The organism is Paenibacillus harenae DSM 16969 (assembly GCF_000422465.1).
GTDB lineage: Bacteria > Bacillota > Bacilli > Paenibacillales > Paenibacillaceae > Pristimantibacillus > Pristimantibacillus harenae.
Window position 1 is genome coordinate 54,804 of the sequence record NZ_AULV01000018.1, and the last position, 57,671, is coordinate 112,474.

Here is a 57,671-nt window from a genome sequence, read left to right on the forward strand (position 1 = left end):
CCAAAGACATCTACTGTAAAATCAATACACTCGAAGGAACGATGCGTGGGTATTACGGCGATTACATCATCAAAGGTGTAAAAGACGAAATATACCCATGCAAGCCTGACATATTCGAAGCCACGTACGAGTTAGTCGGACAAGACTTCACCGATGAAGAGTGGGAGAAGGCTTTAACCGGAAAGAAGTAGCTTAATATAACCAAACAGAGCGCTTCTAACTGAGGCGCTCTTTATGCAGAGGGGTGAACACATGAACCGTGAAAACGTAACGGAGTTGCTTAAGAACTATCGTAACTACAAATACGCAGTAAACCAATACGAACGACACCGGCCCAGAGCAGCTGCAGGAATAGCTAATTATGACGCGATGCCGAGTGGATCGGGAGCGGCTGAATTATTCTTCGTACCAAACGGCAGAATGGCTGATATGGGGCATACAGGCTTTCAGGATCGGTTGGACTATAACGCCTATGCTGAAGTCGTGAGAGACATTGAGGGTGGCCTAGAGACGCTTACAGAAGAAGAACAGAGTGTGATTAAGCTGAAGTGGATGGATAAGCTATCATTGCAGCAGATTGCGGATCGCAAACATCTGAGCGTTGGCACAATCAAGAGCCGGCACAAATCAGCATTAGCAAGCCTGGGCGTGTGCTTCCGATTCGTTAAGCCTCCGCATATTGAGGAGATACACGACAGAGGAACACATATGCACCATGGAGACGAGAAGAGAAGGACCACGGATATATATTGACCTTTATTTGCACTTTATTTGTACTATCCTGCTGTTACAATAATTTCATAGGGTGCTGACGTTGAGTGTAATCGCATGTACACGTTGCATTCACACTGCATTCAGGCAGACGGGACGCGGTGAGCGCATCGCTTCTCGTTTGCATTATTAAGGTGACAAGCGCGTCCGCGCTGCACATATAAAATAAATCGAACAATCCTGTCGTCTACGTCTCCCAACGTGACGCGAATAGTTATTCTATCGCATGTAGCTGCCGAAAGGCGGCTATTTTGCGTTATGAGGAGATGAAGATATGCATTTAAAATGCAAGTTTTGCGAAAGAGATATGAAAACGTGTCCTAGAGCATATCTATCAAACCCATTTTGCGGACATTGCCTAGATGAACGGTTAGAAGCTTCGGGCGCCATCGACTTGCGTGACAATTCCCGATGGATTGATTTAGGGAATGGCTACCACACGATTGAACCGATAGATACAACGAAGCTATTTAAAGCTAAACGTGACCGACTATGACGCCATATCGATTATAGCTATTTTGAATCTATTACTTTGGCAATATGCGATGCACGTTTATTTCGGGAAAGGAGATGATGAATGATGGCAGTAGGCAAGTATGAGACACATGTTAAGCCCAAGCTACTGCTAATAGAAGCATGGGCGAGAGACGGATTGACCGATGAGGATATAGCAAAGAATCTTGATGTAGGAGTATCAACATTCCATGCATACAAGAAGGACCATCCAGAGTTAGTAGAGTCCTTAAAACGTTCTAAGGATGAAGCTGATATAAAAGTCGAGAATGCCTTGTATAAACGAGCATTAGGGTATGAATACGAAGAAGTGACACAGGAACCACTTTACAATCCTATTACCGGTGAACCGATATTGGACGAAAGTGGAGATCCTAAAATTGCAGTAACGAAGATCGTACGAAAGATGGTTAACCCGGATACGACGGCTCAGATATTCTGGTTGAAGAACAGAAGACCTGCAGCATGGAGAGACAAACAGGACATTGAGCACTCTGGTCAAATGACCAATAACATAAATATGACAGGACTCTCGACAGAGGAGTTGAGGGCGCTTGCTAAAGCTAAGTCAAGCACAACTTAATGCAATAGAGGAACAAGCCACTTATGAATTAGCGCGGCGTGACTTCTCTTATTTCGTTGACGTTGATAGCGAATTTAGGGACAGAGACGGCGCACACCTTGACGTACTGGACGAAACGCTTATCAAAGTATCTGAGGGCACACTAAAGCGTGTAATTGTGACAATGCCTCCGCGACATGGAAAGAGCGAGCGAGTGAGCAAGAAGTTTCCTGCATGGCACGTAGGACGCAATCCCGGAGATGAAATCATCTTAGCCTCGTACTCGGTTGATCTGAGTCGGGGCTTTTCTCGTATTGCCAGAGACACACTGATAGCCAATCAGGACATGTTTGGAATTAATGTTGATCCAGCTAACCAATCAGCTGAGTCATGGGGCACAGAAGGCTACAGAGGCGGTGTGACAGCTGCAGGTGTTGGTGGTGCAATCACTGGTAAGGGCGCTAAGATCGCTATCATCGACGATCCGGTTAAAAACGCTGAAGAAGCCGATAGCGAGACGATGCGAGAAAAGATATGGGAATGGTACACATCCACTCTATATACACGTTTGACACCTGACGGTCGTATCATCGTCGTAATGACACGTTGGCATGAGGATGATCTAGTTGGTCGGTTACTCAAGAAAGAGGCTGACGAGATCGCAGAGGGTACTCACAAGGGCGAACGGTGGACGGTGATAAACTTCCCGGCTCTAGCAGAGAAAGATGACTACCTCGGCAGGGCAGAGGGAGAACCACTATGGCCTGAGTTTGGATTCGACCAGAACCGCATGGAGCAAATTAAAGTGGATGTAGGCTCCCGGGTGTTTAATGCGTTGTATCAACAACGTCCTAGTGCAGCTGATGGTAACTTCCTCAAACGAGACTGGTGGAGGTACTACGAGAACCCACCAATATTCGCATCCATGCTCATTAGTGTTGATGCAGCGTTCAAGGACGAGGACGACAGTGACTATGTTGTTATTCAAGCATGGGGCAGAACTGGTCCTAATATGTATCTCGTTGACCAAGTGAGAGCAAAGTTGAATTTCCCGGCCACGTTACAAAGCATTCGTAACATGGTGGCGAAGTACCCCGAGGCTCACTTGAAGCTAATCGAGGACAAAGCGAATGGATCGGCAATCATTCAAACGTTGCAGCGTGAAATACCTGGTATCTTGGGCATAAATCCCGAGGGAGGTAAGGTGGCCCGAGTCAATGCGGTATCTGCTTATATCGAATCAGGGAACGTTTATTTGCCTCGTACATCATGGACACAGGACTTTGTAGAAGAAGCAGCAAGCTTCCCGAACGGAAAGAACGATGACCAAGTTGATGCGATGAGCCAAGCGCTCCATCGCTTTATTTATGTTCGAGGGGATCTACCAAATGCACCAAAGGTTCCAACACCATTTCCGTTCCAACAAAGCGAAGATTATCAAGGAGGGTTCCAGCAGTGGTAGATCACATTGTAAAAGTCGCTTCTATCCTCTCACAGCCTGACCTTGAGGAAGATACGAAGAAAGCTATCAACCAGTATATACGCGATAACATCCGGACTAAGCCTGTTACAACGACGGCCGGGACACTTGATCCATTCAACCCAGTTAGGGCGCAGGCTGAGTCATTGTTAGGCGTTAACCTTGTTAGTGAGTGGATGGACGGCCCAACGAAAGAAGGTGATAAATAGTGACTGAAGAGAAGCCAGAACAAAACATCGCTCCTATGGTCGAGAAGCGATACAAGAGCGGTATCGGGTACTTACGCAGCATGCAATTCCTTGACCGCTGGCCTGAGTACGAGCGCTTCAAAGCAGGTGATCAATGGCCACCGCCGACAGAGCGAACGAAAAACCTGCCGCGGCCGGTATTCAACATCATTCGGTACATTCAGAACCACAAAGTATCGAGCGTGATGAACGAGAACATAAAAATGATCTATACACCGCAGGAGTCGGTTGAGGGCATGCAAGCCAATGACCCACAAACAGCCGAGATGATGAAATTAGCTGATGAAGCCGGCGAGAAGTTCACACGTTACTCCGATACCGTATGGGAGGAGATCAAACAGGATGAGCTCAACGAGGAAGCGCTTGAGAGCGCGTCAAATATCGGCACTGGTATATGGCACTACTATTGGGATACTGGTCAAAAAGGCGGTCTTACGCAGCCGTATATAGGAAAGATGTGTGGTGAGGTTATTGACCCAATTAACGTATTCTTTGGTAATCCGCAACAGCGAGACGTTCAGAAGCAGCCTTATATCATCGTTAGCATGCGGAGCCAACTCAGTTTAGTCCGCAGAGAAGCCAAGCAGAACGGTTTGAGTGCTGAAATGGTCGCGATGATCCAGCCTGACAAAGAAACGCAGGATGAAGGTTACGATCGCGCCAAGATTGAGGTAGATGGCAGCGAGAAAGTCACAGTTTTGTTTCAGTATTGGAAAGAGGATGACATGATTTACATGTGTAAAGTCGCCTCCGGTCAGATAGTGAAGAAGAAAACGGCAATGGATTTCAAGCTGTACCCTATCGCGGTTATGCAATGGGAACGGCGTAAGAAGTCCATACACGGCATTGGAGACACTGAGGGACTTATACCGAACCAAAAGACGATTAACTTCCTGATGGCGATGAGCGTCCTTTCTGTGCAGCTTACAGGCTGGCCTAAAGCGGTGATCAACCCTTCTTATGTGGATCCGAACACGCTGAACAATGATCCAAGCGTGCCGATCATCGACAATTCGCCGCCTGGAGAAAAAGGAATCGAGTATTTAATGCCGGGAACAGTTAACGGCATGGCTCGGGATCTCGTTGAGTCCTTCATGGAACACACTAGAACGCTTGCTTCTGCTCAAGACGCTTCGACGGGTGATGTAGGCGGCAGCCAATTGAATGCATCAGCCATTATGCTCCTGCAAAAAGCGGCCGGCGTGCCGATCGAGTCCATTAAGAAGCGGTTTTATCGTGCTATGGAGGATATCGGACGTATTTGGGAAGAGTTCTGGAAGGTGAAGCACAACACAACACGACGAGTTAACCTGCAGGACGATGATGGTAATGAGTATTCGGACGAAATGAAAGGTACGGACTATGCCGGTATCGACTTGAACCTCAAGATTGATATCGGACCAAGCTCCCAATACTCCGAACAACTCATGATGACATCGCTTGACCGGTTATACGACAAGCAAGCCATCAGCACCGAGCAGTACCTTGAATTCGCGCCTAAAACGGTTGTGCCGTTTAAGGATAGATTGCTCAAGCAGATACGTGAGCAGCAGGAGATGGCGGCGCAGATGCCGCAGCCTGATCCACAAGCAGAAGCCGCGGCGCAGATGGAACAGCAAATGGCGATTAAGCAGCAGGATCATGCGAATAAGCTGGAACTTGAGCAAGTGAAAGGCAATCAACAATTGCAATTAGCGGCTGTGAAGTCGTCAGGAGGAGGTTGATAGAACGTGCCGGCAGTAATAACACAATCAAGGGGGCAGAGCAACGGGGATGTCGTGACGGAGTTTGTGGATACGGTAGGAACAACGTCAACAACATGGACATACCCCAAACCGCAAAATAAACTAGGAGTCAAAAACAATGGGAGAAGCAATTTAACTCTTACGGTAGGCACATATACAAATCAATCTATTGTTCCCGGCGCTGTGTGGGAGAATGAAGTCGATTTTACAAGCTTTACACTCGTTTCCTCTTCAGGAACACAGCAAATCAATGTTCGAGCGACGGAAATAGTACCCATTTCACCGTTCAGCAAAAGATCGGTGGCGACTACGACAGGAAAAACGTGGTCCACTACCAAAGAGGAAGCAACGACGACACTGGACGGAAAAAAAGAACTCTTTCTAACCGCTCCAATGTATGACGATCAAGAGGTTCTGCTATGGGGATCGTCCACTATGGACAGCCAAGGATCCACATCAGAAGCAGCTTCTTGGAAGGGACGGCTTAACGGTTACTACTCAGCGCCGTACGGTCTGACTTTCAGGAGTCGTGGTGTAGGTGGTAACACTTCGCTGCAAGCCCTTGATCGATTTTCTTTCGATATCGCCCCTTCTCATCAGGCGCGGTTCGTGGTCATTGGCGTAACAATCGGTAACGAAGGTTTCCATGATGCCGCGAATGATGCCGGGAGGGAAACGGTCTACAAGACGATTAAGGCGAACATTCTCAAGATGGCCAACAAGGTAAAGGACCATGGCAAGATCCCGATCATCGTGTCTCAGTTTCCGACTCAGCGTTATAACGCGCTTCACTTGCAGTACGCCAACCAGCTAAATCACGAACTGGAGGCTATGGGCTTCTATGTGTTGGACTTCATGAACTGCGTTCTGGACCAAGCAAATCCAGATGCATGGCCTATTGCTTCAGCTTCTGATGACATCTCCCACATCGACGATACTGGGCAGCTGGCATTCGCTAAGTCAATCCCGTACGTCTTTGATCGCCTACGCTTCCAACCTGCTGGATATCTTCAGTCGCAGCGAGGACACATACACACGGGTAACTTGGCTACGGACGTGCCGATGACGTACGCCATGACGAAAGGCGCTGCCATTGAAAGTTTCACGGTGTCTATGATGTTCAAGCTGAATGAAGCGCCGACCGGGGCAACGAGCCTGTTTTCCTTTGGTACATCTGGAGCGGAGCGGATCTTTGTCAACGCTGACGGGTCACTCAGTATGCTTCGTACGGGTGTCGGGTCGAGTACGGTTATAGGTGCAGCCGGGACAATTGCTACAGGTACATGGTACAGGCTCACCCAGTCTTGGAATAAGATCGACGGCAGGCTGGACGTATTTTTGAACGGCAACAACATCTACTCCGGGGTCGATACGGGCCTAACGGCATTTGGCACACTGAACATCGGAGGTCGGCCAGCTGCAACGGTCTTCCTGAAGAACGCCAACATCAAAGACGTAATCGTGTATCGCACGAAGAAACAGGCTTGGCAAATCAAGCAGCTGAATGACGGGATCATCTCGCAGTCCGCGCTTGAATTGTATGCTCCGATGAATGACAAACTCACAGCCGGAGGCACATCGCTTATCAACATGGCGATGACGCCGAACAATTTGAGGATCGTGCCAGCAGTGACCACCATTACTCCAGTTTTCGTAGGACCAGATTTATGAGGCGTTTGATAAATGTATTGAAACAGTGGTTATCTAAACCATTTAAGTCGACAAAGCCACATGAATTGACAGAGTATGAAAAGTGGTGTCCGGTCTGTGATGGTGCCGGTTATATGGATATCCTGCCATGCGATACTTGCGATGGCAAAGGATATGTAAGGATGACTTTTAAAGAGAAACATGATTTATCGGAACCAGGCCCTTCGCAGAGCAGCGATGGGCCTATTTACTAACCATCGAGCGCCAACCATAGCGCACAGGAGGAACTAGCATGGAAGAAGAACAAGTCGCCTACCAGAGCGAACAAATCGAAACAACCGAGCAAGAAACACAAACGGAAGCTGTCGAGACTGTTACCACGCAGGAAACGGCCGCTGCTGAAGGTTTTACAGTGAAGTACAACAAGGAGGATCGGTTCGTTGCTAAAGACGAAGCGCCTACTTGGATTCAAAAAGGTTTGAACTATGACAAGGTTCAGGAACGAGCGACACAGCTTGAGCAGCAGGCGAAGAATCTCGACCGTGTAGCTAAATTTTACGGTTACGATTCGTCAGAAGCTTATCTGCAAGCGCTGGACCAAGCTGAGCAAGACAAGCGAGTGCAAGAGGAAGCGGATTTATACGGCGTTCCTGAGGACTTCATACGCTCTGAGTTACAACCGCTTAAGGGCGAGATTGCACAGCTGCGACAAGAACGTGAACAACTTCAGCTAAAGGAACAGCAGATTCAGATTGATGCTGAGTTGAAGGATCTGCGTTCTAGGTACAATGATTTCGACAGTTACAACGAACAAATTTTCGAATTGGTCACGAAAAACGGTTACGGCATTGAGCATGCTTACATGGTCGCATCGTTTCAAGACAAGATCGCGAACACTCGTAAGCAAGCGGAAGCCGAAACCATTCGTAACCTGCAGCAGAACGCTGAAACGTCCACAGGGGCGCTCAGTCAAGGTGATGTGGATCACAAGACAGGATTCGCAAACCTCAGTCGTGAAGAACAGCGGCGAATGATCGCTGAAGTTAAGTCAGGAACAAGAAAAACATTTGACTAGGAGATGATTATCAATGCCAACATCAGTACAAGGATATAACGGAACGGCCGGCGTCAATCAATTAACAGCGGAGAATGCAACGTTTTATCAAACGGCGATGCTTGAGCGCCTACTCCCCGAACTGCAGTACATGAAATTCGGTGAGAAGAAGAATATCCCGAAACGCAAAGGCGCTACAGCACAATGGAGACGGTTGAATTCCCTTGCGGTATCGACAACGGCGCTTACAGAGGGCGTCACTCCTGATGGCGTAAACCTTGATATCACGCCTGTGACGGCAACGGTTCAAGAGTACGGATCGTGGACAAAGATTTCTGATTTCATCGACATGGTCGGCCTTGATCCGCTTATGACTGAAGCATCTGAGCTGATGGGTGAAAATGCCGGCGAATCGATGGATACGATCGTTCGCGATATTATCTATGCTGGAACAAACGTTGTATATGCGGCAAGCAGAGCTTCCCGTGTAACGGTTGCTAATACTGACAAGATCACGGCGCTTGATATCCTGAAAGTACGTCGTACAATGCGCCGTAACAAGGTTAAGCAAGTGACGCTTCCGGGCGGCGGTAAGGGCTACATTGCTTTCATTCACACAGATGTGGCGACAGACCTGATGCAAACAACGGAGTGGAAAGATCAGAACACTTACGTTGATACAAAGAACCGCGAAGAAGGTACAATCGGTAAAATGTACGGCATCTACTTTATCGAAGTGGATAACGGCATGAAATACGTTGGTGCCGGTGCTGCCGGAATTGACGTATTTGCTACTCTCTTCATTGGTCGCGGTGCTTATGGTATTCCGGACGTTGAAGGCTCCAGCAAGCCTGACATTATCGTTCACCAAGCCGGTTCCGCTGGTACGGCTGACCCACTCAACCAGTTCAATACGGTTGCCTGGAAATCGGCGTTCACTTCCGTTCGCTTGAATGAGCTTTGCATCGTGCGATATGAATCAGCCGCTACTGTATAAGAAATAAAAATTAACTAGGGAGGGCTGCCGGCTCTCCCTTTACTATTAGGAGGAAATTATAATGGCAAAGGCAAATGAGGCAAGTTTGGAAGCACAGATCGCGGTCGAGGAAAAATCGTTGAAGCAACAGCTGCAGGAAATGAAAAAAGTTAAGTTAACGATCCCTGAGGATCCGAACAACCCGGATGATGTTGTGCCAATCGGTTGGAATGGTATCATCTATGCTGTTCCGCGTGGTATGGAATTCGATGTGCCTGAGGTTATCCGCGATATTTGGCAGGAAAGCTACTCCAAGACAATGGCCGTACAGCGCCGCATCCGCGAGAGCGTGAATAAGGAGATCAAGATTATCTAATAGCCCCTTATGGGGCTTTTTTGCATATAAGGGGTGATAACGTGAAGCTGAGTGACATTATCGACGAAGTGAACAAAGATATCGACGACGAGTTAGATGACGGTTATATCATCGGCTGGATTAATCGGGCGATAGATGATATTTCCCCATTCGCTAATCATCAACAGACCTCCACAATCAGCCTTATTGCTGATCAAAAAGCATATCCGAAACCAACTGACCTCATAAAAGTGGTTATGTTGGTGGATGAAACGGGTTCAACACCGCAAGGTTTGTACGAGTTGCCGATAAGGGACTTCACATCATGCGGTTATAAGGTAATCGGACAGGATATCGTCATCCAACCTACGCCAAAAGAGCCGAAAAGCCTGTCGCTCTACTATGAAGCGCGTCTGCCGCATTTATCATTACCGGACGATGTACCGGTGATTCGTTCAGACTTCCATGACCTGCTTGTTCTTTATGCGGTTGCCCGGGCCCGTTACCAGGACGAGGAAGAGGGGCTGCAGGTTAATGCAATGAGTGAATATCTCAGCCGTCGGAGCCAATTTGTTTACGAATGCCGTAAGGCTCCTATGTACAATATCGAGATGATCTTTTAGGAGGATGGAACTGTGACACAAAAACTTCTCTATCCACTACGCGACTTCTCACTTGGATTGAATGACAAGGACGATCCTGCATTAGTCTCTGACAAATCTCTTACAGACGTGCAGAATGCCATCATAGGGCGCGGTTTCGTAGCAAAACGGCACGGATATACCAAATACAACACAGTAGCCTTACCGAGCGCTGTGAAGCGTCTATACACGTTCTATAAAAACAACGGTACGAGTGAATTTCTGGCCGTTTCTAACCTGGCTCTACACAAGGATACTGCCGGCACCTTCTCGCCTATCCCATTCAGCGGAATCACGGCTCTCACATCGAACAATACAAGCATGCTGACGTACAAGAACCGTACCTTAGTGGACGTTACGCTCATTGCAGACGGTGGAAAGCTAAAGGTATACAACGGGACGGACGTGAGGGAAGTTGTTCCGCATACACCCTCTACCGCTGAAACTACTGACCCGGGATCGAATGATCTTGTTAATCTCACTAATTTCCGGGCAATCGCAATCAAGCAGGACCGCATATTTGCGCTGGCCCATGCAACGGTCAAAAACCGGTTGAGCTTCTGCCATCATGACCCGATCTTAGGCTATGCTACATTCGATTACTTCCCGGCTACATTCTTTTTCGACCTTGTAAGCGAACAAAACGACGAATCCATAACGCTCCGGACATTCCGGAACGCGATTATTATATTAAATCGGCGGTCAATGTGGGCTTTAACTGGCGACGGCCGGACCATAAACGACTATGAAATGCGCCGTATCAACGTTCCAAGCGGCTGTATTGCTCCTGAAAGTGTGGCCTATGTCGGCAATAACCTGTTCTACCTATCAGACGATGGCGTATACAGCCTCTACAGCACCGATAGAGACTATATCAGCGCGGATCTAATATCTGTCGTGCAGGATGGTAAAACGGTCATATCGAGCGTTGAGACGACTTTAAACGGCATATCACAGTCCGACAAAGCGAAGGCAGTTGGGGAGTATTCCGACAACAAGTATTATCTATCGTTTCCAAGCGGTCTGACGCTGGTTTATGACACGATCCTGCGTTGCTGGACCAAATGGACGAACGTGCCGGCCAATGACTTTTTAGATCGTAATGGGGTGCTGTACTTCTCCGCTGAAAGTGGGTTCATATATAAGTTTGATACCGCGGTATTCAATGATAGCGGCGCGATCATCTCTTTCATGATGAAGACGAAAAATAGCGATTTTGGATACGATGCGCAAGTTAAGAAGTTCCGAACGCTCAAGGTAATTGCCAGACAGTACGAGGCACAGAGTTCGGAATTCAATTTAAAAGTTATCATTGACAGTCTGGAAGTGGATGTCAACGCCATCTCGACCGACGAATCAGGTGTGTGGGATGAAGGGAATTGGGATGAAGTTTCTTGGGGTATTCGAAATGTAATCATAAAGAATGCCAAGCTAAGGAAGAAAGGGAACAACATCCAATATGTCATTACAAATGATTTACTAGATCAGCCATTGACAATATATCGATTCGCTCAAGTGTACAAAGTTAAAAAAATAAAGGGGTGAGAAGGTGGGGCTACTTAATCGACTCTACACGTTTATTGCTGGGCAACGAATTGTTTCCACTCAAATGAACGATGAATTAAATCAACTTATCGCCGGCCATAACAACCACGATACACGCATTGTTGCGGCTGAAGGTGACATAACCGTTCTTGAGGGGCAAGTACAGGACCTTATCAATGAAGAGATACCGGCCGGCACAATCGACTACGCCAAACTAGCACCCGATGTTATAGCGGCGTTTGTAAATACTTCCGGCAGCGAAACAATGACAGGTTCTTTAACGCTTCCGCTTATGATTGGTGATATATCCGTCGTAGATACAAGAGAGGTAAACACGCTACCAGCCGATGTTCCTAGCAGAGTATCCATTGATTTTAAAACGGGATCCTCGATAGGGCTTGCGAGTAACTTTTATGTCGTTTACTCGTTTAGAGGCTGGCACGATGATTCTGGTGGACCTGCGCACCAGACCGCTTACGGCGATGATGGGGTATGGTGGAGAAAAGGAACCACGGCAGGCGGCTGGGGTTCATGGAATCCTGTATACACCTCGATTTACGCACCATACGACAAAGGCTCCTACACAGGAGACGGCGCTGCAACTCGCGACATTGCACTACCGTTCACTCCGAGTGCTGTATATCTAACACGTAGAGACCCTGGCAACGCCGTAATTGATCCAACATTCATGGCATTGTCAGTAACTGGTTCAAACGCAAAGCGGAACGGGACAGATACGGTAACTATCGGGACAAATAAAATTACGGTTTACAACAGCGCGAATGCTAAAACAAACGAAAGCACTCAAGTTTACAACTACATCGCATTGAGATAGGAGGTTAACCATGATCCTACATGCAAACGGAAGCTATGAGTCGGCAGATTGGCACACTCCTGAGACATATCCGGATTCATATTTCATTGATGATCAATCAGCGCTGGCCGCTAAGATTATGACCCTTTTCCCATACTTCTCGATCATAACCGACGCTAACGGCGAACTGATCGACGTTGAGCCACGCGATAAAACACCAGAGGAAATCGAAGCTGAGAAGCCAAAGAAAACGCCGGATCAACTACGAATTGAGCAGCTCGAAAACGAATCAGCAATGATTGCTATGGAATTGATCGATACGCAAATAGCACTGGAACAAACGCAAAGTGAGCAAGCTGCATTGCTTCTAGCACTAATCGATGGAGGTGTTCTGTAATGGACTGGTTTACCATTGTTAAACGGCACTATGACGCAGGTAGATACCTCAATTCAGACGTAATGAAGTTTGTCACAGCCGGGAAAATAACAAACGAACAATACACAGAAATAACAGGTCAGGCGGTGTAAACGGATGGCAATGACTGCCCAGCAAATTACAGCGGAATTGCAGCGCAAAAAGAATAACGGCATCGCTCCTACGAATGCGGCGAATGCAGCGCAATACAGTACGTTGAAGCCACAAACGCCGGCTACGACCTCACAGGCGAACGCGAGTTTCACGCCTAACCCGACAGCGCCAAAACTGAATCAAGGTCAGCTTGACTATTTCGAAAAGAATTATGGCGGCATCGATAAATACGCTGCGGATCAAAATGCAAGATACGCATCAGGTGACAGTGGCTTGAGAGCCAAGATACTAGCTGATGCTATGCGCGTGGGTTATGGCGTTCAAGGCACGTCAGGTACGCAAAAAACACAGAACGAACCGGCTATGAAACAATCAGCCGCGGGACAATTCGCGCCTAAGACTTACTCAGCCATGGATTACGCAACGGCTCTGGCGCAGTCGAACCAGCAGGTTGATCCGCTATATGCCCGGGCCGCTGAGAACGTCAAAGCAGAGCAGTATCAAAACTCCCTAAACGCTGGGGAGCTCGCATCAGCGCGTGGGGGCGCTCAATCCGGATTAGCGGCTGACCTGCAAAATAAGGTGAGTATAGCTGGTCAAAACTCCATCAAAGACTTGGATGCTCAAAGAGCTGCGCAAGTTGCTGAAATGGCGCAAGCGTTAGTCAATCGATCTGAGGACAATGCATTCCGTAATCGGGGGCAAGACTTCAACGAATGGCTTGGTTCTGAGCAATTGGGGTTATCGAGGGATGAACTTTCTCGCCTTTCCTCAAGAGATCAAGTAGCCGACGAGCAATTCAATAGGAATTTTGAATATGGAGTAAGTAGGGATCAAGTCGCGGATAGTCGATATGATAAGGAGTTTGCATATGGTGCTAGTCGTGACAAAATCGCTGATGAACGCTATAAAGCGGAATTTGATAGAGATGTAGCGCAATGGGGTGAAGAGTTTGCGCTTGAAAAAGCTGTACAAAATCGTCAATTATCCCAATCTGATGCACGAATTGCATTAGATCGTGCGCAAGAAGCGAGGATAAGCTCAGGTGGCGGCGGCTCAGGTAGATCTGGTGGATCTGGCGGCTCTAGCGGTTCCAAACCGTCTACAGCTTCAGTGATACAGGACATTAACCTACCAAGAAGCGCTGCATCAATGGAAACATACATCATCAACAACTTGCCGGGGGGCAAAAACGTTGCTGGTCCTCCATCACCTAACCAGTTATCGCTTATAGAGAGTATGATCCTGGATAATCCGAATCTATCGGAATCGGACATGGTCAAGTTGTATAAAAAGTTTGGCATTCCTTTGCCAGAGTAGGAGCGTGAAGCATGGGCATATTCGATAAACGCCGGGAGCAGTTGGGCATCAAGACTGCTGAACCAGCTAAAAAAACATCAAGTGGTGGAACTGGTGGCGGCTCGGCGTTTGATCGTAGACGCACTAGTATCCAAAAGGAAAAGGAAGAACGGCGGCAACAGTCGGCGCGTCAAACAGAGGAAAGGGTGGAGAGGTCCACACCTTCCCCTCTTCCAAGCGTAGAAAGCCAGCTACGCACAGCGACAACCGCATTCACGCCGCAAAGCGTTAACCGGGATCTACGTCCGGTGTTTGGTCCTACTGCACCATCCGGAAGGCAACTGAGGCTTGCAGAGAACGCACAGCAGCCGGGTCGTGACATACCTGTAATTGGCGATGTGTTAAAGGTATTTGATGCCGTTGAAGCTACTACTAGACCAGGGGCAAAAGTGGCTGAGCAGCTTTATACACCAGGTGCAGGACTGACAGCCATTACCGGGGCTACAGCAGCAACAGGGAGCCTTATTTCCCGGGCAGCGCCTAAACTTGGTCTCGGCACAGGACTATTGCCTACGGTCGGACGTGAAGCAATCAAGGAAGGCGTTGTAAGCGCGCCGTTAGCAGCTGGTCAATCGTTAGCGTCGAATCCTCGTGGTGGTCTAGAAGAAGCCGGCAAACAAGCTCTAATTGGTGCAGGTCTGGGCGCTGCTGGTGGCGCCGCATTATCCGGTCTTGGAAGAGGTGCAGGAATGGTTGCTGAGAACGCGGCAGAACGCGTTATTGGCAATCAATTAGGCGCTGCACGATCCATCCAACAAGCTGGCGATGCAGTTACAACCGGACGTCTCAAGGTAGGCGGTCCCGACACCTACGTAAACAGGGTTATGAGCGAGATAAGCCCGATCGTAACTGAACGCATCACACCGCCGCTAGAAAACCCTAACGAGCTGGCTAAGTGGCTTAAACCGCATCTTGGCGATGTATCCCTGAACGAGATCCGCAAACTGCCATACGAGGATATGCGCCAGCTAGCGAATGACATTAAAGGCAATATGAACATGTACGATGTGGCCCGATCGGTAGCGAAGGAGCGAGGCTATAATCTTGATGACATCCTGGGAGGCAATACGCCGAACTTCAAGAACGAGGTTGAGAGGCTTCGTATGGGACGTGTAGCAGGGGCTATTGATGCACCTCAGAATACAAGGATGGCATTGTCTACTAACGCACCTGAAGCGCCTGCAGCCGCATCACAACCGCAAAACAGTTGGTTTTCTCAGCTATTCGGTGACAAAGGTATTGGAATAACGCCGTTCGGCTCCAACAAAAGCAATCGAATCGTAACAACAGAGCAGCAAATCGTCAATAATCCGCTACGAAATAACGTCAGCGGAGCGATAGAAGGAACGAAACAAGCTGCACGATCAACGTATCACAATACAGTGGACTACCTTTCTCCGCTCAACAAGATCAGCCGGAAGACATACGATGCGGCAATGGACTCTGCTAGAGCAAATAACGTAGCAAACACCATTATCCGTGACAAGTTTGTCGATCTTGAAGGCAATGTAATCGGCGGCAGCTTAGACGATATTATGAAAAAAACTCGTGGACTTGGCAAGAATGTCGATGATTACCTCGTACTTAGACATGCTATAACGCGCATGGAGAGAGGCGAACGGGTATATGATGATGCACTTAAGATGACTCCTGATAAGGCTAGAGAAGCCGTTCAGAAGCTTGAGGCACGTTATCCTGCACTTAAGGAGATTGGGCAGGAGTGGGATACGTTCAATACGAATCTATTAGATTCCGGGGTACGTGAAGGATTGATAAGCGAGGCTGCTAGAAATGCAATGCGCCAGGCTAATCCAAACTACGCATCCATGCGCCGGCAGTTCACGGTTGGTGAGAAGTTAGCACAACCAAAGTTCGGTGGAGGTTCTGGGTTCTCAGGTCAGAGCGCACCAATCAAAGAGGTAAGCCCGACCGGTTCCACACGTCGCATTGTAACTCCGTTGCGCTCGGCAATCGAACAAACCTATGCTTGGAAAAGTGCAGAGCTTCGTAACCGCAGTATGCAGGAGATCGTTAAGGCAATTCAAGCGGATCCTGATGGCATGAAAGGTATCGTAGAGATCGTTAAAAAGCCCACCACAAGCTATAAAAATTTGGATGATGCGCTGCGTGACGGTGGGTCAGAGGAATTCCTAGAGCTGCTGGACAATGATTTCAAGTCCCTGTTTAAGAAGAATTCCGCAGGGGATGAGAATATCGTTAGGGCCATGGTCAAGGGACAGCCGGTATTCGTAAAGGTGCATGATGCTGAAGCAGTAAAAGCGTTGCTCGGAATGGGAGCAGATCAAGCTAATATTGTTATGGCAGGTATGAGACTCTTTTCAGATGCTACAAAACGAGGAGCAACGGGATTACTTGCACCAATGTTCGCGGTAAAGAGTTTGACGGCCGATTCAGTCCAAGCGGCGATTCAATCACCTAACGGTTTCAAACATCTAGCTGTAGACCTTCCGCATGCTATGATCAGTTCCTTAGCAGACGCATTGAAGATACCGGGACTGAGGAACCTGGCCGAGGATTTCAGAAGATCAGGGGGCGAATACTCCGCATTATTGCGAGGTGATAGGAAGCTAAATACAACGATTAGCGACCTGCGAAGAGATCCATTTCTATCACCACAAGGGATTGTTAAGGGTGCAGCTAAGACGATCAAAGCGCCATTCAAAGTCCTTGAGAAGGCGGCTGATTTGTCCGAGAATGCAAACCGGATGGCGGCATTCCGTAGGGCGATGAAGGGGAAAGAGCGGACACCTGAGAATGTGCGAAATGCAATTAATGCAGCTCGTGAATCTACGGTTAACTTCTCACGTAGGGGTGACTGGTCGAACAACATCGAGGCATTTATTCCCTACAGCAATGCGGCGGTTCAAGGTATTCGGAGGGTAGGGCAATCCTTCATAAAGCATCCTGTTAAAACGACAGGCGGCTTATTATCGCTCGTGATTGCTCCTAAACTATATGAATATGCGCGGTTCAACGACGATCCGGATTATCAAAAGCTGCCGGCCCGTGAACGCTACCGGAATATCATTATCAGTAAAAATGCGGATGGCACTTTCAACAAACAGTTCATGCCGCCAGAATACTTGGCATTCGGTTCATTTTTAACTGATGTTCTTAATGATGTAATCAATAAAGATCCGGAAGCATACAAAGGTACTTTGAGTAGTCTGGTTAACGCATTTACGCCTCCTGCAGTATCAGGGCTACTTCAAGGCCCGACGCAAGGAGGAGGATTAAAACAAAGCATTACAGGAGGGTTCAACGCAACCGTTGCCGCTCCTTTCTTTGCAGTTGGTGCCAATCAAAGCTTTACCGGCGCTCCAATTGTACCGCAACGCTTGACAGGACGTTCTCCAGGTCAGCAATTTGATGAGAGAACGAGCGATCCTGCTAAATGGCTAGGCGAAAAATTGAAGATATCACCTATACAGGTGGATTACCTCATCCGCGCTTATGGTGGAGACCCAGCACGTTTAATTCTCCCACTTATGTCCGATGTAGGTGGTGGGACGACGCGCAATACACTGCTTAAAAACTTCATTGTTGATCCTGTATTTACGAACACTTTATCAGATGATTTTTATACAGCTAAAGAAAGTCTAATTAATGCGCGAACTGATAATGTAGACGTCGGCAAGAAGCTTCCTGACTGGTACAACGATGAGGTTTATAAATTAGCTACCTCGCGTGCCAAAGGATCTGCGTCAAAGCGGTTATCAGAACTTAACGATTCTAAGCGGAATATTACTGGTGATACTACAATATCTGCTGAGGAGAAGGCTCAAAAATTAAGGGATGTTCAAGCGCAAATAAACGAGATATACTTGGATGTAAATTCCAAACTCCGAGAAGCCGGGGTTCCTATGCCAAGGAGGTAATATCTTGTACGACACCAAAAAGGATAAATGGATGGTTGCCGGTGGATGGGTACTGATAATAGGATTTATTCTTGTTTGTCTATTCATCCTGCCGAAGATCGAGTCAGTCTATTATTATGTTGGTGATAAGGTACCCTTCTTGGGACGGGTATTCGCATGGGCTGAAGAGGTTACAAGCTAATAATTATCATATTGCACGTCTAACCATAAGAAAAGACACCTTTAATTAGGTGTCTTTTTTCTTAACCAACTATTATTTTGTATACGGCAACTGCTGCCGCAACTAAAGAGACACCAATTCCAATCCAAAACTTTTTGTTGGTTACAGCGTCGTTGCTTTTTATTTTCAAGAATTCTATATCCTTCTTCACTTCAACTAATTGAGTGTTAATAGTTGCGACGGGAGCTTGAATTTCCTTTTGGATATAATCCTTTGTAGGAACTTGATCAAACTTTTCCAGTATTTTATCCATCTTGGCTTCCATTTTAGCGAAGCCTTTTTCAACACGGTCATCAAGTCTGGCGAAATTTGATTTTAAATTACTGATATCAGTCTCTACGGTTCCAAGTCGGCCATGGATTTCCGTTAATTTTTGAGTAATATCGCTCATGGAATCATCCTCCCTACCGGCGGAAGTATACATCTCTACAGATATCTGCTTAAGTGCTTCACGTATCTGTTCTTGTTCATTTGTGATCCCTTGTATCTGCATATTAGCATATTTAGCCCATCTAAGAATAGGGATCGTTTGCTGAGAAGCAACTTCTCGTAATGCTTCAATTGAATTTAGTGGTGACCTACTCATTTAATCACCTACCGTTATTTTCAGTCTTATAATCATTATACAACTTTTGAAGAGATTCTATGATAAATGGTAACTGATCGGGTTGAATGCTAATAGTAGCATGGACATGATTGATTAAGCTAGATTCTCCTTCCATTCTTGTAAAGGAATTGTCATCATTGAATAAAAATTTCTTTGCGTTAGGGATGACTTCTTCAACAAGATCAACTACTGCCATTTCTCTATGTATTCTCGTCATAACGTGTGAAACTAAAAAGCGTCTATATTCTTTATCTTCTTCAAATGTAATTACAAATTTACTTTCCATGTATACTCTCCTCAATTGGAAGTTTTCGTCATAAGTTTACTACAATTGCTACATTTTGCCTATAGAGGAGTGAAAATATGATTAGGGAGAGAGATCCAACTAATGAAAATACGATTCACCGATCATGCCAAATTGAGATGTGCCCAACGCAATATATCCGAAAAGTGGCTAGAAGCTAGATTGCAAACTGTCCCTTTCACACCTTCACCAAGAAATCATGAAATGCTGCTCGATAAAACGAATGTTTTCGTCGTGTTCCATGATGGATCTACAATTCGCAACGTAATAACAGTGTACTTATCGATAGAGTTGAAAATTGAACCTAAGCAAGACGTCAGCGGACACTTGAAAGACTCAAGAGTGCGGGACATGCTCCATAAAGCGGTGGGAAAGAGTAAGAGGCGCGGGCGAGGTAAGGGGGGAAGGAAGTGGAGGTAACTATGGATCCACCTATTGAATTCCATGAAGATGAATACTTATATTCACCACTGAGCGACGAGTCATTGAGACTTATCGCTCTTTTTGTTGATCGTGAAACGTATGACAAACTTTTATATAGAGGTAATGCCTATGCAAGATTGGATAACGTGGTCCATAACCATGATCGAAAACCTATGGAAACATGGAGCAACGACAACAGCCATCGTAATGGGTATACTGGCGTTCCTGAAAATGAAGTCTGTTCAAAAGTCTTTGCTGCGGCTACTACCGTTCTATCACGAGAAGAAAAGCCGGCTGGAGCAGAAAGTTGACCTCTTATTAGAAAGGGAGGGCATTACATGGAATGGTCCCGAAGAAATCAGGAAGGTTACAGTGACGAACTCAAAGAAGCAATTAAAATCGTATTGGGGAGTGATGAAAATGAAAGAATATCTAAAAAAGTTAGGGTCGAGAAAATTCCAAGCTCTAATAGGCTCGTTGGCAGTAAATGGACTTAGCTTCTATTTATTCGTAACAGGGGTTGTGGACATCGATCCCGAAGTTAACAAGTGGATGCCTGTTATAAATATCGCAGCCGGCTCGATTTCCAATCTGATTTATATTTGGGTTGAGGGCGGTGTAGATAAATCGAAGGTTGAAACTGGAAAGGGGCCGGCAAATGACACAATGGATTTTACCCAAGATACTGCCCAATAACCTTGCAGCCGTCCCAGTTATCGACTTACGCGGAAAGTTACCTGTTAACCCAAATGGCGGATGGACGGTCATAAACCCTCCTAGAAACGTCGAAGCGCTGACAGACATAGTTATGCACCATGATGCATTGTCTAAGTCCTCTACAGCTAAATACACGGACGAACAACTTATTCAGAATATCTCCACAACGCACATTAATTCGAAGAAAAACCGCTCCAAAGGAGACGGAGGCTTCCCCTATCATCTGTTCATAAGGAATGGCAAGTTGTACATTTGCAACGACCTAACGGACTTTACGTATGGCGTTGCTTCTAATAATGGCTACACCGTCCATATATCCGTATCAGGGAACTACGCCGGCAATGATGTGCTGAACGATGCTGATCGTGCCGCCCTGTACATGGCCTACTATATCGCTAAATCCAGTATGCCGGCTTTTAAGGAGCTGAGATCTCACGGAGAAATGACGCCAACCGCTTGCCCTGGTTACAGTATGGATAAGGTGCGATCGGATATTTCTGAGATTGAATTAAGCATGGAGCTGAATGATAACTTGCAAGGCCAGTTATTGAATGCCGCGGCACTCGAAACGAGGGTCAAGGATTTGTATAAAAAGGCATCGAATCCGGGTAAAAATCAATTCGAAGCAATTAGGAAGCTATCGAGGGTAGCGGATATCATGCGTGCAGAGGGATTGCTTTAAGCAGTCCTTAAATAACTAATCCCGCCGACCGTTGTGGTTAGCGGGATTTTTTTGTTTAATAATTGCTCTTACCAGCTATCAAATAATCGAGCGTGACCTCAAAATATTCAGCTATCTGCATCAACGTTTCAAAATTCGGTTCCCGTTTATCAGTCTCATACATTCCTAAAGCGCTCTTAGATATATTCAACAGTTTAGCTAATTCTAATTGAGTTAATCCTTTTTTCTTCCGTAAACTCGCTATTCGGCTCCCGAATGTTGTCATATTTTATCACCTTATATATTAATTACTTCACAAAACGTGATAATCCTATATTAACCACGATAAGTGGTTTTCATGCTTGACAGATCACGATACGTGATTTATAGTTCATCATTAAGGACGATCACAAAATGTGATCAGAGGGGAGGAAATGAAAGTATGAAAAATCATTTAATAGTTAAATTGCGCGGTAATCGGTCACAAAGACAGATAGCTGAAGAATTAGGGGTTCCGGTTAGTACGTATGCGATGGTCGAATTAGGATATAGATTCCCAAGAAGGGAGTTACAGGCAAAGTTGGCCGCTTTTTTCAAGGTTACTGTGGATGAACTTTTTTTTGACCAAAAAGATCACGTTTCGTGAAAAAAACAAAAACAAAAAATGGAGTGTGGGACTTAATGCTATTATTCGATATCCTTCAATACGGTCTATTGTTTTGGTTTGCTTACTGGTTTATAATCTCTTTGTTTGGATTCGGTAAGGCGCGTAAGCTGCGTAATAAGCTGCCCGAAAAAAAGTTTGTGATCTTGATTCCTGCACACAATGAAGAGGCGGTAATCGGAGACTTGGTAGCTAACTTGAATCAAATGGAGTACCCGAAGGAGTTATATGACGTTTGCGTGATCGCTGATAACAGCAATGACAGGACGGCGGAGATTTGTAGGGCGCTAGGGGCTATTGTACTAGAACATACGAGTCTCCCGGGGGAAGAAAAAGGCAAGCCATACGCTATAAAATACGCACTTGAACAACTGGATATGGAACAGTATGATGCTGTCGTGGTGTTTGACGCTGACAATCTAGTGTCCCTGAACTACCTTCAATTAATGAACAATCATCTTTGTGCCGGCGAAAAGCTGATCCAGTGTTACCTTGACAGCAAGAATCCAAACGATAACGCCATTAGCTTGGGGTACGCCACTTCCTATTATTTTATGAATAGATCGTGGCAATTGGCTAAATACCGGCTCGGGCTAGGCAATGCTGTCGGTGGTACGGGATTTTGCGTGGAACGTGGTTTGCTTGGAAGAGTAGGATGGACGGCGCGGAGCCTTACAGAAGATTTAGAATTTACGATGCAATGCTTATTAATTGGTGAGAGAGCTACTTGGTGTCATCATGCTCGTGTCTACGATGAAAAGCCGACTGGCTTTAAAGCATCCTGCATTCAGCGCCTACGCTGGGCTAGAGGTCATTGGGACGTGTTTTTCAAATACTCGTTAGCACTATTAAAACGGTCAGTGTTACGCGGGGATATTAGAGCGTTTGACGGCTTCCTATACCTGCTGAATCCAGGCAAGATCGTGATCGGAACAGCGGCATCCATTACCTTCTACATAGCCTATTTTACGGATGCTTCATTCGTTCGGCCTGTTCTTCCATTGTGGGTATGGTTAATCTTCGTCTCGTTCAATTTGATCTACATCGCGACAACATTAAGAGATTCGGCACAAAAAATTAATGCAGTCAAAGCATTCATAAGCGTATTTTTTGTAAATTATACTTATGTCCCTTTATTCGTCTGGTCGCTGTTTACATCCGGTAAGCGTGTATGGGTTCGAACAGAACATACCAAGAGCGCCACTCTGGAGAGCATGACGCAGAAGGTGGGGGCGTAGGACATGTACGCGATCAGCTGGACAGATAGTGAGCAGCAGCTCCAGGAGCGTCAGCCTTATGAATTGGCCCGTAGCCGCGCAGACCAACTATGGGAATCCGGCGTTCAGGATATTGAAGTCGTATATATAGGGACCGGCGCTGTCGTTTATAAGTTCAAAGACGGTGAGTGGCTAAAGTGAATTCAGAAGAGGTGGAAGGTAAATGAAGCTCATTAGTAGAGAAGACGGAACGTCATATGATTACAAAGTTTCAGCGAAGGTCGAATCGTTCATTGATAAAGGATATACAGATATTACGATTAAGAAACGCGAAGACGGATGGACAATAACAGCCTTTAAAGAAGTTGAAGATGACGAGGACTAATGCGTAAGAAGCCACTCCCACAATTCAAGTCACACGACGAAGCCATAGCCTACTACAGCAAGTACGGCACGTTCGACAAGCCACACGGACGGATCGGCCAAAACTACGAATGCGTACTCTACACTTATAAAGTAAAAGATGGCCGGGTGCTGAGATTGAAGATTTACGACGATGGACGTGTAGAGGAATTAGTCATACCTAAACGATATCCCTGACCTTATGAACAGGTTGGGGATTATGTATATCATTTTAAGTATTGGGTATACTAAAACTATAACGCTAATTTTCTGTATTTCGAGAGAGACGAAGCCCCTCGCCTCCACCAATATGTAGAACCCCAACCGCAAGAGGTTGGGGTTTTTGCTTTTTATAGAAGAATTCCTTCTCTAATGACTGGTACTGAGGGTTTGCTTACAGAATCTAATCTAGCATGGTATATTAGACGTACATAACTATTAAAAGTTGGTCGATCATGGCGTCATCTTACGGGGGAAGATACCAACGTTGCTCTTGCGCCTTTCATTATTGGAGTGAGTTCCAAATTTCCTTATAGTGCGGACTATGGATTAAGCCGATGATGTTTCCGAAAGGATCCACTACAGATGCGGTAATCCAGTCAATTCCACGCTCTGTAATCGGTTCATACACGATGGCTCCTAATCCTGTCAGTTTGTCCAGCATGCCGGAGACATCATCCGTATGCCAGTACAGGATTGCTCCTCCATTCCCAATTGAACTGGCTGCTTTGGGCATGTATTTTTTATCGATAATGCCGATTTCGTGTTGGAAGTCTCCGATTCTATACTCGATGTAAGCAGGATTCTCGGGATCGGGGCGTTGGAAATAAGGCTCCATATCAAAAATCTTCGTATACCACTCTCTGGCGACCCTGACGTCCTCAGCCCAGAAACTCACATTTGCCATGCCGCGTAATTTTGGTGTGTGTAACATTCTTACCATTCTCCTTTTATTGTTGGATTGTTATAATTTCTTGAATAATGGCAGGTGATGATCGTGAGAAATGGATTAAAAAAATCCGCAACCATCTATAAACCTGAAGGGCACTTGGATCCTGCCGGCTTCCAGCGCAATATTCTCTTTGAAACTTACTTGCCGCCTGACAACCTGCAATCTTTCATTCATCATTTTTGGACCATCAGCTGGAATAGAGCGACTGGGCAACCCTATACTTCTGAGCAAGTCATGCACCGCCCCTATGTCGACGTATACATGTCCAAGCAAGAATCGGGCATCCAATGTTCCTTCCGGGACAGACGTGATTACGAGGCGGTCGACAACGGCAGAATTATCGGTGCTCGATTTCTGCCTGGTGCGTTTCGCACTATATGGCGTGGAACGATGGCAGGCTTGCACAATCAAACGATTTCTTTGCAACTCGTTTTTGCCGAGGCGGATCAGTCATTCATTGAAGACACGCTTTCCTTAGAAGACGATGAAGCGGTCGGCGTTCTTGCTGACCTCATTCAAGCCCACAATCCGCAATATGACCCGAACATAGGGATCATTAACAAAATCATAGATGCGATCGAGACTGACGACCTGCAGACCGTTAGTGATATTGCAGAATGGTTCGGTAAAAGCGAACGGTGGCTACAGCAACTTTTTCAGGAATACGTCGGAATTGGCATCAAGTGGCAGCTCCAAAGGAATAAGTTGCTGAGAGCAGCGAAATGTATCCGTGACAACGACAATACGGATTGGGCCGATCTGGCCTACGATATGGGATACAGCAGCCAGCAACACTTCATTACGGACTTCAAACGCGTGCTAGGCAAAACGCCGTTGCAATATAAGAAAGAACTGAGCATCCATTCACAAAAATAGAATGTTAGGTGTTCGCTAAACGAATTTGCGCATAACCGTGTTCCTTCATCCTTCCGGTTTCCATTAATTTCTCTGCTTTATTCAGGTTGGCCATGGACCAAGAGCTCTTCGACCGTCTCGGAGAATACCGCTGCAAGTAGTAATGCTGGTCGAAGGTCTTGCGATGACTATCGATCCAGCCGTAACAAAGAGCGACATCAAGAGCTTCTGAAATGGTAATTGATATCATGCCGGCCCCTTTTTTGGCGATTCGAAGCCAAATCTCTTCTTGTTGATTATAATTGCGCTCAAGCCATGACTCCCACGTGGCAGGATTGGAAAAATCGATGAATCCTAATGGATTGGGCGTTCCCATCTAATATCCCTCCCAAAAATTTGACTTCCATTTGTCTTTCTTGATCTTATTTTATCAACAAGAATCAGAGCCGTATTACAAAAAAACGCAGAACCAATATTGAGATTGATGAAGAGACTCTATCCCTTATAAAGAGTTCTCGCATGAAAGTGGATGCGATTCCTTGTGCGCTCATTCTCCTGGAGAGAAACTTTGAAACAGTACGCTGGCAGGTTGCATCGCTCACATGTGAATAAAAAAAGTCAGGATATATGATTACACCTTGAGATGCTGCGATAAGGCAGGCGCTGAAAAAAACTTCTGTAGATTAGATTTCATGTAAATAGGGGAATTTATACTCGCCGCTTAATCATGTTTGTGCTCATATATGAATGAAATTCTAAATGAAACCGCTTTACAATTCCTAAATGAGCATATATAATCATAAATAAGAACAAATAGTCATACATGAGCAAGAATAGGATAAATTTATTCGCAAATGGGCATCAAGGAAAGAGGTGTAACACACATGCTGTTTGAAGAAGAGCGAAAGCGGAAGATCGTTGAATATATACAGAGCCATGGCAGAGCGTTAGTGCCCGAGCTTGCGGACCGTTTTCAAGTTTCTGAATCAACGGTGCGCAGGGATTTAAGGGAATTGGAAGAAGCCAAGCTGCTTCGCAGAACCCATGGCGGCGCGGTCTTGCTCCAACAAGATAGCGCGGAGCCCTCATTTGTGGAAAAAGAAGACCGCTACCGCCTTCAGAAGGAAGGAGTCGCACAGAAAGCTTTGTCCTTTATTGAGGAAGGGGATACGATTTTTCTGGACTCGGGAACAACGACGTATTTTATGGCCAAACATTTGAGAAATTTTCAGAAATTATCCGTGGTCACAAATTCGAACATGATCGCGCAGGAGCTCAATCAATTGAAGGATCTTGATTTGCTTCTTACCGGCGGAACCTTGCGTTATGAAACGCAGGCGATGGTTGGTCCGATTGCGGATCGCGCGATTGATTCCATTCGTGTCGATAAGCTGTTTCTGGCCATTAACGGTATTGACCCGGACGGCGGACTTACAACGCCAAACCTGACAGAGGCGGAAACGAAACGGCGAATGATTCAATCTGCCAAACAAGTCATACTAGTAACGGATCACAGCAAATTCGGGAAGGTATCGTTTGCTAAGGTTGCCGAGTTATCGGACATTCATCATTGCATCGTCGATGACGAGTTACCGGCACAAGCGGTTAGAGCGATGGAAGCAGAAGGAATAAAAGTAACAGTGGTAAGGAGATTGGAACAATGAATACCATCCAAACGGTAACCTTAAATCCCGCTGTAGACAAAACCGTGACGGTGGAAAATTTTTCATTCGGCGAATTGAATCGCATAAAGACCATCAGAACGGATGCGGGCGGCAAAGGCATAAATGTCGCGAAGGTTTTGCAGCGGTTTTCGGTACCTGTCAAAGCGCTCGGTTTTCAAGCGGGACATGAAGGAAAAGTTATTTTGGAGAAGCTTCGCGAGCAAGGTATCTCTTCATATCTGATAGAGGCGGAAGGAGAAACCCGCACCAACTTGAAGGTGGTGGATGAGCGGACCAAGCAAACGACGGAATTGAATGAAGCCGGCTTCTCGCCAAGCGAGGCGCTGCTGGAGGAATTCGTTGAACGCTTCGAGTCGAGCCTTAGCGAAGCATCGCTTGTTGTTCTAGGAGGAAGCTTGCCTCCGGGTACGCCGGTTGATTATTACCGGAGGCTGATTGAACTGGCAAACCGCAAGGGAGTCCGAACCATTCTGGATGCTGACGGGGAAGCTCTAGCGCGGGGAATTGAGGCGGTGCCGTTTGCTTTGAAGCCGAACATTCATGAACTGGAAGCCTTGTTTGGTACAACGTTCACGACGGACGAGCAAATCGTATCTGCAGCGCAACAGCTGATCCGCAAAGGAATTTCCTATGTCATGGTGTCCATGGGAGGCGAGGGATCCATTCTCGTCAGCGAACGGGAAGCGATTCGCGCCAAGCCGTTTCCGATCACCCCTTTGAGTACGGTAGGTGCGGGGGATTCCATGGTAGCCGCAATGGCATATAGCTTCGTGCAAGGCAAGTCTCTCGAAGATATGGCAAGGTGGACTTCAGCGGCAGGGACCGTCACCGCTTCCAAGTCCGGAACAGAGGTTTGTACGCTTGACGAGGTGCAGGATAAGTTGAAACTTGTCGATATTTTCCGATTAATAATCGAAGTATAAACAATCAGGAGGGGAAAATAATGAAGAAAATTATTGCGGTCACTGCTTGTCCGACCGGCGTCGCGCACACTTACATGGCTGCGGAATCACTTGTGAAAGCGGCAAAGGATAAACAAATCGAGCTGAAGGTCGAAACCCGCGGCGCGGTTGGCGTTGAAAATGAGATCACGGAACAGGAAATCGCTGAAGCTCATGCTGTCATCATTGCGGCAGATACGGATGTTCTGGAATCCCGCTTTCAAGGAAAGCCGGTCGTAAAGGTTCGTGTTGCCCAGGCGATCAAGGACCCTAAAGGATTGATTGATCAAGCGTTAAATATGCAGGCTTCTGACCCAACCGATTATCTGAAGCAAGTAAATAAATCCAAAGCGGAGCGCAGTTCAGCGCGGACCGGCCCATATAAGCACCTTATGACCGGCGTTTCGGCTATGCTGCCGCTAGTTATCGCGGGAGGATTGCTGATTGCGATTTCATTCATGTTCGGATACGATGCTTTTAAAGTAGAAGGATCGTTGCCTGACGCTTTGATGAGAATTGGCAATGGAGCCGCTTTCGCGCTTATGGTTCCTATCCTTGCCGGCTTCATCGCCTTCTCTATTGCTGAGAAGCCAGGGCTGGCGCCGGGATTGGTCGGAGGCATGTTGGCTTCCCAAATAGGCGCGGGCTTTATCGGCGGTATCGCGGCCGGTTTTCTTGCAGGTTACTTGGCTAAATGGTTGAAAAATACGATAAAACTGCCTAGAAACCTGGAAGGCCTGAAGCCAATTCTATTGATCCCGTTAATTGCGACAGCGATTACAGGCTTGCTCATGGTATTTGTGATCGGGGAACCCGTAAAATTTATTATGGACAGCTTGACGGAGTGGTTAAAATCGCTTGGTACTACAAATGCTATTCTGCTTGGATTGCTGCTTGGCGCGATGATGGCCTTCGATATGGGCGGTCCGGTCAACAAAGCGGCGTATACATTTGCGGTAGGGCTTCTGGCAAGCAATCAGTTTGGCCCAATGGCAGCGGTTATGGCAGCGGGAATGACGCCTCCGCTTGGTTTGTGGCTAGCAACTCTGCTAGCACCGAAGAAATTCACGCAGGAGGAAAGAGATGGCGGAAAATCAGCTGCCGTTCTAGGAATTTCCTTCATCACGGAGGGAGCGATTCCTTTTGCTGCAAGTGATCCATTCCGCGTCATCCCGTCTATTATGGTTGGTTCGGCCGTAACAGGAGCTTTATCTATGGTCTTTGGTGCGACGCTTAGGGCGCCGCACGGCGGAATCTTCGTAGTGTGGCTAGTCAATCCAATATGGTTGTACGCATTGGCTATCATAATCGGAACCGTCGTGACCGCGTTGATGCTTACCATTTTGAAAAAACCAGTGAAACAAGAATTAGCAGGAGGGGTTTAATATGAACGTAAGCGAACTGCTTAACAAACAATCGATCCTAATTCCTTTGGAAATTTCGGATAAAACGGAATGCATGCAGGCCATGGTGGACGCGTTAGCGCTATCCGGCTGCGTTACCGATAAGTCGGCCTACCTTGAAGCAGTCATGAACCGCGAGAAGACGGGCTCTACCGGCATCGGCTTTGGAGTCGCTATTCCGCATGGAAAATCCGCAGGCGTAAGCAAGCCAGGCTTAGCTTTCGCGAAGCTGGCGAAGCAGACTGACTGGGATTCGCTTGATGGAGAGCCCGTTTCCGTCGTCTTTATGATCGCGGTGCCGGAGGCGGCGGCCGGCAATGAGCATCTGCAAATATTAATTGCAATATCACGCAAATTAATTGACGAGGATTTCCGCAATAAATTGTTCGCTGTGCAGGATTCAGAGGAATTGATCGGCTTGCTGCAAACCATATAGAAGAAGGAAATGGAGAGAAACTCATATGTTGAATAAAGAAGTGACCATTCGCAATGCAACGGGCTTTCATATACGGCCGGCGCAATTGTTTACGGAGCAGGCGGCAAAGTTTCAATCGCAAGTAAACATTTTGGTTAAAGATCAAGGTGTGAAAGTGGACGGCAAAAGTATTTTGGGACTCATGACGCTCGGACTTGCGCTAGGAAGTGTCATTGAGATTTCCGCCGATGGCCCTGATGAAGAGAAAGCGTTGGAATCGCTTGTACAGCTGGTTGAAGGCGGATTTGGAGAAGTATAACAACAGCGTGAAAACGGAGAGGAGGCCCGGGTCTATGTCACAGGAGTTGAACATTCAAGGCTTAGGGGTTTCAGAAGGCATTAAATTAGGAAAAGCGTTTGTCTATTCGCCTGTGCGTCTGGAGGATGTCAAGGATCAAAAAACTGACGCTCCGGACATGGAAGCGGGCTTGCTTCATACCGCAAAAGCGCATTGTTTAGCCGATTTGGATGCTTTAGTCGCGCGGGCGAATGACATTTTAGGGGAAGAGAAGGCGGTCATTCTAAAGGGCCAGGTCAGCATGCTGAATGATCCTTCTTTTTTCCCGCCCATGGAGAAATTGATTCATAACGATAAGTGGACGGCGGAAACGGCAGTCCGAATGATTACGACACAGACGGCCAGCATATTCGAAAGCATGCCGAGTGAATACATGCGGGAACGGGCTGCGGATGTTCGGGATGTGGGCAGCAGGCTGTTGATGTATGTACGAGGACGGCAAGGCAGCCAGTTATCCGATATTCAGGAAGAAGTCATTATCGTCGCAGATGACCTATCCCCGTCCGATACGGTTCAATTGGATAAGCAGTTCGTACTTGGTTTTGTTACCCGTATTGGCGGCAAAACCTCGCATACGGCTATCTTGGCCAATTCATTAGGTATCGCGGCCATTCTGGGAGCGGGAAGCGGCATTGAACAAATTAAAGATGGCGATTTACTCGCGATTGATGGAGCTACCGGCGTTTGCATCGTGAATCCCGATGCCAAGACGATTGAGGATATGCGTGAGAAGATGCGGTTTCAAGAGGAATCCCGCCAACAATTGTTGGCTTATGCGGATAAAGCAGCGGTTACTGTAGACGGCTTTAAGGTCGAAATCGCAGCTAATATCGGAACGCCCGAAGAGGCTCTCGGCCTGCTGGGAACAGGAGCGGAGGCAGTCGGTTTATACCGTACGGAGTTTTTGTTCATGAGCCGCAGCAGCATGCCGGATGAAGAAACACAATTTCAGGCATACAAATCGGCGGCAGAAGCCATGCAGGGACGTCCCGTCATTATCCGGACGCTCGACATCGGCGGCGATAAAGAGCTGCCTTATTTGGAGCTTCCTCATGAGTTGAACCCTTTTCTAGGTTATCGCGCTATTCGATTGTGTCTGGATCGTCCGAACTTGCTGGTAACTCAGCTGCGGGCTATTCTGCGGGCTAGTGCTTACGGCAATCTCAAAGTGATGTTTCCGATGATTTCAGGCCTTGAAGAGTGGAGAAAAGCGAAGGGCATTTTCGAGGAAGTCCGTGAACAGCTTCGCCTTGAGAACATCCCGATGGCGGAGAAGATTGAAGTCGGCGTCATGATTGAAATACCGTCCGCGGCGCTTCAAGCCGACCGTTTTGCCAAAGAAGTCGATTTCTTCAGCATAGGCACGAATGATTTGGTCCAATATACGCTTGCCGTGGATCGAATGAACGAGAAGGTGTCTTATCTGTATGACTATTTCCACCCTGCGGTCATCCGGCTCATTAAACAAGTCATAGATGCTTCCGACCGTCACGGCAAATGGACAGGTATGTGCGGAAGCATGGCGGGAGATCCATTGGCAGCGCCATTATTAATGGGCTTAGGGCTGCATGAGTGGAGCATGTCTCCGTCCGCCATCCAAAAGATAAAGCGCCAAATTATTAATTTGAACCGCAGTGATTGCCAGGAGCTTGCCGAGAGAATCTTGGATATGGATACGCCGGCAGAGGTTCGGGCAGCTTTAGAGGCTTCTCAAGCTTAACTGTAATGCGGATTATTGCTTTGCTCAGCCATTGTTCGTCCTTAAGAGAAACCTGACCGGAAAGGGTCAGGTTTTTTTGTTTGTGCGCCCAGCATGGGTAACCATCTCTAGGGTGACCCATCCTTGAGTTGGCGTTTAGCCCTTCCGTTTTATAACGGATACCATGTAGTCTCAGCCCCGAATGGTCTTATTTAGCTATTGCCTGACTCTAGTACGACTAGCTAGTATTGAGATAGATAATTTAAAGGTAAGAAAGAAGGGTGATTGAATGAAGCTTAGCCAGATTGAGAATATCTTAGATCCGATTATTCTTGAGCGAGGGGAAGGATATCGAGAAAACGGTCATATCCTTTCCATTAATGAAATCAAGCCGCGGGTTTATCATGCTGAAGTTGAGGGCAGTGAGTTCTACGATGTGGAGATTCAGCTTGGTTCACGCGGTGAAGTGATTTATACATTGTGCGACTGTCCTTACGATAAAGGTCCGATATGTAAGCATGCAGCAGCTGTTCTTTTGGAAATCAGGGACGATTTTTTCAGTAATAGCAAGGTCCAGTCTATACCTAAAAATCAGTCTGCTCCTAAAAAGACCGTAGCAGATCAATTGTCCAAGCTCAGTAAGGACGAGTTGATTACGCTGATTATCAATTTTTCCAATGAAATCGAGGAAGTAGAGCAAGCACTTTGTTTAAAAATTTATTGATGTCGACAATAAAGAGGGTTTAAATCAATATAAAAAAATGATTCGTTCCTCTATCAAGCAAAATTCCGATCGTCATGGCTTTGTTACTAGTCCGAGGAGGATGAAGGTTCATCATATTGATCTATAGCAGCACCTACATGTTTTATCAGTATATTTTCAATCTCTTTTGCATCGTCAGGATGAAACATATGAGAAGATTTTTCGACCCAGAACAAATGTTTTGAATTCGTCGCATTCAATTGATCAAAGTAAGTTTGCACGAGGCTGCCGTAGACATGAACATCTTTACGGCCATGAATAAAGTGGATGGGTATATCGATATTTTTGGCGGACTTTATAAAGTTAACAGTAGAAAAATCTTCGATCATTTGTTGTGTGAAAGAAAATATGAAGCCTTTATAAAATGAATTGTAAATGTCCTTAAGCGTATAATCAGGCGAATGAAGCATAATCTTCACAGCGTCCAAAAGGCTGGGAGGTTGAATCTCTTTATCTTTATAGATCATGGAATTATATTTCATTAACCACTTTCTTAACATCCCCCATTGTTTGAAGCCTTCGGTGTAGGGCGGTTCTCCTAAGCGAGTCAATTCATCAACAGCTTTTTTGTGTCCTCTCTTTTTTGCTTCGTTTATTGCCCATTCCCGACATAACCGATCGTTTTCAGGCCAATCTACGATCTGAGAAATTCCTATGTATGCATGCAATTTATCAGGGATTTTTGCTGCTAGAGATAAACCGATAATGCTTCCCCACGAATGGGCGGCAATGACTATTTTATCTTGGTTAAAACGTTTCCTGAGATAATCTACAAGCTCCTCCGCGTCAGAAATGAACTGAGAGAGTGTTATTGATTCTTTGGGGATGCTTGGGTGATATGACTTCCCAGTTCCTCTCTGGTCCCAAAACACAAGTACATAATGTTGTATGAGTTCCTTAGTGCTAGTTGCTACCGTATAATCCCGATCTCTACAGCTTACACCCGGCAGCGGCATGCTTGGACCTCCATGTATGAATAAAAGCACAGGTTTGTCAATATGCTGGGCTTGTATTAAAATGGATTGTTCGATTCCGCCAATGTTCAATATCTCAACCGCGCTGATTCCAGTTCCTGATATTTCAAATTCTCTCTTTCTAGAGAGCAACTTCAAATCGAACACCTTCCTTGTGATATTTATAATCAAAAATATCTTACCATACGTGGCGCAGCTCGGGTGACATCAAAACTGTGACTACACCCGCAGAAGAGCTTGTGTGGCGTGATCTTCGGACAGGGAGTTCAAATTCCCTCGCCTAGAATCAAAGTGGAAATTCCAATATAAACGTGCTCCCGTCTGGAGAGCTTTCTAACAGATATACTTCTGCTCCGTATAACGCCATAAGGTATTTTACGATGGACAGTCCAAGCCCCGAGCCCCCTTTGTGCCGGGAACGTGAAGCATCCACCCGGAAGAAGCGGTCGAATATACGCCATTTATCCTGTTCCTGAATACCTATTCCAGTATCATGTATCCGAATTATTACTTGTTTAGAGTTCTTTATCATTTCTATGGTAATTTCTCCACCTACTCGATTATACCTAATTCCATTTTCCAACATATTAATAAATACCCGAAGGATAGACCCTTCATCGACAACAACTTGTATATCGAGGTCGCCCTTTATGAACAAGGAAACTTGCCTAGTTTCGGCCAAATGTTTCACAACCTCCCAAGCTTCCTCTACAACCGGTAAAATAGAAATACGATCTGCGATCGGCTGTTTTTTTTCCATTGTCAAAATGAGCATATCTGCTACCAACTGTTCAAGACGGTGCAAAGCTCTTTCCACGGATGAAAAAGTTTCTTGATATTGGGAAATAGTTGCTTCCTGGCTTAGTTGAATGACTTCTATTTGAGTTCGAATCGTGGCCAAAGGCGTGCGCAATTCATGCGCCGCATCTGCAACAAAATGATTTTGCTGAAGAAATGCTGACTCTATCCGCTCTAGCATAGTATTAAAGGAGCGCGCCAATTGAGTCAATTCGTCATAAGGCTGGTTTAAATCCATACGCGTATCTAATGTTTCAATATTGATCGAAGAAGTGGCCTCGACAACTGCCTTCAATGGGCGGAAGGCGATACGGATGAAGCTGAACATGCAAAAAACACCGATACCTATAGTCAGAACAAAACCAATCGTCGATACTAACAGTATTTTTTTTGTATCGAAAATAAACTCAACCACATTAATAAAAGTGACAAGGAATATACATAACAAAATAAACATCGCAATGATCCAAAATACCATTTTGAGGTAAAAGGTTCGAAAGGCGGACTCTTTAAAATCATTAAACAAACGACTATTCCTCCATTGAATGGGGAGCCGTTGGTTTACCCAGTCTATAGCCCTCGCCAATCACCGTTTCAATATAAACGTTGTTTTTCGCATTCCTTAGTTTTTTTCGCAATGAATTGATATGAACTCTCACTGTCGAGGAAAAAGGATCTGCGTTCATATCCCATACATGCTCCAAAAGCAGCTCTGCCGATATCGTTTCATTTGGCCGACGCAGCAAATATTCTAAAATTCCATATTCCTTCCTTGTAAGTTCAACTCTTCTCGTGCCGCACCACACGATCTTTGCAGTCGTATCCATTAATAATTCCCCATACCGTAAGTGGGGATCTCTCCCTCTCATATCCCGCCTGAATAAAGCTCTTATTCTAGCCAGCAGCTCTTCAAAATGAAAGGGTTTGACCATGTAATCGTCGGCTCCTTGATCCAAACCGAATATTTTATCATTGGGCTGACTTCGTGCAGTCAGCATGACGATAAGGAGCTGCGGCAGAAGTGAACGCACCTTTCTGCAAACTTCAAGGCCATCCATAGCGGGTAAATTCAAGTCCAAGATTAGGAGATCATATTCGTTAACCGTGACGAGTTCTATTCCTGATTGTCCATCTTCAGCGGTATCTATCGCGTAACCATGCAGTCGCAAACCTTTTGCGAGAGCATTAAGAAGGTCCTGTTCGTCTTCAATAATTAAAATACGGATTATGATCACCTCTTCCATATCCATTTTATTGCATATTGGATTAAATTAAAATAAAAACGCCGCTTAAACTGCGGCGCTTTTGTCCAGCATCACTAGGTGGGATTTTTACTTACTGTATTGAATCTTGCAGCTATTCCTACCAATCATTTTATTCAACAAACACCAGCTGATTGCAGATGTGCCCAGAGGCCATAACCCAATCATAGCCACCCATCTCAAGTTGCCCTCTAACACGAAAAATAAGCCGCATATCGCAATACCGAGTATAAACCGCAGAAATCGTTCCGAACCGCCTACATTTTTTCTCATGTTGACTCTCCTTCTATACCTCGTTTTAATGTTATCGTTTAACCAATCTCTTTATTGCAAAAACCGCTAAACTGAAAGCATAACAAACTATACACCCCATAAACCGCGGCCATTTTTCAAATTTGCATATATTGGCGTTGGCGCAGCTGCTCATTCTGCCCCTCCCATCTACACCCGGATTTTTGGTTATTTTCAACCCCTATCTTATCGAAACATGTGTTAAATCCTTGTTAAGATAAATAAATCCTTATAAAGAACAAGGTCGTAAAAAACATAAACGGAACATGAGAGGTTACTCTACTAACGGAAGGGGACGTTAGGACAGCCTGACTTACGTCACCTCACCAAACAGCCTCAGCATCACGCGGTGAGGAATTGTAGATTTGCCAAGCCACGGCTCGCCTAAGTACGCCCGCGTGGCAATCTTTTGCTCCCAAAAATGCGAGACTACAGAAATTCCCCAGTCAATTGTGTAATATTGATGAAATGAAGGGGGAAAACGCTTCAGCATTTTTATCGTACCGCCTGTATCCCCAGCTTTTCCGCCAGAAAGCTCATGCGAATTTGCTCCGCCTTTCCGACAAAAGTGAGGAGTTGAAGGCTTTCTCTTTTTTATTTTACAATTTCAAAAACAGTACCTTGGTTATAATCCGTCACATTCATAGAGCCATAAACCCCTAAATATAGTCTGGTTTGATCAAGATTCGTTCCCAAACTAGCATAAAAAGCAGATTGGGACCCAAAATCATAATTGCTTTCAATAACACTAAAGTCATTTCGTTTACAATCTGTTCTTACCCTGGTATAAGCTAAAGCCCCTCTAACCGGAGGCCCAGATCCTTGCCGGGCAAAATCGGTGAACACAACGCTTCCCTTTAAATCGGGGATTCCATTCCCCATATAGGGTTGGACTCCTGTAAGTGCAGTTCCTTCAAACTTATCGGGTCGGGGATCTTTATGAAAATAACTGGTTAGAGGCTGAAGACGCCGAACTGAAGTTTTTACTGCATCATTGTAATAAGCAATTGTTTTCTCATCCAGAGTTGGATTTGTAGAGCAGCCCCTTATAAACGAAGTAGGAAAAGCACCTTCCCACCCTCGCCAGCCAAAGTTTATAAATCCTTCTTGGTCAGGCTCAGAATTCATTAAAGAAGCTTGAATAAGCTGAGTAACCGGTATTGGTTTATAATGAACGAATGAAAAAATCGACTCTACAAGATCCTGTCCGACATTTCCCGCATATTTGATATACTGATGATTAAACCTTTGAAATGAAATGCCAGGTATATTGCGTACCCCTTTTGCAATTACCGTAAGCATTTCCTGGATAGGTACGGGAAGTTCGTTGAAACGTGTGACTACGGGTGGATTATAGATAGATGTATCCTTAGCGACATCAATTTCAATTATTTTACCTGCGATTTCCATATCATCCTGGCTTAAATTAAATGGATCATAGCCTGATCCGCCATCTCCGGTTGTTAAAACAAGTTTTCCTGTTTCAGGTGAAAAGTTTAAGCTATTGACACCATTATGATTAAAAAATGGTCTTCTTAAATGAAGTAATGTCCGCCGTTGTTGAGGTTGACCACTCGATGTTAAAATCCATTCTTCAACTGTATCAATATGGTCATATTGAATTTCTCTATTTATCCACTTGAGGTTTAAGGTTCCGGGGTCACACGGGTTAGGCTTAAAAAATTCAGGAAGAGCACCTTGACTTGCAGCTTCTGAATCAGGAAGAGCACCTGGACCTTGTGTTCCAGCTACTGAATAATGAAGATAAAACAGACCGTTATAATAAAATTGAGGATGAAACGCCAGCCCTAGCAATCCCCGTTCATCATATCCGCCACCAGAAACACCTTGTTTTATGATTCGCGAGCGAATATCTAAAAAAGTCCTTATTACTCCGTCACCTATGTAAAAGATCTCTCCTACCTGGGTCGCAATAAATAATCTTTCGATTGAGTCACCCGGAAGTATAGTTGTTTTCAAAACAGTGGGTAAATTTATCTTACTAACAATGGGCCGTAAACTAACTTTAACTTTTATCAACTAACATAACACTCCTTATTATTGCTTTTCTAATGAGAATATGATTAGAACTGTTCTATTATGTTAGCTCTAATCCAGCATGATTCTTAATTTCTTAAAACAAATAAGACTGATCTCAACCCATAACCAGCAATAGAAAAAGGAAAAGAAATAGATATACACGATATTTATGATGGTAATAGCCGACCCGATCGACGGCCCAAATAGAGGGAATCGAAACCCATATAACAGAATAGCTATACCTGCAAACAAAAGGAAAGAAGCTAAAGCAAGGATGGTTATCCGTTTTTTTAGGTAAACGAATCCGGCCCCGATGCCGAGTCCTAATAACCCTGTTGTAAAGGGAAATACAATAATTTCACTTGGTTGAATAATCATCAACAATACTATGCTTAACAAATATGCCAGCAACCCTGAACGGATGGAGTAGATTGTACCTAATACAATAGGCGCCGTGGCAATAGGGCTAAAAAGGTAGCCAACTCCGGGCATAAACCCGCCTGCCGATTGAAAAATGGCCGCCAGTGCACCTAAGAAAGCGGTAAAGGTCATTTCTTTTGTTTTAGAGGATGTACGATGAAAATATTGGCGGAGGTCAAAGGCGTCCTTATTCGCAGAATGAAACCAAAACATGAACCATTTTTTCATCTCATCACTTCCTAAATGACTTTTTGCAATTCATAAATGATCGTGATCATGATAAGGAACAAGATTACGATGGCTGTGATTCCATCACGCCAACCCATTTGATGCGTCGTACGCCAGTTCCTTTCTACTCCTCCTCGATAGCAACGTGATTCTAAGGCAAGGGCCAATTGTTCCGCACGGCGTATTGTAAATAACATGGATAGAACGATCAAGGAAACGAATGATTTCATCCGATTTGCCATATTCCCTTGATTAAAACCGGATCCTCTAGCTGTTTGCGCTTTGACGATGATATCGAGTTCTTCCAAAAATGTAGGGATAAAACGAATGGAGACGGTAAGCATAAAAGAGAATTGTTCACTTGGAAAGCCTAGACATTGCAGCGGGCGAAGAATCCTTGCAAAACCAAACGCCAATTCCATAGAGGAAGTGGTGAGTGTCAGTAGGGAAGTGGAAAAAATCAGTAAACTGAATCTGGCTGGAAGCAAAATAGCTGACTGAATACCTTCACTGTAAATCTCAATGGGTCCTACGGACCCAATCAGATAGCCTTCTTGATAGCTCACCAATGATATCAATCCAATAAAAGTGATGAGCGGCAACACCACTTTTAGCCCCTGCCATAAAAAATAAAAGGAAAGGCGCGCAATACCGAACAGCACTAGTAATACAGCCGATTGCACAATCACGATGGAAATCGAATTTGTCACAAAAATCAAAAGAATATATAAACATACCCCGACGAGCTTTGTGCGGGGATCTAATCGGTGAACAAAACTTTGTTTATGAATATATCGCCCAATAAGTAAGTGTTCAAACAATCTGTTTATTCCCCCCGGGATTTTCTGAACAAATGAATGATGTGGTCTATCAATTGCTGTTCTTTCATGACTTGACCAGGAATTCTAATTGGCAATATTTTATTTGCTTCCCGTATAAAGCGAAGCTGCGGCGTCATGACAATACCGGCACGGCATAAATCCTGTAACCTTGCTAGCACTTCGCAAGGCTTCATATCTGCGGACACCTTTCCTTGTTCAAACACTACAATGCGCTCCGCGTATTCAAGCGCTTCCTCCAAGCGGTGAGTAATGTAAATAATAGTTATGTGTTCTTGTTCATGAAGCCGTTTTATCAATGAAAGCAAATCGACTCGCCCTTTCGGGTCAAGAGCGACTGTGGGTTCATCCAATATTAAGATTTTAGGATTTGTAATTAATGCTCCCGCCAGTGCAACGCGCCGCATTTGACCCCGGCTTAACCGAAAAGGCGAACGATTCTTTATCTCTTCATAAGATAACCCAACGAATTCCATCATCTGTCTAACGAGGGAAGACAGATGTTTTTCTTCATGATGAAAACGTTGCAGTCCGTAACTGATATCGTCAAATACGTTCTCTCCAACCACCTGATGTTCCGGATATTGAAATACATACCCGACTTCAGACCGTAAAAAATACAGGTCTTTATGCTTGTGAATGATACGGTATGAGCCCACTTTTACTTCTCCTTGGTGAGGAAAGACCAAACCATTAACCATTTGTGCAAAGGTTGTTTTTCCGGAACCGGCTAAGCCCATTACTGCAACAAACTGGCCCGGAGGAATGTCCAATGATATTCTGTTTAGAGCACGGTGTTCGAATGGATTTCCACGGGCGTGCCAATAACTTACGTTTTCAAAGCTGATATGCATATCTGCTTCACCAACTGATCGGGTGTAATTGCATTCCGGATCTCATCATATCCGCTTTCCATAAGCGAATCCCGAATACGTACCGCAAAAGGCGGAATTAGACCAGCCTCTTTCATCATGATCGTATTAGCAAGGATCTCGCCAGGCTTGCCTTCCAACTTCACCATGCCATCCTGTAATACAATGATGCGCTCACAGCCATAAAGGTCTTCCATTTCATGCGTAATTTGCACGATGGTCGTTCCTTGTTGATGTAAGTCAGACATCATTCGGTATAACTCCTGAGCGTCTTTCGGACTTTGCATCGATGAAGCTTCGTCAAAAATGACAGCCTTTGGTTTCATGGCTAAGACCCCCGCAATGGCGAGCTTTTGTTTTTGACCGGGTGACAGCGTATGAGGGGATTGATTTTTCAGAGGGTACAGTTGAAATTGGTCCATAACTTCGGTTAGTCGTTTATCGATCTCCACCGGGGGAACCCCTATATTCTCAAGACTGAATGCAATATCATCCTCTATCGTGTTTCCGACAATTTGTGAATCGGGGTTTTGAAACACAATACCCACCATCCGGCGAATTTCCCACAGATCATTTTCATTACAAGGATTTCGACCAAAGAAATGGATCTCTCCTCGCGTAGGAATGAGAAGACCGTTCATTAACTTCGCAAGGGTTGATTTGCCGGAGCCGTTGCTTCCCACGATGGCTACCCATTCACCCGGGAAGATAGAAAGGTTAATTTCCTGTAACGCCCAGTTATCGTTTTTGCTATATTGATAGAAGATATTTTTAAGGTTTATCATTGTTTTTTCGTAGCCTCCCCCTGAAAAAGAAAAACTTCTTAAATATTCAATTGTTTTATTATATTTATGGGTTCGGTTGATTAACCCTTTTTATTATAGAATTCAATCAGTAGGGCATGGATAAATGCCTGCAGAGAGCGGAAAGAAGCTGAGCGGTGCTCGCAGGCAACAACGGTCATGAAACGGGAATGAGGGGCGCATAGGCCCTAACCCCTAACCCTATCTGTCGATTTTTACACCCTAAAACACACGAAAGCCCTCATCCTTATTCAAGGTGGGGGCTTAGTTTTATATATGCGGATGCGGGGGGAGGCGTTTTGCCGCCCCGTTTACGCAGCATTCTCTACAGTTGCATTTGCTGCATCACCCATCCGATTGACTTGGTTATCCTTCATCCCGATTAAAATTTCCCGTTCGTATTATTCCATTGATCCTGCGGCGGAATTGTCTCGATGACATCCCAGTGCTCGACGAGCTTGCCATTCTTCAACCGAAACAGATCATAGATGGAATTAGGGCTGCCGTTAAAAGTTCCTGCGCTTACGACCAGTACGAAATCGCCTTCGCCGATGACCATATGGATCTTATCGATGCTCGCCGAAACGCCTTGTTCGGCCATTCCCTCAAACGCCTTCATCACTGTCGACAAGCCATCCCCGAACATCGGGTTATGCTGGGTGTAGTTTTCTCCGTCGATATAAGCGGGCATCGCCGCAATATTGCCGCCTATAAATACATCTTCCGCAAACTTCCGGACAAACGCCTTGTTTCCATCCGTTTTGTCCAAATCCGTTATTTCCGTCGTTCCGTCTACCATCGTATGACCGCTCGGATTCGGCTCGGCAAACGGCTGCAAGTTATCCCAGTGCTCCACGATTTTCCCGTTCTCGAAACGGAAGATATCGAATACGGCGGATTTCGAGCCGAACAGGTTCACAAGCGAATGAACGGCTACGTAATCGCCGTCTTCAATAACCCGTGCGATATCATAGGTTACGCCCGCTCCTTTCAATTGACCGATTGCCCCGACCAAAGCCTCTCTTCCGCTCGGAAAAGCAAGATTGTGCTGAATGTATTTGTCGGCGCTGATCCATTTCAGGGCTGCGGCAGAGTCTCCTGTTTCAAAGCTTTTTAACACCTCTACCGCTTTATCTTTATTCCTTGTTTCAATCGATACAGATTTGACGGATGCATTCCATGTTACCCGTTTGCCTAACGCTTGCCCGATAAAATCCGCAGGCACATAGGTTTTTCCGCTTCCGGAAACGAACGGCGCAACGGACAACTGCACTGCCTTTCCGCCGATATTTGCCTCTGTGCTGCCTATGCGAATATATATGTTCGTATCGCCTTTTTGCAGCGTGACGCTTTTTTCCGGCGTGCTCCAGACGATATCTGCTGCTCCGAGCTCTTCCGCAACGACTCTGAGGGGCAGGAACACTTGTTTGTTCTTGACGATCGGGGCATCCGCGTAAGCCTCCTCCGACCCGTCAATGACGATTTTAATCCCGTTATCCGTCTTTGCATCCGCTGCTGCAGTCATGGGCAGCGAAGCGGACACCGATAATAAACCGATCAGCAGCATAGAAGCGACTTGTTTCTTCATCGTGTAACCTCCAAAAATGTTATTATGAGTATTTTTGTAACCGAATCAGTTACATCTAAGCGAAAAAAACGACCGGCGTATCCAAAAAATCCGGACTGCCGTTTTTCGGGTTCACTCCTTCCAGTTGTTTTGTTACAATAGTAGAATAATAGATACCCGGAATTTGAACAAGTACTATTATAATTAATAGATAGTATCAAAAACCATAGTATTGGAGCGATACAAATGGCCAAGTACGGCGAGGAATTTTTGAAGTGTCCGGTATTTACGGCGCAAAGCCTGATCGGCGGAAAGTGGAAGGTTTATATTTTGTGGACGCTGCATGACGGAGCAAAACGGTTCAGCGAAATTAATCGGTCGCTCCCTCACGTCACCCAATCGATGCTTACGAACACGCTTCGCGACCTGGAGAAAGACGGCTTGATCCACCGCGAGGTGTTCCGGGAAGTACCGCCGAGGGTGGAGTATTCCCTCACCCCGATCGCCTGGAAGTTGATTCCCCACCTGGAGCAGCTCGTCGAATGGGGCGTCGAATATATAAGCCACATGGGCACGATGGACGAGGAAGCGGCGAAACCGGACCTCCCTCAGAGCAAAAGCACGGAAAAAGAATAAGAGCATGAAATCAGCCTGTCGGCATGGCCGTCAGGTTTTTTTGTCTATCAAGATGATATGATGATATACGTAAATAATATATTGACTTTTAAATGATATGCCATTAAATTGGTAATGAAAGCGCTTATAATTAAGGTTTATGGAGGCGGTCATACGGCATGACCGGACCGTCTTCGGCTTGCCCGTGGAATTTATTTTGAACGGAGGTTAATGATGTGATGAGATTGAAGAAGAAAATCCTGTCTCCTATGATCGTGCTTACCGCGGCGGTTTCCCTCATTTGGTCATCCCTATTGCCCATTGGGGCAGAACGGACGCAGGCATTCGCCGCATCCGATGCGGATACGGCGATCAAGGCATTTAACGAGATGTTTTGGGATCCGGCCGCAAAGACCTTCTGGAGTAATTCGAATCGCAACGGCCATCAAGGCTTCTGGGTGGAAGCGGAGCTTTGGGAAATGGTCATGGACGCCTACGTTCATACGTCGGATCCTGAATTGAAAGCCAGTCTGAGGACCCAAATCGACGATATATTCGACGGCGCGGTAGCCATGCATGGCGAGGACTGGACGAACAACCCGTTCAACGACGATATCATGTGGTGGGCCATGGGTTCCGCCAGAGCTTATCAATTAACCGGAGAACAGAGATACTTGGACAAGGCCAGCTATTATTTTGACTTCGTATTCGATACCCAATGGGACGACGGGTTTGCGGGCGGCGGCATCTGGTGGCTGAATTCCGAGCATCATACGAAAAATTCCTGCATTAACTTCCCGGCGGCGCAAGCGGCAATCTATATGTATAACATTACGCAGGATGAACATTATTTAGATGCGGCCGTCCGTATTTTCAGCTGGGGCAAAACGATGCTATCGGACGGGAATGGAAAAATATACGACCGGATCGAGGTCGATAACGGCGTGCAGGGCGGCGCGACCCATTACAATCAGGGCACTTACATAGGGGCGGCCGTCGGGCTCTATCAAGCAACCGGAAACGCGCTGTATTTGGACGATGCCGTGAAAGCGGCGAGCCATACCATGAATCATATGGTCGACGCCAACCGGATCCTGAACTATGAAGGGCCGAATGGAGATTTAAAAGGCGGAAAAACGATTTTAATGCGGAATATGGCTTATCTGCAGAAGGCTCTGGATGAACAAAGCGAAAGCAAGTATACGGCGTTTAGCAGCGAGTTCGACTACTGGCTTGCCTTCAATACCGAGATGGCGTGGAGTCACCGGAATGCAAGCAATATCGTCGATGGCAACTGGGCGGGGCAGCTGCTGGCCGGAACCTACGAATCATGGTCATCGTCCGGCGCCGTCGAAGCTTTGTCGGTGATCAAACCGGTCGATGTCGAGCTGCAATATGCGGCAAAGAATGCTTACAATAAGATCGAGGCGGAAAAATACAATGTCGGAACCGGTTTTGTAATGGAGGGCTCCGTTGAAGGAACGTCCCAGCTCGGAGGCATTCAGCCCGGCTTCTATGCCGCGTATAAAAATGTGGATTTCGGCGCTGAAGGCGCAATAGGGTTCATTGCCAGAGCAGCCAGCGGAACAAGCGGCGGCCAAATCGAAATCCGGCTTGATTCCTTGCAGGGCCCCAAGGCCGGCACCTTGAACGTTGAAGGAACGGGCGGGTGGAACAACTACTTGGATGCGGTCACTCTTCTGAAGGATGATGAAGGAAATACCGTTACCGTAACGGGAATCCATGATGTCTATTTATTGTTCAAGAAAACAAACGACGACTATCTATTTAATCTAAACTGGTTCAGATTTACCGCAACGGATCCGACCGAAACGGACCCGTACGCGAAGCTGAAAGCCGGAAATTACGACGGCAGTTCGGGTCTTAGCAAAAATGAAAACGGGGGCTATCTGGACAGCATTCACGACGGCGCTTATGCCTCTTATACGGGAATAGACTTCGGAGCGGGCGCCGCAGGCATTACGCTCCATGTGTCGAGCGGCAATCAAGGCGGCACGGTTGAAGTGAAGCTGGACAGTCTGAACGGTCCGACGGTAGGCGTCATAGAGATTCCGGCACTCGGAGATTGGAATAAGTGGGTGGACGTCATGTCTCCGATCGATCAAACGGCGGCGGCGGGTATCCATGATGTCTATCTCATCTTCCACGGCAAGGACGGGAGCGACTTTCCGTGTAATTTGGACTGGTTTACTTTTACGACCGTAAAGGGGAAAGCAAGGGATGCCTTAGGTAAGCTGGAGGCGGAAGACCATACAAGCGGTTCGGGCTTCGGCAGGGAAAGCGGCGGCGGGCAAATGTATCTGGCGGGCATATACGGTCCCAATAACCCGTATGCCATGTACAACTACATTGACTTTGGCAGCACGAGTCCTTCCAAATTCAACGTGCAAGCAGCAAGCGCCACAAGCGGGGGGACGATTGAAGTCAGAATCGGCGGCATGAACGGTCCGGTTATAGCGACCGCCGCCGTATCAGGTACCAGCGGATGGCAAAATTTCAAGGTCTTCTCGGCGGACGTAACCGCCCCCGTAACGGGCAAGCACATCGTCTTCCTGTTGTTTAAGGGCAGCGACTGGTTGTATAACTTCGACAAATTCACGTTCGGTGATCCGGCTGTGTTTACGGCTCCGACCCCAACGCCGGATCCGGAGGTCGACAACATTCCTCCCGGCGAGGTGGAGAATATCCGGGTGATTCGCGGAGACGATCATTTCAAGCTGAATTGGGATGGGCCTTATGATACGGATGCCGTTAAAACGCAAATTACGCTTTTCAGCGATGGGCAGCAGGTCGGGAACGTCCTTGAAGTGAAAAGAGGCATTCAAACCGCGATGATCTCAGGCATCGAACCAGACAAGGCGTACTCCATTTTCATAAGAAATGTGGATGCATCGGGAAATGCGTCGAACGGAATCACGGTCAATGAAGAGGCGGCACTTCCTTCTTACACGATTTCCGCAAACGGGAATGAATTGAAGGATGGAGATACGTTCGAGGATTACGCGCCTTTAATCTTTAAAATAGGGAGCAGCCTATCGGCGATCGTTACGGCTATGATCACCATTGACGGCAAGGAATATCCAACGAAAGAAGAGAGCATTAACATCGACTTGGCTGGAAATCTTGGAGCTAAGACGGCAACCGTTACGATCGAGGATCAATCGGGCAACAAACTTACGAAGACGATCGGTTTTCAAGTTGTAACGAGTGTAAATTCCATTCAGCAATTAATGAAGCGCTACGAGGCTTCGGGAGATGTAAGCGGACCCCTCGTGAACCAGCTCGCGAATTCGCTTAAGCAGGTTCAGCATCATCTGGATAAAGAGAGTCCTGAAGAAGCAGTTAAGCATATGGGCGACTTTGTCAAACATTTAAATAATGCAGCCATGAGCCCTAACGTGACAGAAGGCGCCAAATCCGTTCTGAACACGGATGCGGAAGCGCTCATCCGGCTGTGGAATGATTGATAGAGCGCAATAGCACACTTCGGCGAATTGTGGTTTTCACAACCGCGATTCACCTCCAACAAGCAAAACCCGACCGTATGAGGTCGGGTTTTTGCTTAAGAGATTTGGCCGCGAATTTCGCCATCCGGGTTTTGTTTGGTGTGGACATTGACGTAGGCGTTGTTTCTATTAATCTCGCGGACGAGCTCGGCGATTGTTCTTCCGCTGAGAGGACCGACTAAGCTGCTTGCGGTTAATCGTCCGAGGACAACTCCTTTCCTTACGGTAATGCCGAATGCCGAGGGGCCGAACAGGGAGGCGACTACGGGGCCGTTCACTCCTTTTGGCCCAAGATGGATATGAGCCTCGGTTACACGTCTAATATCCCGGACGACCAGCTTAAATAACAAGGTGTCTCCTGCGCGATTAAGCTGAAATAAAGCATTTCCTGAAGCAATCGTCCTTACGGGTGGCACCTCGTTTCTTCCACTCAAGATAGCTCTAAACTTTTTGATGCTCCTCACCTCGCTTTTATTGAACTCTAAGAGTTTATAAGTTTTACGCTTATAAGCGCCTAGAATTCTCCGCGAAACGGTCGGCTGACTCTCTTAAGAAAGCCGACAGGCGTTTCTGCTTGATAGAGCATCGTATGCTAGATTGATAGATTCGGTCCGTTCATTTGTCCCGCGTTTATGATTTTTTTTGCCCTTTCCTTTAATCGCTTAACGTCGATCCGGTCTCGAGGAATGTCTTCATGCCCGAAAGGACGATCGGCAGTCCGTTCTCGAGGATCTCGGCAGTGCGGGCAGACTGCTCGAACTCGTCGTGCACGACGGTTACGAGGGTCACGCCGGGAAGCTCGGCATGCGGATCGATCTCCCACGTCATGCGGGAAGGGGCATCGCCGGCCGCATCCGGGAACGAGAGAAAGCGCCAGCTCAACACCAGCCTGCGCGGCGGTTCGATGGCAAGAATGACGCCCTCCGCTTTCTTCTCATCCGCGTTCCAGAGCTCGAACGGAGACTCATTTTCCCAGGTAGAGCGGATCGCGCAATTGAACCAGAACTTCGACGTCTTTACAGGGTCGGTGAGCGCTTGCCATACCTGCTCGGGTTTCGCTTTAATGGCGATCCGGTTTACATGCCGGGGTTTGTTTTCCATATTCGGTTCACGCTCCAAGTCGTTTTGTAGTGCCGTTAATCCGAATGCCCACGGCTCGGCGTACTTGCTTACCCAACGGTCATAAATTTGGCGGATGGGCACGGCGTTCAAATAATGCAGCTTTTCCCGGCCTACTTTCCTCGTCGTAATGAGCCCGGCTTCCTCCAGGATGTTCAAATGCTTCATGACGCCGAATCTGGACATGTCGAGCGGCGCGCACAGCTCGTTGAGCGAACGTCCGTCCGAAGCGTGAAGCTGATCCAGGAGCGTGCGGCGGCTAGGATCCGAGAGCGCCTTAAATATGTCGTTATTCAATCGGAACACCTCCATCTACAGCCTGAATAAAGTTTCTTTGAAACACTTGACATGTGACCATAAGGTAACGTATCATAAATACGATAAGAGTGACTATATAGTCACATGTTATCACAAACCGGACTGTTTGTCAGCCGGCGGCATGCGGTCTCGGCCATCCCATTTTAAAAAAGAGAGCGAAAGGTGATGTTGAATATGAACATGATGATGATCGCGGGCAGTAACCGTACAAATGCATCAAGCACGTGTCTTCTACGGTATATCGAAGGCTTATTGAAAAATCGTAAAATATCGGTCACGTTAGTTGATTTACGGGAACAGCCGCTGCCGTTTTTTTCGCCAGATGAACAGGAGCTTCATCCAAATGTCCAGCGTGTGCTGGAAGCCGCCTCGAACGCGGACGGATTGATCCTTGCGACTCCGGAATATCACGGCTCCGTATCGGGGCTTCTAAAAAACGCTTTGGACTATATGAACGCAGGACATGTAGCAGGTAAGGCGGTGCTCTCCGTAAGCTCCGCAGGCGGCCCGGTGGGCGTAAGCTCGCTTACGCATCTGCAGACGATCGTGCGTAATTTGCACGGCGTGAATTGTCCGGAGTGGATCTCGATCGGGTATGGATCGAATGCTTTTGACCCGGATGGCGCCCCGTTGGATGAAGGTATGAGAAGCAGAATCCAAAACGCAGTCGAGCAATTCGTGGAACTGACTGGCATGCTTGCGGCCAAGGCTGCGGCAGCGAACTGACGGCACGGCGGCATTGGCCGCAGCAGGCTTACAGGTAATTAAGGCAAGTCAGGCGGCAAACAACAAAGGAGAGGTTGGGTTTGGCCATGAACGCATTGGAACGGAAAAATGTTGAAGCGGTAACCGCGTTTATTGAAAATGAAGCGAATCACGGCGAGCTGTACCGCACCGATCAGTTTTTTGCCCCGCAAATCACGGAGGCCTTTACGGATCGGAGCTGCGCCGTGGACGAAATTCTAATCCAGGGAGATAAGGTAACGGCAAGAATTCTGATTACAGGCACGCATACAGGTTCGTTTGCAGGCAATTTGCCTACGGGCAAGGCCGTGAAGGTCACACAGTTCCGTGAATTCCGCGTTGTGGATGGCGAAATTATCGAGCATCGGGGATGGTTCGATACGGGAACGCTTTTGCATCAAATTCAGGCGGTTAAGCAATAACGACAAAGGAGATGGATCATGATGAAGACAATAGAGCAGATGAATACGGAGACGGTAACCGCATTTATCGAGGACTTCTGGAACCGGAACGACTTGAATAGCGCCGATCAATATTTATCCGACGATTACCAAGAGCTCAGTTATCATTCCAAGGAAGGCTTGAAGCAGTTCGCGGCGAATATTCTGGCGGCTTTTCCCGATAAACGCTACACGGTGGAAGACATCATCGCCCAAGAGGAGAAGGTCCTTGTCAGAATGAAGGTGAAGGGCACGCATAAAGGGATGTTTTTCGGAAACCAGCCCACGGGGCATACCATCGATGTCACGCTGTACCGTCAATATCGGGTCTTCGACGGTAAGATTGCCGAGCATCGCGGCTGGATCGATATGGTGACGATGTGGAGCCAGATACGGGGGGAATAGGGGCTTGTATACGAACCCGACCGCACAAGGTCGGGTTTTTTAAGTTAGGATGTAAAATAAACCAAGTCATTGACGTTTGTCTCAAAAAAACATATCATCAATTGAGAATGATTATTAATTACTGTTAAAGAAAAGGGATTATCTTAAGTATGTCTATAAAATGGATCATGCGTCTGTCGGCTATTGCATTGCTTGCTGTTTTTATATGGATGACATGGCGGTGGTTCGATAAGGATCAATGGCTGGGCGATCTACTTTTGCTTGTAAAGCAGCCGCAGTGGCTTATGTTCATGTTTACGGCCTATTTGCTGTCGTTCGCTCTGAAGGCGGAGGCTTGGCGAAGGTATACGGGAGCAAACGAACGCTTTAGCATCTTTTTTCATGGCATCATCTACAGTTTGCTGATAAACCATTTGCTGCCGCTAAAAGTCGGAGACATTGTCCGTACCGGTTTTTTGAAGAAAATGGCCAATAAAACATGGGACGAAGCGCTGTATTCGGTAACCGTCATGCGTTTGCTCGATATGCTCGTTTTATGCCTCTATGCCGGCGCGGGCATCGTTTGGCTGGGTCTACCATCCTCTTGGCTATGGGTCGCCGTATTGCTGGCAGCAGCAGTCCTTCTGGCTGTTTGTTTCAAGCTACCGGTCATAAAAAAAATACCGCTGATACAAAAACACTTGGCGCATTTCAAAGCAACGATGCTCTCGGGCAAAGGGCTGTTCATCATGGCTGCGTTAGCAGTAAGCTGGATTTTAGAAGCGGGCGTTATTTTCGGCATTTCCAGCATACTCGGGCTGAATCTGGGTGCCGTCCCCCTCGTTTGGGCCAACAGCATGACGATTGCCGGACAAGTCTTTCATATTACGCCTGGAGGAATTGGTACGTACGAGAGCACATTAAGCGGTTCGCTCGCAGTGCTCGGAATAAACGGGAGGGAAGCATACGGGGCGGCGATTTTGTCGCATGCGTTCAAATTTGTGTTCGCCTTCGGAATGGGAGCTTATTCCCTGCTTCGCATGCCGCTCGGCTGGAGGGAAGCGAGAATATGGATCAAGGAAAGAAGAACAGCAAAGGAATGATTTTATTATGAAAAAGGCATCCCCGTTTGAAATTGTGGCTGCGAGATGTTGGAATCTGTTGAATGAAGGTAAACCGTTCACCCCGATTTTTGTGCTCGGCGTTTTTCTGCTTTATCGCATAGGAGAGTGGTCCGATCCTTCGTTCTGGAGCGCGGCAGGACTCGGGCTGTTGGTAACGTTACCTTTTTTCGTTATTTATTACTGTTTTGATTTTCCTCTATTGCTTCGCAACTATTTGTGGCTGCCCCTCATAGCCGCGCTGCTCGTCTGGGATCATGGGAGCCTTTCCCTTTATTTGCTTGCGCTTGGCCTATTCTTTTTTTTCACCGTCTATTTTTGGGGCACGTTCTATTACCATTTACGGATCGGCACGTCATGGTGGAATTTTACCCGTTTCTGGAAGCTGGTGCTGAAGAACAGCGATTCGACCAGCGGTAACGCGCAGGAGCAGATGCCGAAGTTTTTGCTGCTGCTGTTGATTTGGAATCATTTTTATTCTGTTTTTTATCCTACCGGTTCCGTTGCAGTTGCCCCGCATCTGCTTGCGCCGGCTATATTTGCCGTATGCTTATGGCTATACAGCTACGTGCTTCATGCGAATCTGTTCGATTGGAAGCCGGCGGAGGATTCTCCGCTAACGGATAAGTCGGGCTGGCCGGAGACGGCTGTAAACGAGAAAGTAATCGTCATTGTTATTGACGGCATGCGCAAGGAACGGTTCGAAGAAGCGAATGCGCCTTTTCTGAAGAAACTAAGGGCCGAAGGAACCGAGTATGCCCAAATGGAAACGGTCTATCCGGCGCGTACGGTCGTTTGCTTCTCATCGATGTTCACGGGCACGTACCCTCGCGAACACGGCATTCGGTCGAACATGGTGTGGAAGCTCGGCATCAAGGTAGAAAGTATTTTCGATTCGCTCCGCAAGGTCGGCAAAACCGGCAGGCTGCTGGGCATCGCCCATTTGATCGATTCAATGGGAAGCGACGTGGAAAGCGTTACGGCCGTGATGCATAACGACGCTGCGGACCGGAATATCATCGAGCGCGCGAAACGAATCATGGACGAGCAAAATCCGGATTTGCTGGTGGCTCAGTTGATTGGCGTCGACCAAACCGGACACAGCAGGGGCGTGCTTTATGATGAATATTTGCAGAAGATCGAGGAAGCCGACCGTTTAATCGAAGAGTTCGTAGACTGGTTGGATAACCGCGGTATGATGAAGAATACGACGCTGCTTATTTGCGCGGACCACGGACAGGCTGACGGTATCGGCGGGCACGGCCACCTTGATGAAGGGGAGCGATTTGTGCCGTTCTTTCTGCACGGTCCTTCAATCAAGAAAGGTCTACGCATCGAAGAGAAGCATTCCCTCATATCGATTGCTCCGACTTTAGCTTATTTGCTTGGAGCTCCGGTTCCAAGCAGCAGCAGAGGTACAGTGCTCTCGGAGTCCATGAAGACAAACGCGGATCGGGAAAGGAAAACATCATGAGCAAACAGAAGATTGTCGTCTTCATGCCGGCGCACAACGAAGAAAGCAATATCGCGAGCGTAATTGCCAGAGTCCCGAGAAATTTTCATTCGCATTACACGATAGAAGTGCTTGTCATTGACGATGGCTCCACGGACGACACGGCGGCTGTTGCGAAACAGGCGGGAGCCGACCGTGTTGTTTCCTTTCCCCGCAACCGCGGTCTTGGTGCTGCCGTTCGCGAAGGCTTGGCGGAATGCTGCAGAATGGATGGCGCTATCGGGCTGATGATCGACGCCGACAATGAATACCCGCCCGAGCAAATTCCCGACGTTCTCGCGCCGATTATTGCAGGCAGCGCCGATTATACCTTTGGCTCGCGATTCAAAGGCCAGATTCGCGGGATGAAGCTGCACCGAAGGCTCGGGAACTACGTATTCACGCTGCTGCAGGCTTTGCTGCTTCGCAAATGGATTTATGACGGACAATCCGGGATGAGAGGATTTTCCCGCGAAGCTATGGAGAAGGCGGAAATTATTCACGATTATAATTATGCCCAGGTACTAACGATCAACCTGTTAAGGCAGGGATTTCGTCTTGAGGAGGTACCGATCTCCTATCAGGTGCGCACAATGGGGCAATCTTTTATTAAGTTCCGGCAATACGTGACATCCGTCATTCCTGCGATCTATATGGAAATGAGGCGTCCATTGTCCGCAAAGAGAGCAGGGGAGGCTTTGCCCCGCGAGGAGAGAGCTCATCCATGACACGTGCCGCGCTCAAAGCGGGTACGGTGTTTTTCAGCGTCATTGTTATTCTCCTATCCGTCTATTTGTCTATTCGCAATGCCAATCCAATTGCGCGTAGTTGGGACGAGGTGGATTTTGCGCTTGCTCTGTACCGGTTCGATTTGCTCGCCATGCAGCCGCATTTTCCGGGCTACCCTTATTTTATTCTCGGAGCCACCGTCATTCATCGTTGGATCCAGGACCCCGTTCAGGCATTGTCCGTATTCAACACGCTGGCGGCGTTCAGCTCGGCCATTCCGATGGCGCTGCTGGCACACCGTTTCACCGGCGGCGGGGGCAAGAGCCTGCTGTTCGCCGCGTTTGTCTTGACGAGTCCCTATTTATGGCTGATGTCGGCGCGGCCGATGTCCGAATGCGCGGGCATTGCCGTTCTGTGGTGGTTTTTATGGAGCGTACGGACAGCGATGGGACGTCCGGGCTCCATGCTGCTGCATATCGTTCCATTGCTGCTGTTTGGGCTTCTGATGGGAACACGCTTATCGTTCTTTCCGTTCGGAATTGCTCTTCTGCCGCTGTGGGCGGTCCAGTACAAGCGAAAGGGGAAGAGGGGCAGGCGGCTTTGGCTGTCCTTTGCGGCGGCTTTGTCTGCTCAGCTTGTATGGGTCGTCGGGCTGGCGCTCTCGGAGGGGACCCTGAGCGGTTTTTGGAAGCTTTCCGTTGCTTTTATTGAAGGCCATTTCTCAGAGTGGGGCGGAGGAGTCGCTTCCTCCAATATGGAGTTCGGCCGGCGTCTGACGCAGCTAATGGGTCATAATCTGATCGGACATGCGCTGCTTGGAGGATCTGCCATCGTTGGCATTCTGCTGGCACTGCTTCTGGCAGTTACCGGCATGGGACTGTGGCAGCGCCGGTTATGGCGGCACCATTTATTTTCTATGAACGGGGTTAATCGCGCCGCAGCGCAGGGAAGTCAGCCGGCTCCGGCTAAGGAACAGGCAAACCGGCAATTTTACATTTGGCTTGCTGTCTCCAGCGGCGTGTATGTGCTGTGGGCGTTATTCGGTCAAAATATCGAGAAGCCCCGACATATCGCCCCGGTGGTCGGTCCGATTCTGTTTTTCATATACTGTGCGGCTTACGTTACGGCATCGTCACTTTGGGCTGCGCGTCTGCCGGAACGACTTATCCGTTCGTCTGCCATCCCCATAGCCATTCATGTGTTGCTATTCGCACTCGTTTCCGCCCAGATAACGAGCGGGGCTAATCTGCTTCAGCGACAGGCTGCCGAGGTTCCGGCGGTTTATCAGCTTCACCGCTATGCAAGCGAGCTGAAGGAGCCCTTCTTGCTGTATACCTGGGAGGAAACGCGCGTGCTGCAATATTTGGGAGCCGATTACGAGCATCGGCGGATCTTTACCTATAAGTATTTCGAAGCGACCGCGGCCGCCAATCCAGAACGCCGTGTACTGCTCACGGATCATGTTTTGCAAGGATTCGAACAGCAAGGCGGGCAGGTGCGGGAACAGGTGAAACCGGTCGCCGTGTTCAAATCGGACCCCTTATTCGATCCGGTGTATGCTGATATTACCTTATACGAGTGGATCAAAAAATGATGACATTGTCATCATTTTTTTTGCGGTGACCTCAGAAACTATTGGATTCTTAGAGGGTAAAAGCTAAAAAATGAGATAACTGAAAGTTTGCCGAAAAAATAGCTGACACAAGTATTGACGTTTTGACCGATAATGATTATCATTTTAAATTGTGAGTGAGAAATATTATCATTGAGAGGTGTTGAGATGAAACGTTGGCTGCTATGCGTTCTTCTCTTGGTTACTGCAGCGTTACATATCGCGCCGTCCCAAGCGCTGGCCTATTCTTACGGAGATGCCAATACGGAAGATATTGCTGAAACATTCAAATTGGTAGAAGCTAATTTGGCCGGTGCATCGCCTGATTGGAAAGCTGCGGAAGAAGCTTATAAAGTCCGGAGACCGGAAATTGTGTCGCACTTCGGCGAAGCGGTGGGTGCAACGCTTGATAACAATTTCAAGGACAAGGACGCCAAACTGACCGTAGCCAATTTCAAAGCTGTGCTTGTGATGAATCTGGATAGACGCTTCGCTTATGCGATCAAGGGCTTCGACGATTATGCCCAAACGAAGCTGCTGCTCGCAAAAGCAAAAGCTACCTTTGATACATTGAAGCCTTATGTCAGCTCAAAGACTGACGAAATAAACGCGGCGTTCGATGCGGCACTGGAAGCGCTTGGAAATCCTGGTCTGTTCGGCGTCGGCCAGAAAGCAGCGGAACCGGACGTATTTAAGGAAAAGGTGAATTTCATTTACGGTATCGTGAAGCCCTTGTTCCCTTATAAGGCTTATGTCAAGCCTGCTGCAACTCCAAAGCCAACTGTAACTCCAAGTTCAACTGTAACTCCAAAGCCGACTGCATCCCCGAAGCCTGCTGCAACCCAGAAGCCGTCTGAAGAGCCGGCGGATATCACGGGAAGTGAAAAGCCTGCCGCAATTGCGGGGACCGATGCGGCAGCGGCTGATCAAGCATCTGAAGCGGATAACCAATCTGTTGAAGCTAATGCAGGGCAGGACGGCAACGAGTCGGACAAGGACGTCGCTGATGCTGTTACTGAAACGGATGCCGATGCTTCAGCAACACCCGTTCCTGCGGTGAGTGAGACGGTGGAAACTGCAGAGCTGAATGCCGCTGCAGGGGAGGAAGCTGCGTCAACCGACAGCAGCAGTGAAGGGGAATCCGGCGAGGAGCTTTCGGCGCATGCCCCTATGGAGCAATCCGATAAAACGAATCCTCTGGTAAGCGTATCGGTTATCAGCGGTGTTGTATTGCTGGCAGGCGGAGCCGTGTGGCTTGCCCGCAAAAAAAAATGGTTATAAAAATGATAATATGGGAGAGATTAAAATGCGCAAATGGTTAGCAATGATTTTAAGCGTTTCGCTCGTGGTATCATCCTTCTTTACGCTGGCTTCCGCTGTAAGTGCCGAAAGCAAATTCAAGATTACCGAAGATTCGGTTTTAGCGGACCGGATCAAAGCGTTTGCCGACATTAAAGCTTTGTTCACAGATAATACGGTACTCAGTGACGTAAAAGCTTTCTATGTGGATAAATTCCAAACGGAAGTGAAACGGATCGACGCGACCATCAAACCGGATGACCCGAAGATCGACGATAACATTGTACTTGTTTTGGACAATGCGATTGCTGGCTCCCTGAATGTGGGTCAAGCCAAACAGGCTGTCGATAAGGGCTTGCAGTGGTACTTCTACTTCGCTATCCGCGATCTCATTAACAACCAGGTTAGACCGGCGCTCAAAGACGGCGACATGGCGACGGCTCAAACGGCATTCTATAAAGTTGCTCAGATTTATGAAGGTGTACTTGAGTCTACCGTAGTAAAACGCGACAATTCGTACAGCCTGCACATGGCGGACATTCTGAAAGGCACGATCGAACAGCTGCTTAGCGACCTTGAAAGCGGAAATGCGGATGACTTCAACGTCCATCGTCAGGTGCTGGATAAGACGCTGATTAAAACGTTTGCGCTCGCTGTTCATACGTATGCGAAAAGCATACCGACGAAGCCGGCTGCCGATCAACCGGCTGCGCTTACCGAAGCTTACTTCTTCTTTATGCCTATATACACTTATTTGAAAGGCGGCAGCGCGGCAGACGCCGATTACATCCGCAGCGTTTTCGCATCGGGGGATGCAAGCCAAGTCAATCTCGAAAAAATTCAGGATGCAATGCAGCTGACAATGATCGGCAAAGTATCCGAGTACGTTAACCAGGCTTTTGTCAAATTGAAAGCTGACGATTTACAAGGCGCACGCGGATACGCGATGGAAGGGAACATGTTTCTTGCGTCTCAAGAAGTGTTCCTGGGTGCGGAGAAATATGCGGCAGCATCAGCTTTCGCGCAGAAATTCTCTGATGCGGTAGACAAATCCGATCTTGCGTCCGCCGAGACGAATGCTTTCCAAGTGCTAAAGTTTCTGGTGGCGAAAGACGGCGTTCAGCTGAAGATTGACGATAAAAAATACCAGATTAACGGCATGGATTATGAAGCGGATGTCGCACCTTACATCAACCCGCAAACGAGCCGCACCTTGGTACCGGTTCGCGTAATCGCAGAGGCGCTGAAGGCGGAGGTCAGCTATGACGACGCTCTCAAGAAGGTAATCATCGTGAAAGACGGCAAAACGACCGAGCTTAAGCTCGGTTCGGATGAAATTGTGCAAAACGGTCAAGTCAACGCGGATGTGAAACTGGACCAGCCTGTTGTCGTGAAGAACGCCAGATCGTTTGTTCCGCTGAGGGCAGTGGCTGAGCTGTTTGGCAATAATGTGTTTTATAGTAAAGGCGAAATCATTATCCTTCGCTAAGCGAATTGGAAGAGGAAGACACTTGCGTCTATTGGCGCAGGTGTCTTCCTTATAAATGTGACTGTAGAAGGCAGGAGATGGAAGCATGGATTTACAGGCGTTTTTGATCACCTTTCGCGAAGCGCTGGAAGCCATATTGATCGTAGGGGTAATACTAACCTATCTGACCCGGATTGAACAAACGCGTTGGCATAAATGGGTTTGGGTCGGAGTGGTGCTTGCTTTGGCCGCAAGCTACGGCGTTGCGCTGGCCTTCCAGAT

63 protein-coding genes (2 of these 63 cut by a window edge) are annotated in these 57,671 nt (G+C 47.1%); 45 read left to right on the forward strand and 18 right to left on the reverse strand.

The window, feature by feature from the left end; all coding sequences use genetic code 11:
• The 18 genes from H581_RS33210 to H581_RS37700 form a co-directional block, all read left to right on the forward strand.
• Nucleotides 1-191 carry the 3' portion of a hypothetical protein gene (locus H581_RS33210; protein WP_051250491.1) on the forward strand. 145 nt of this gene lie to the left of the window's left edge, so 191 of the gene's 336 nt are visible here — the last part of the coding sequence; its start codon lies beyond the left edge, outside the window; it ends in the stop codon at nt 189-191.
• A 61-nt stretch (nt 192-252) separates the two neighbouring features.
• Nucleotides 253-753, forward strand: a complete 501-nt coding sequence (locus tag H581_RS0105990) for a sigma factor-like helix-turn-helix DNA-binding protein (protein WP_028609221.1) — start codon at nt 253-255, stop codon at nt 751-753.
• Between the two features lie 595 nt (nt 754-1,348).
• Nucleotides 1,349-1,867 (forward strand): transposase, encoded by a 519-nt coding sequence (locus H581_RS0105995; RefSeq protein WP_245599935.1) that lies wholly within the window; start codon nt 1,349-1,351, stop codon nt 1,865-1,867.
• Nucleotides 1,839-3,308: a phage terminase large subunit gene (gene terL / locus H581_RS33215; RefSeq protein ID WP_245599936.1), complete on the forward strand. Its 1,470-nt coding sequence runs from the start codon at nt 1,839-1,841 to the stop codon at nt 3,306-3,308. The genes H581_RS0105995 and terL overlap by 29 nt, the downstream gene beginning before the upstream one ends.
• Complete coding sequence (locus H581_RS0106005; RefSeq protein WP_028609223.1) at nt 3,302-3,535, forward strand: hypothetical protein; 234 nt, start codon at nt 3,302-3,304, stop codon at nt 3,533-3,535. Before terL ends, H581_RS0106005 begins: the two co-directional genes overlap by 7 nt.
• Complete coding sequence (locus tag H581_RS0106010) at nt 3,535-5,298, forward strand: portal protein (RefSeq protein ID WP_028609224.1); 1,764 nt, start codon at nt 3,535-3,537, stop codon at nt 5,296-5,298. The genes H581_RS0106005 and H581_RS0106010 overlap by 1 nt, the downstream gene beginning before the upstream one ends.
• A 6-nt stretch (nt 5,299-5,304) precedes the next feature.
• On the forward strand, nt 5,305-6,990 hold the full coding sequence (locus H581_RS0106015; RefSeq protein WP_028609225.1) for an SGNH/GDSL hydrolase family protein: 1,686 nt from the start codon (nt 5,305-5,307) through the stop codon (nt 6,988-6,990).
• A gap of 271 nt (nt 6,991-7,261) precedes the next feature.
• Nucleotides 7,262-8,044 (forward strand): hypothetical protein, encoded by a 783-nt coding sequence (locus tag H581_RS0106020; RefSeq protein WP_028609226.1) that lies wholly within the window; start codon nt 7,262-7,264, stop codon nt 8,042-8,044.
• A gap of 13 nt (nt 8,045-8,057) precedes the next feature.
• The gene (locus tag H581_RS0106025) at nt 8,058-9,020 is read left to right on the forward strand and encodes a N4-gp56 family major capsid protein (RefSeq protein WP_028609227.1); all 963 of its coding nucleotides are present in this window, start codon (nt 8,058-8,060) and stop codon (nt 9,018-9,020) included.
• Between the two features lie 61 nt (nt 9,021-9,081).
• Nucleotides 9,082-9,375 (forward strand): hypothetical protein, encoded by a 294-nt coding sequence (locus H581_RS0106030; protein WP_028609228.1) that lies wholly within the window; start codon nt 9,082-9,084, stop codon nt 9,373-9,375.
• A 41-nt stretch (nt 9,376-9,416) separates the two neighbouring features.
• Nucleotides 9,417-9,977, forward strand: coding sequence for a phage adaptor protein (locus tag H581_RS0106035; protein WP_028609229.1), 561 nt, complete (start codon nt 9,417-9,419; stop codon nt 9,975-9,977).
• 12 nt (nt 9,978-9,989) lie between these two features.
• On the forward strand, nt 9,990-11,540 hold the full coding sequence (locus H581_RS0106040; protein WP_028609230.1) for a hypothetical protein: 1,551 nt from the start codon (nt 9,990-9,992) through the stop codon (nt 11,538-11,540).
• 4 nt (nt 11,541-11,544) lie between these two features.
• A complete protein-coding gene (locus H581_RS0106045; protein WP_028609231.1) occupies nt 11,545-12,375 on the forward strand; it encodes a hypothetical protein in 831 nt (276 codons plus the stop codon).
• A 10-nt stretch (nt 12,376-12,385) separates the two neighbouring features.
• A complete protein-coding gene (locus H581_RS0106050; protein WP_028609232.1) occupies nt 12,386-12,751 on the forward strand; it encodes a hypothetical protein in 366 nt (121 codons plus the stop codon).
• Nucleotides 12,751-12,882, forward strand: coding sequence for an XkdX family protein (locus tag H581_RS36955; protein WP_084134485.1), 132 nt, complete (start codon nt 12,751-12,753; stop codon nt 12,880-12,882). The genes H581_RS0106050 and H581_RS36955 overlap by 1 nt, the downstream gene beginning before the upstream one ends.
• 4 nt (nt 12,883-12,886) lie before the next feature.
• Nucleotides 12,887-14,203: a hypothetical protein gene (locus H581_RS0106060; RefSeq protein WP_028609233.1), complete on the forward strand. Its 1,317-nt coding sequence runs from the start codon at nt 12,887-12,889 to the stop codon at nt 14,201-14,203.
• Nucleotides 14,204-14,214: 11 nt separating this feature from the next.
• On the forward strand, nt 14,215-18,141 hold the full coding sequence (locus tag H581_RS0106065) for an LPD38 domain-containing protein (protein ID WP_028609234.1): 3,927 nt from the start codon (nt 14,215-14,217) through the stop codon (nt 18,139-18,141).
• A gap of 4 nt (nt 18,142-18,145) precedes the next feature.
• Nucleotides 18,146-18,322 (forward strand): hypothetical protein, encoded by a 177-nt coding sequence (locus H581_RS37700; RefSeq protein ID WP_156889508.1) that lies wholly within the window; start codon nt 18,146-18,148, stop codon nt 18,320-18,322.
• A 61-nt stretch (nt 18,323-18,383) separates the two neighbouring features.
• Here the strand turns inward: H581_RS37700 and H581_RS0106075 are convergent, their stop codons facing one another.
• Together H581_RS0106075 and H581_RS0106080 are read right to left on the reverse strand one after the other, a co-directional pair.
• Complete coding sequence (locus H581_RS0106075) at nt 18,384-18,947, reverse strand: DUF1515 family protein (RefSeq protein WP_028609235.1); 564 nt, start codon at nt 18,945-18,947, stop codon at nt 18,384-18,386.
• A 4-nt stretch (nt 18,948-18,951) separates the two neighbouring features.
• Entirely contained in the window at nt 18,952-19,254 is a 303-nt protein-coding gene (locus H581_RS0106080) for a hypothetical protein (protein ID WP_028609236.1), read from the reverse strand.
• Nucleotides 19,255-19,682: 428 nt separating this feature from the next.
• Here H581_RS0106080 and H581_RS37705 point away from each other — a divergent pair, with 428 nt between their 5' ends.
• The 3 genes from H581_RS37705 to H581_RS0106095 all read left to right on the forward strand — a co-directional run bounded on the left by H581_RS37705 (nt 19,683) and on the right by H581_RS0106095 (nt 21,094).
• On the forward strand, nt 19,683-20,006 hold the full coding sequence (locus H581_RS37705; RefSeq protein ID WP_156889509.1) for a hypothetical protein: 324 nt from the start codon (nt 19,683-19,685) through the stop codon (nt 20,004-20,006).
• 109 nt (nt 20,007-20,115) lie between these two features.
• The gene (locus tag H581_RS37710) at nt 20,116-20,391 is read left to right on the forward strand and encodes a hypothetical protein (RefSeq protein WP_156889510.1); all 276 of its coding nucleotides are present in this window, start codon (nt 20,116-20,118) and stop codon (nt 20,389-20,391) included.
• Complete coding sequence (locus tag H581_RS0106095) at nt 20,354-21,094, forward strand: peptidoglycan recognition protein family protein (protein WP_028609239.1); 741 nt, start codon at nt 20,354-20,356, stop codon at nt 21,092-21,094. The genes H581_RS37710 and H581_RS0106095 overlap by 38 nt, the downstream gene beginning before the upstream one ends.
• 55 nt (nt 21,095-21,149) lie before the next feature.
• On the opposite strand, the gene H581_RS39585 is transcribed toward H581_RS0106095, so the two are convergent.
• Nucleotides 21,150-21,359 carry a helix-turn-helix domain-containing protein gene (locus H581_RS39585; RefSeq protein ID WP_036717930.1) on the reverse strand — a complete coding sequence of 70 codons (210 nt, stop codon included), beginning with the start codon at nt 21,357-21,359 and terminating at the stop codon, nt 21,150-21,152.
• A gap of 156 nt (nt 21,360-21,515) precedes the next feature.
• Here H581_RS39585 and H581_RS0106105 point away from each other — a divergent pair, with 156 nt between their 5' ends.
• From H581_RS0106105 to H581_RS37720, 4 genes are read left to right on the forward strand one after another with little or no spacing between them, the layout of a single operon-like run.
• Nucleotides 21,516-21,719, forward strand: a complete 204-nt coding sequence (locus H581_RS0106105) for a helix-turn-helix transcriptional regulator (RefSeq protein WP_028609240.1) — start codon at nt 21,516-21,518, stop codon at nt 21,717-21,719.
• Nucleotides 21,716-22,975, forward strand: a complete 1,260-nt coding sequence (locus H581_RS0106110; protein ID WP_156889511.1) for a glycosyltransferase family 2 protein — start codon at nt 21,716-21,718, stop codon at nt 22,973-22,975. Before H581_RS0106105 ends, H581_RS0106110 begins: the two co-directional genes overlap by 4 nt.
• Nucleotides 22,976-22,978: 3 nt before the next feature.
• A complete protein-coding gene (locus H581_RS37715; RefSeq protein WP_156889512.1) occupies nt 22,979-23,155 on the forward strand; it encodes a hypothetical protein in 177 nt (58 codons plus the stop codon).
• Between the two features lie 22 nt (nt 23,156-23,177).
• The gene (locus tag H581_RS37720; RefSeq protein WP_156889513.1) at nt 23,178-23,339 is read left to right on the forward strand and encodes a hypothetical protein; all 162 of its coding nucleotides are present in this window, start codon (nt 23,178-23,180) and stop codon (nt 23,337-23,339) included.
• Between the two features lie 522 nt (nt 23,340-23,861).
• Here the strand turns inward: H581_RS37720 and H581_RS0106130 are convergent.
• A complete protein-coding gene (locus H581_RS0106130) occupies nt 23,862-24,290 on the reverse strand; it encodes a VOC family protein (protein ID WP_028609243.1) in 429 nt (142 codons plus the stop codon).
• Between the two features lie 63 nt (nt 24,291-24,353).
• Between H581_RS0106130 and H581_RS0106135 the strand changes: the two genes are divergently transcribed.
• Nucleotides 24,354-25,184, forward strand: a complete 831-nt coding sequence (locus H581_RS0106135) for a helix-turn-helix domain-containing protein (RefSeq protein ID WP_245599938.1) — start codon at nt 24,354-24,356, stop codon at nt 25,182-25,184.
• A 4-nt stretch (nt 25,185-25,188) separates the two neighbouring features.
• Here H581_RS0106135 and H581_RS0106140 read toward each other — a convergent pair whose 3' ends face one another.
• The gene (locus H581_RS0106140; RefSeq protein ID WP_051250492.1) at nt 25,189-25,539 is read right to left on the reverse strand and encodes a YdeI/OmpD-associated family protein; all 351 of its coding nucleotides are present in this window, start codon (nt 25,537-25,539) and stop codon (nt 25,189-25,191) included.
• Nucleotides 25,540-26,047: 508 nt separating this feature from the next.
• Between H581_RS0106140 and H581_RS0106145 the strand changes: the two genes are divergently transcribed.
• The 7 genes from H581_RS0106145 (at nt 26,048) to H581_RS0106175 (ending at nt 32,388) form a co-directional block, all read left to right on the forward strand.
• Complete coding sequence (locus H581_RS0106145; RefSeq protein ID WP_211231450.1) at nt 26,048-26,827, forward strand: DeoR/GlpR family DNA-binding transcription regulator; 780 nt, start codon at nt 26,048-26,050, stop codon at nt 26,825-26,827.
• Nucleotides 26,824-27,771 carry a 1-phosphofructokinase gene (gene pfkB / locus H581_RS0106150; protein ID WP_028609247.1) on the forward strand — a complete coding sequence of 316 codons (948 nt, stop codon included), beginning with the start codon at nt 26,824-26,826 and terminating at the stop codon, nt 27,769-27,771. The genes H581_RS0106145 and pfkB overlap by 4 nt, the downstream gene beginning before the upstream one ends.
• A gap of 20 nt (nt 27,772-27,791) precedes the next feature.
• Nucleotides 27,792-29,174: a PTS fructose transporter subunit IIC gene (locus H581_RS0106155; protein WP_028609248.1), complete on the forward strand. Its 1,383-nt coding sequence runs from the start codon at nt 27,792-27,794 to the stop codon at nt 29,172-29,174.
• A 1-nt stretch (nt 29,175) separates the two neighbouring features.
• Nucleotides 29,176-29,628: a PTS sugar transporter subunit IIA gene (locus tag H581_RS0106160; RefSeq protein WP_028609249.1), complete on the forward strand. Its 453-nt coding sequence runs from the start codon at nt 29,176-29,178 to the stop codon at nt 29,626-29,628.
• 25 nt (nt 29,629-29,653) lie between these two features.
• Nucleotides 29,654-29,926: an HPr family phosphocarrier protein gene (locus H581_RS0106165; RefSeq protein WP_028609250.1), complete on the forward strand. Its 273-nt coding sequence runs from the start codon at nt 29,654-29,656 to the stop codon at nt 29,924-29,926.
• A 34-nt stretch (nt 29,927-29,960) separates the two neighbouring features.
• Entirely contained in the window at nt 29,961-31,685 is a 1,725-nt protein-coding gene (gene ptsP / locus H581_RS0106170) for a phosphoenolpyruvate--protein phosphotransferase (protein WP_028609251.1), read from the forward strand.
• Nucleotides 31,686-31,953: 268 nt separating this feature from the next.
• Nucleotides 31,954-32,388, forward strand: a complete 435-nt coding sequence (locus H581_RS0106175; RefSeq protein WP_028609252.1) for an SWIM zinc finger family protein — start codon at nt 31,954-31,956, stop codon at nt 32,386-32,388.
• Nucleotides 32,389-32,474: 86 nt separating this feature from the next.
• Here H581_RS0106175 and H581_RS33225 read toward each other — a convergent pair whose 3' ends face one another.
• The 11 genes from H581_RS33225 to H581_RS36960 form a co-directional block, all read right to left on the reverse strand.
• Complete coding sequence (locus tag H581_RS33225; RefSeq protein WP_245599941.1) at nt 32,475-33,539, reverse strand: alpha/beta fold hydrolase; 1,065 nt, start codon at nt 33,537-33,539, stop codon at nt 32,475-32,477.
• A 148-nt stretch (nt 33,540-33,687) separates the two neighbouring features.
• Nucleotides 33,688-34,725 (reverse strand): sensor histidine kinase, encoded by a 1,038-nt coding sequence (locus tag H581_RS33230; RefSeq protein WP_036717933.1) that lies wholly within the window; start codon nt 34,723-34,725, stop codon nt 33,688-33,690.
• 4 nt (nt 34,726-34,729) lie between these two features.
• The gene (locus tag H581_RS0106190) at nt 34,730-35,449 is read right to left on the reverse strand and encodes a response regulator transcription factor (RefSeq protein ID WP_245599943.1); all 720 of its coding nucleotides are present in this window, start codon (nt 35,447-35,449) and stop codon (nt 34,730-34,732) included.
• 81 nt (nt 35,450-35,530) lie between these two features.
• On the reverse strand, nt 35,531-35,734 hold the full coding sequence (locus H581_RS39590) for a YgaP family membrane protein (RefSeq protein ID WP_028609254.1): 204 nt from the start codon (nt 35,732-35,734) through the stop codon (nt 35,531-35,533).
• Between the two features lie 331 nt (nt 35,735-36,065).
• The gene (locus H581_RS0106200) at nt 36,066-36,245 is read right to left on the reverse strand and encodes a hypothetical protein (protein ID WP_028609255.1); all 180 of its coding nucleotides are present in this window, start codon (nt 36,243-36,245) and stop codon (nt 36,066-36,068) included.
• A gap of 101 nt (nt 36,246-36,346) precedes the next feature.
• Entirely contained in the window at nt 36,347-37,792 is a 1,446-nt protein-coding gene (locus tag H581_RS0106205; RefSeq protein WP_028609256.1) for a PQQ-dependent sugar dehydrogenase, read from the reverse strand.
• 69 nt (nt 37,793-37,861) lie between these two features.
• Complete coding sequence (locus H581_RS0106210) at nt 37,862-38,440, reverse strand: hypothetical protein (protein ID WP_051250493.1); 579 nt, start codon at nt 38,438-38,440, stop codon at nt 37,862-37,864.
• An 11-nt stretch (nt 38,441-38,451) separates the two neighbouring features.
• The gene (locus H581_RS33235; protein ID WP_051250494.1) at nt 38,452-39,261 is read right to left on the reverse strand and encodes an energy-coupling factor transporter transmembrane component T family protein; all 810 of its coding nucleotides are present in this window, start codon (nt 39,259-39,261) and stop codon (nt 38,452-38,454) included.
• 5 nt (nt 39,262-39,266) lie between these two features.
• The gene (locus tag H581_RS0106220; RefSeq protein WP_028609258.1) at nt 39,267-40,133 is read right to left on the reverse strand and encodes an ATP-binding cassette domain-containing protein; all 867 of its coding nucleotides are present in this window, start codon (nt 40,131-40,133) and stop codon (nt 39,267-39,269) included.
• The gene (locus H581_RS0106225) at nt 40,109-40,936 is read right to left on the reverse strand and encodes an ATP-binding cassette domain-containing protein (RefSeq protein WP_028609259.1); all 828 of its coding nucleotides are present in this window, start codon (nt 40,934-40,936) and stop codon (nt 40,109-40,111) included. The genes H581_RS0106220 and H581_RS0106225 overlap by 25 nt, the downstream gene beginning before the upstream one ends.
• A 400-nt stretch (nt 40,937-41,336) precedes the next feature.
• The gene (locus H581_RS36960; protein WP_028609260.1) at nt 41,337-42,542 is read right to left on the reverse strand and encodes a stalk domain-containing protein; all 1,206 of its coding nucleotides are present in this window, start codon (nt 42,540-42,542) and stop codon (nt 41,337-41,339) included.
• Nucleotides 42,543-42,767: 225 nt separating this feature from the next.
• Between H581_RS36960 and H581_RS0106235 the strand changes: the two genes are divergently transcribed.
• Both H581_RS0106235 and H581_RS0106240 read left to right on the forward strand, forming a co-directional pair.
• Nucleotides 42,768-43,157, forward strand: coding sequence for a winged helix-turn-helix transcriptional regulator (locus tag H581_RS0106235; RefSeq protein WP_028609261.1), 390 nt, complete (start codon nt 42,768-42,770; stop codon nt 43,155-43,157).
• A gap of 218 nt (nt 43,158-43,375) precedes the next feature.
• Nucleotides 43,376-46,624 (forward strand): carbohydrate-binding protein, encoded by a 3,249-nt coding sequence (locus H581_RS0106240; protein WP_036717936.1) that lies wholly within the window; start codon nt 43,376-43,378, stop codon nt 46,622-46,624.
• A gap of 95 nt (nt 46,625-46,719) precedes the next feature.
• Here H581_RS0106240 and H581_RS0106245 read toward each other — a convergent pair whose 3' ends face one another.
• Both H581_RS0106245 and H581_RS0106250 read right to left on the reverse strand, forming a co-directional pair.
• Nucleotides 46,720-47,118 (reverse strand): CHRD domain-containing protein, encoded by a 399-nt coding sequence (locus H581_RS0106245; RefSeq protein WP_036717985.1) that lies wholly within the window; start codon nt 47,116-47,118, stop codon nt 46,720-46,722.
• Nucleotides 47,119-47,317: 199 nt separating this feature from the next.
• Nucleotides 47,318-48,079: an ArsR/SmtB family transcription factor gene (locus tag H581_RS0106250; protein ID WP_028609264.1), complete on the reverse strand. Its 762-nt coding sequence runs from the start codon at nt 48,077-48,079 to the stop codon at nt 47,318-47,320.
• Between the two features lie 195 nt (nt 48,080-48,274).
• On the opposite strand from H581_RS0106250, the gene H581_RS0106255 reads away from it, so the two are divergent.
• From H581_RS0106255 to H581_RS0106300, 10 genes are all read left to right on the forward strand, one after another.
• Entirely contained in the window at nt 48,275-48,826 is a 552-nt protein-coding gene (locus H581_RS0106255; protein WP_036717988.1) for an NADPH-dependent FMN reductase, read from the forward strand.
• 86 nt (nt 48,827-48,912) lie between these two features.
• Nucleotides 48,913-49,266 carry an ester cyclase gene (locus H581_RS0106260; RefSeq protein WP_028609266.1) on the forward strand — a complete coding sequence of 118 codons (354 nt, stop codon included), beginning with the start codon at nt 48,913-48,915 and terminating at the stop codon, nt 49,264-49,266.
• 18 nt (nt 49,267-49,284) lie between these two features.
• Nucleotides 49,285-49,689, forward strand: a complete 405-nt coding sequence (locus H581_RS0106265) for an ester cyclase (RefSeq protein ID WP_245599944.1) — start codon at nt 49,285-49,287, stop codon at nt 49,687-49,689.
• Between the two features lie 149 nt (nt 49,690-49,838).
• Entirely contained in the window at nt 49,839-50,771 is a 933-nt protein-coding gene (locus tag H581_RS0106270) for a lysylphosphatidylglycerol synthase transmembrane domain-containing protein (protein ID WP_028609268.1), read from the forward strand.
• A gap of 7 nt (nt 50,772-50,778) precedes the next feature.
• Entirely contained in the window at nt 50,779-52,263 is a 1,485-nt protein-coding gene (locus H581_RS0106275) for an alkaline phosphatase family protein (RefSeq protein ID WP_028609269.1), read from the forward strand.
• The gene (locus H581_RS33245; RefSeq protein ID WP_051250495.1) at nt 52,260-53,009 is read left to right on the forward strand and encodes a glycosyltransferase family 2 protein; all 750 of its coding nucleotides are present in this window, start codon (nt 52,260-52,262) and stop codon (nt 53,007-53,009) included. Before H581_RS0106275 ends, H581_RS33245 begins: the two co-directional genes overlap by 4 nt.
• Complete coding sequence (locus tag H581_RS33250) at nt 53,006-54,604, forward strand: hypothetical protein (RefSeq protein ID WP_051250496.1); 1,599 nt, start codon at nt 53,006-53,008, stop codon at nt 54,602-54,604. The genes H581_RS33245 and H581_RS33250 overlap by 4 nt, the downstream gene beginning before the upstream one ends.
• Before the next feature lie 186 nt (nt 54,605-54,790).
• Nucleotides 54,791-55,903 carry a hypothetical protein gene (locus H581_RS0106290; protein ID WP_028609270.1) on the forward strand — a complete coding sequence of 371 codons (1,113 nt, stop codon included), beginning with the start codon at nt 54,791-54,793 and terminating at the stop codon, nt 55,901-55,903.
• A gap of 25 nt (nt 55,904-55,928) precedes the next feature.
• Complete coding sequence (locus H581_RS0106295) at nt 55,929-57,410, forward strand: copper amine oxidase N-terminal domain-containing protein (RefSeq protein ID WP_028609271.1); 1,482 nt, start codon at nt 55,929-55,931, stop codon at nt 57,408-57,410.
• Nucleotides 57,411-57,495: 85 nt separating this feature from the next.
• Nucleotides 57,496-57,671: the 5' portion of an FTR1 family iron permease gene (locus tag H581_RS0106300; protein ID WP_028609272.1), read on the forward strand. The gene runs 739 nt beyond the window's last position; the window shows 176 of its 915 coding nt (coding positions 1-176); the start codon lies at nt 57,496-57,498; its stop codon lies beyond the right edge, outside the window.

Coding starts and splice junctions, on each gene's coding strand:
- H581_RS0105990 (WP_028609221.1), top strand. CDS start 253: ATGAACCGTGAAAACGTAACGGAGTTGCTTAAGAACTATCGTAACTAC.
- H581_RS0105995 (WP_245599935.1), top strand. CDS start 1,349: ATGATGGCAGTAGGCAAGTATGAGACACATGTTAAGCCCAAGCTACTG.
- H581_RS0106020 (WP_028609226.1), top strand. CDS start 7,262: ATGGAAGAAGAACAAGTCGCCTACCAGAGCGAACAAATCGAAACAACC.
- H581_RS0106025 (WP_028609227.1), top strand. CDS start 8,058: ATGCCAACATCAGTACAAGGATATAACGGAACGGCCGGCGTCAATCAA.
- H581_RS0106030 (WP_028609228.1), top strand. CDS start 9,082: ATGGCAAAGGCAAATGAGGCAAGTTTGGAAGCACAGATCGCGGTCGAG.
- H581_RS0106050 (WP_028609232.1), top strand. CDS start 12,386: ATGATCCTACATGCAAACGGAAGCTATGAGTCGGCAGATTGGCACACT.
- H581_RS36955 (WP_084134485.1), top strand. CDS start 12,751: ATGGACTGGTTTACCATTGTTAAACGGCACTATGACGCAGGTAGATAC.
- H581_RS0106060 (WP_028609233.1), top strand. CDS start 12,887: ATGGCAATGACTGCCCAGCAAATTACAGCGGAATTGCAGCGCAAAAAG.
- H581_RS0106065 (WP_028609234.1), top strand. CDS start 14,215: ATGGGCATATTCGATAAACGCCGGGAGCAGTTGGGCATCAAGACTGCT.
- H581_RS0106075 (WP_028609235.1), bottom strand. CDS start 18,947: ATGAGTAGGTCACCACTAAATTCAATTGAAGCATTACGAGAAGTTGCT.
- H581_RS0106080 (WP_028609236.1), bottom strand. CDS start 19,254: ATGGAAAGTAAATTTGTAATTACATTTGAAGAAGATAAAGAATATAGA.
- H581_RS37710 (WP_156889510.1), top strand. CDS start 20,116: ATGAAAGAATATCTAAAAAAGTTAGGGTCGAGAAAATTCCAAGCTCTA.
- H581_RS0106095 (WP_028609239.1), top strand. CDS start 20,354: ATGACACAATGGATTTTACCCAAGATACTGCCCAATAACCTTGCAGCC.
- H581_RS39585 (WP_036717930.1), bottom strand. CDS start 21,359: ATGACAACATTCGGGAGCCGAATAGCGAGTTTACGGAAGAAAAAAGGA.
- H581_RS0106105 (WP_028609240.1), top strand. CDS start 21,516: ATGAAAAATCATTTAATAGTTAAATTGCGCGGTAATCGGTCACAAAGA.
- H581_RS37715 (WP_156889512.1), top strand. CDS start 22,979: ATGTACGCGATCAGCTGGACAGATAGTGAGCAGCAGCTCCAGGAGCGT.
- H581_RS37720 (WP_156889513.1), top strand. CDS start 23,178: ATGAAGCTCATTAGTAGAGAAGACGGAACGTCATATGATTACAAAGTT.
- H581_RS0106130 (WP_028609243.1), bottom strand. CDS start 24,290: ATGTTACACACACCAAAATTACGCGGCATGGCAAATGTGAGTTTCTGG.
- H581_RS0106140 (WP_051250492.1), bottom strand. CDS start 25,539: ATGGGAACGCCCAATCCATTAGGATTCATCGATTTTTCCAATCCTGCC.
- H581_RS0106145 (WP_211231450.1), top strand. CDS start 26,048: ATGCTGTTTGAAGAAGAGCGAAAGCGGAAGATCGTTGAATATATACAG.
- pfkB (WP_028609247.1), top strand. CDS start 26,824: ATGAATACCATCCAAACGGTAACCTTAAATCCCGCTGTAGACAAAACC.
- H581_RS0106155 (WP_028609248.1), top strand. CDS start 27,792: ATGAAGAAAATTATTGCGGTCACTGCTTGTCCGACCGGCGTCGCGCAC.
- H581_RS0106160 (WP_028609249.1), top strand. CDS start 29,176: ATGAACGTAAGCGAACTGCTTAACAAACAATCGATCCTAATTCCTTTG.
- H581_RS0106165 (WP_028609250.1), top strand. CDS start 29,654: ATGTTGAATAAAGAAGTGACCATTCGCAATGCAACGGGCTTTCATATA.
- ptsP (WP_028609251.1), top strand. CDS start 29,961: ATGTCACAGGAGTTGAACATTCAAGGCTTAGGGGTTTCAGAAGGCATT.
- H581_RS0106175 (WP_028609252.1), top strand. CDS start 31,954: ATGAAGCTTAGCCAGATTGAGAATATCTTAGATCCGATTATTCTTGAG.
- H581_RS0106190 (WP_245599943.1), bottom strand. CDS start 35,449: ATGGATATGGAAGAGGTGATCATAATCCGTATTTTAATTATTGAAGAC.
- H581_RS39590 (WP_028609254.1), bottom strand. CDS start 35,734: ATGAGAAAAAATGTAGGCGGTTCGGAACGATTTCTGCGGTTTATACTC.
- H581_RS0106200 (WP_028609255.1), bottom strand. CDS start 36,245: ATGCTGAAGCGTTTTCCCCCTTCATTTCATCAATATTACACAATTGAC.
- H581_RS0106210 (WP_051250493.1), bottom strand. CDS start 38,440: ATGAAAAAATGGTTCATGTTTTGGTTTCATTCTGCGAATAAGGACGCC.
- H581_RS0106220 (WP_028609258.1), bottom strand. CDS start 40,133: ATGCATATCAGCTTTGAAAACGTAAGTTATTGGCACGCCCGTGGAAAT.
- H581_RS0106225 (WP_028609259.1), bottom strand. CDS start 40,936: ATGATAAACCTTAAAAATATCTTCTATCAATATAGCAAAAACGATAAC.
- H581_RS36960 (WP_028609260.1), bottom strand. CDS start 42,542: ATGAAGAAACAAGTCGCTTCTATGCTGCTGATCGGTTTATTATCGGTG.
- H581_RS0106235 (WP_028609261.1), top strand. CDS start 42,768: ATGGCCAAGTACGGCGAGGAATTTTTGAAGTGTCCGGTATTTACGGCG.
- H581_RS0106240 (WP_036717936.1), top strand. CDS start 43,376: ATGAGATTGAAGAAGAAAATCCTGTCTCCTATGATCGTGCTTACCGCG.
- H581_RS0106255 (WP_036717988.1), top strand. CDS start 48,275: ATGAACATGATGATGATCGCGGGCAGTAACCGTACAAATGCATCAAGC.
- H581_RS0106260 (WP_028609266.1), top strand. CDS start 48,913: ATGAACGCATTGGAACGGAAAAATGTTGAAGCGGTAACCGCGTTTATT.
- H581_RS0106265 (WP_245599944.1), top strand. CDS start 49,285: ATGATGAAGACAATAGAGCAGATGAATACGGAGACGGTAACCGCATTT.
- H581_RS0106270 (WP_028609268.1), top strand. CDS start 49,839: ATGTCTATAAAATGGATCATGCGTCTGTCGGCTATTGCATTGCTTGCT.
- H581_RS0106275 (WP_028609269.1), top strand. CDS start 50,779: ATGAAAAAGGCATCCCCGTTTGAAATTGTGGCTGCGAGATGTTGGAAT.
- H581_RS33245 (WP_051250495.1), top strand. CDS start 52,260: ATGAGCAAACAGAAGATTGTCGTCTTCATGCCGGCGCACAACGAAGAA.
- H581_RS33250 (WP_051250496.1), top strand. CDS start 53,006: ATGACACGTGCCGCGCTCAAAGCGGGTACGGTGTTTTTCAGCGTCATT.
- H581_RS0106290 (WP_028609270.1), top strand. CDS start 54,791: ATGAAACGTTGGCTGCTATGCGTTCTTCTCTTGGTTACTGCAGCGTTA.
- H581_RS0106295 (WP_028609271.1), top strand. CDS start 55,929: ATGCGCAAATGGTTAGCAATGATTTTAAGCGTTTCGCTCGTGGTATCA.